We start from the raw sequence: 57,671 nt of genomic DNA on the forward strand, positions 1-57,671 counted from the left end.
TCACTTTCAAGCCTTCTTCAGATTTGTTTTCCTTTAAAACATCAAAGAAAATAACATCCATACCAAAATTCTGAGCACCGACAACATCTGCAACCCAGTCATCGCCAATTAAAATACTGTTTTCTTTTGTGGCTTCTGAAAGGTTCAGAGAATATTCAAAAATTTCAGGACGTGGCTTTCTTACACCAACTGTATCTGCGCTTGTGATGGTCTGAAAATATTTATCAATGCCGGATAAAATACATTTTCTCTCCGTCACTTCTTTGAAACCATTTGAAATAATATGCAGGGTATAATTTTTTGCTTTAAGATATTCCAGAATATATTCTGTCCCTTCTACCAGCTCATTATGATTGAGAATTTTATCTAAAAAATGTTCTTCAAAATACATCGACAATTCCGGATCATTAACCCCAAAATGGTTAAAGGTATCGTAAAAACGGTGTTTTCTGAGATATTCTTTATCGATAATTCCATCGCGGATATCTTCCCAGAGTTTTTCATTAATTTCATGATAAACAGAATGGAATTCTTCAAAATTGATATTATATTTCAAGCCGATTTCTTCCTTCTCAAAAAGATCTTTTATCGTTAAATATGCATTGCGACGGTGATCCCAAAGTGTATTATCGAGATCAAAAAAAATGTGCTGAATTTTCATACAGCACAAAATTAATAATTTTAATTCTTGGATACAGGATAATTCTTGCCTTTGGCTTTCACTACCTCGACGCTCTTTGAAAAGTTGAGTAAAAACTCAATGGTTTGTTTCTTAGGTTTCAAAGCTTTCACTTTTAAGGGATCATTTTTTTTCATAGGCGAAAATGTTTTCCTTAAAAACGAGAATTTTCCGAAATTATTATCTAGCGTGTTAAGATAATATTATTTTCTTCCATGATTTTTCTCAGGTTGATTAAAGCGTACCGTACTCTTCCCAATGTAGTATTAATACTCATGTCGGTATGGTCCGCAATTTCTTTAAAGCTTAACCCGTCAAAAAATCTTAATTTAATGACTTCCTGCTGATTTTCAGGCAGAAACTGAAGCATTCTTAAAAGATCTTCCTGAATCTGGTTGGTAACAAGCTGATCTTCGATATTTTCGGAAGGCTCTCTCAAAAGATCAAAAACAGAATATTCGTCCGTTTCAAAAGTAGTTTCTGAAACTTTCATATTTTTAGATTTTAACCTGAAATGATCGATAATAAGATTGTGAGCAATTCTTTTTGCCCAAAGAATGAATTTTCCTTCCTCGTTATAGCGTCCTTCCTTCAGCATAATGATAATTTTCATGAAGGTATCCTGAAACACGTCATTTGCTAAATCTTCATCATTAATTTTGTAAAAAATGAATGTAAACAATTCTCTTTGATGGCGGTGTATAAGGGTAGACAACGCCTCTTCGTCTCCTTTTTGGTAAAGGGAAATTAGTAAACTATCCGATTTTGATTTCATAACTTCTTCTCAATAAATAATGCTGACTATAATTTTTCCAGATATTTTATCTGGCTTCAGCTGTAAATACAAAACAATTCTTCAGAGTAAAGTCGAATCAATAGGCGGATACAATTTTTCTATGGTGTAAATATAATAAATTTTTAATAACTGTTAATCATTTATTAATTTTTTACGAGAAAAATTTAAAAAAACCTACTTAAACATGTCGTGAATGAATACAGTAGGGATATTTAGTGTAAAATTAACATTCACCCCTTTCAGTTCTTTACCATTGATTCCGCTGTTTCCGATCGGAAAAGCATAACCTCCGGTAAGATCCAGAATCCCGAAAAGCGTAACGCCTACTTTCGGAGCAAAATATTTATTGGTTCCTTCTGCTCCCATCAGAAAATAATAGGAATGATTGAAATCTACATTTTTTTCAAAATTCAACAAAACATCTGCAGAAATCTTGGGCATAATCGCAAACTGGGAATGCGCAGAACCCATCAAAGCAGAACCTCCCAAACGGTAAATAACATCGTCATTTTTTAAGAAAAGCAGCTTCCCTCCTATTTCACCAAAACTCTGGTTCTGGTAAGTATATCCTACACTTATCATTTTATGCATCGTTAACTGTGCTTTTGCAAAGGTGCTCAGAAAAAATACAGAAAGGATTGCGAATGCAGATCTTGCGTTTATCATCTTCAAATTTATTTAATGTAAAAATAAAAAAAACTGCCTTATCAAAAAGATAAAGCAGCCATTTATATTGTATAAGTTTAAAATTAAATTCCGAAAGAAGCTTTAATTTCTTCGACTTTGTCTAATTTCTCCCATGTAAAGAACTCTAGGTTTTCCAGAGTAAGCTCATTTTTCTGTCCTTTATTGAAGGTTTTGCTTGCTACATAGCTTTCTCTTCCCATGTGTCCGTAAGAAGCCGTATCCTGATAAATAGGGTTTCTTAATTTTAAATTCTGTTCGATTGCGTAAGGTCTCAAATCAAAAATAGTAGAAACTTTTTTAGCAATTTCTCCATCGTTAAGATCTACTTTTGCCGTTCCGTACGTGTTAATGTACAATCCGCAAGGTTCAGCAACCCCGATTGCGTAAGAAACCTGTACCAAAACTTCATCCGCAACTCCTGCAGCTACCAAATTTTTAGCAATATGTCTTGTTGCATAAGCAGCACTTCTGTCTACTTTTGAAGGATCTTTTCCTGAGAATGCACCACCTCCGTGAGCTCCTTTTCCTCCGTATGTATCTACAATGATTTTTCTTCCTGTAAGACCTGTATCTCCGTGAGGACCACCGATTACGAATTTACCGGTCGGATTGATATGATATTTGATCTGATCGTTGAATAACGCTTTAATTTCTTCTGTCTGTAAAGCAACAACTCTTGGAATCAGGATATTTTTAATGTCTTCTCTGATTTTGTTCAGCATTTCTTCTTCAGATCCGAAATCGTCGTGCTGTGTAGAAACTACAATAGAATCTATTCTGATTGGTTTATGGTCATCAGAATACTCAATCGTAACCTGAGATTTCGCATCAGGACGGAGATATTTAATTTCTGAATTTTCTCTTCTGATCGCAGAAAGTTCCTTAAGAATAGTATGTGCAAGATCCAGAGCCAAAGGCATATAATTTGCCGTTTCGTTGGTTGCATATCCGAACATCATTCCCTGATCTCCCGCTCCCTGTGCGTTTGCTTTAGCTTCGAAAGATTCGTCATTTACCGCTCTGTCTACTCCCTGATTGATATCCGGAGACTGCTCATGGATTGCAGAAATAACCCCGCAAGAATCTCCGTTGAACATATATTCTCCTTTTGTATATCCGATTCCGTTGATAACTTCTCTGGCAATCGTCTGTACATCAAGATAAGCATCCGATTTTACTTCACCCGCCAAAACCACCTGTCCTGTTGTTACAAGAGTTTCGCAAGCTACCTTTGAATTTTTGTCGTATGCTAAAAAGTGATCGATTAATGCGTCGGAAATCTGATCGGCAATTTTGTCCGGATGTCCTTCTGAAACGGATTCAGATGTAAATAAATAAGACATATTATTCTATTTGTTTTTAGATTAAAAATATACGAAGAAAAATAAGAATAAATTGTCTAATAAAGGTCTAAAAAAGAATACTGTTTTAGCATATTTTTATAGAGGTTGCAATCAGGTCAAATTTTTCCTCGTTCGTAAACGTTGGCAAATTTAAGTACTATTTTTTAATACTCAAAATTTTTGTCTACTTATTATCTCTTCTTTAAATTAATGATTTGATGATATTTAACATAAAACACTATTGCGGTTTTATGCTTACAAATTCTTTCGGATTTTCGTGATAATTAAGTTTTTTCTCTAAAGAATTTCTGATAGAATGTGATAATTCATCAATAATTTTCTGCTTAAAGGTCGGTTTGTAGTAAATAATGCTGATTTCTCTGTACGGGAAAGGCTTCTTAAATCTGAAAACATTCTCCTTCTGTACATCAGAAAGCTGATTAAGAGCCAACTCCGGCAAAATACTGATTCCTCCTACTTTATCCACCATATGAACCAAAGTCTGGATATTAGAAGCGAGAAAATCTAAGTTTTTAGGCTTTAATGTATTTTCTTTTAAATGACAGATATTTTCGAATTGGTTTCTCAGACAGTTTCCTTCCTCAAGCAGCCATACTTTTTCTACATTCAGTTCTTCCGGAACTACATAAGAGTTTTTCTTGTTGGCTTCTTTCTCAGAACTGTAGATCATCAATTCTTCATTGAATAAGAAATCCTGATAAAATTCATCTGCCGCATCATAAGGTGTGGAAATAATTCCGGCATCCAACTCTCCTGCTTTCAAAGCTTTGATGATGTTGTCTGTCGTCATTTCCTTTACATTCATCTGAATTTTCGGGTTTTCTTCCAAAAATTTGAAGATTTCCGTAGGCAGGATAAAAGAAGAAACGGTAGGAATAATTCCGATGTTGATGGTTCCTCCTAAAATATTGTTTAAAAGATTGGCTTTATTTTTAAGTTCATTGACAGATTCTATAATCACCTTCGCCTGATCGATGATCTGAAGCCCAACATCTGTGGTACGGATCGGGTGCGTAGTTCTGTCGAAAACCTTCACATCCAGTTCATCCTCAAATTTCTGTATCATTGCACTTAGTGTAGGCTGCGTAATGAAGCATGCTTGAGCCGCTTTCCCAAAATGTTTGTACTTATCAACCGCGATAAGATACTCGAGTTGCTGAATGTTCATCTGATTAATATTATCTATTACAAAGATAAAATGTTTTTGCCATTTGCAATTAAAAATTCAAGTAAATTTGATATTTAGTACCTTTACATAAACAAATACAGTTAAAAAATCATTCACAAAAATCATAAATCTATGGATTCTAAAAAATTAACCTTAAGTAACGGCGCTCCCTATTACGAACATCAGGATTCACAAACAGTCGGTCCGAGAGGTCCGGTATTGCTGCAGGATTTTATTTTACAGGAAAATCTTGCTCATTTTGTAAGAGAAAGAATCCCGGAAAGAATTGTTCATGCAAAAGGAACGGGAGCTTACGGAACGTTTACGGTTACCCACGATATTACCCAGTATACAAAAGCAAAATTATTTTCTGAAGTTGGCAATTCATGCAGAATGTTTGCCCGTTTTTCCACAGTAGGCGGAGAGAAAGGAAGCGCAGATACTGCTAGAGATCCGAGAGGTTTTGCTTTAAAATTCTACACAGAAGACGGAAACTGGGATCTGGTTGGAAACAATACGCCGGTATTTTTCATCAAGGATGCGAAAAAATTTCCGGATTTCATCCATACCCAAAAAAGAGTTCCGAAAACGAATCTGAAAAGCGCAACCATGATGTGGGATTTCTGGAGTCTGAATCCTGAATCTCTTCATCAGGTTTTGATTTTAATGTCGGACAGAGGAACACCTTACGGACACAGACACATGCACGGTTTCGGTTCTCACACGTTCTCTATGATCAATGCTCAGAATGAAAGAGTCTGGGTGAAGTTTCATCTGAAATCCAAACAGGGAATTAAAAATTTCACGAATGATGAAGCGGTAAAAATGGCAGGAGAAAATCCAGATTTTGCGCAGGAAGACCTTTGCAATGCCATCGAGGAGGGAAATTTCCCGAGATGGACAATGTATATTCAGGTAATGACGGAAGAACAGGCAAGAGATTTCAGATGGAATCCTTTTGATATTACCAAAGTATGGTTCCAGAGCGATTTCCCGTTAATTGAAGTCGGAGAAATGGAACTGAATGAAGTTCCGGTTAATTATTTTGCTCATGTTGAACAATCTATATTCTCACCAAGTAATTTAATCGATGGAATCAGCTTTTCACCGGATAAAATGCTTCAGGGAAGATTATTTTCTTATCCGGATGCGCACCGATACAGAGTGGGCGTAAATGCTCACCTGCTGGAAGTTAACCGATGTCCTTTTGCGATTAACAACTATCAGAGAGACGGATTTATGGCAGATTCAAGCCATTATCAGGATAAGCCGAACTATCACCCGAACAGCTTTGATGATATTAAGCCGGATCCTGCCTACAAAAGTTTCGAATATGAACTGGACAGCGCTCATGTAGCAAGTTACAACAGAAATGAAAATGATGACGATCATTACACCCAACCCGGATTATTATATACAAAGGCAATGAATCCGGAAGACAGGCAAAACCTTGTAAATAACATTGTTGGAAGCATGAAAGGAATCACGGGACCGAAAAAAGATGAGATCATTAACAGACAGTTATGTCATTTTTTCAGAGCTAATATCGAGCTTGGAATGAAAGTGGCATCTCAACTGAATGTGGTTATTGATGCAAATATGATGAACCACACAAAATAAGTATCTTAAACAATAATTTCAATCAGAAGGAAAAAAAGTCAATATTTTTTCCTTTTTTTTATAAAAAATTCATAATTTGCACAGAATAATATTTTAAAGTGGAAAATGGGTTACGAAAATATATTATTAAATAAGGAAGATAAAATATCTATTATTACAATAAACAGACCTGAGAGTTTAAATGCACTTAATGCTAAAACAATCAGCGAATTAAGTTCAGCTTTGAACGAGTTAGATTCAGACGAATCCTGCAGAGTAGTTATTCTTACAGGAAGCGGTGAAAAATCTTTCGTTGCCGGAGCAGATATTAAAGAATTTAGTGATTTTGGACAGGAAAAGGCAGAAGAACTTGCCAGAAACGGACACAATACTTTATTCAACAAAATTGAAAATATGACCAAGCCGGTAATTGCAGCCGTAAACGGTTTTGCATTAGGCGGAGGTCTTGAGCTTGCCATGGCTTGCCACATCAGATACGCATCGGAAAATGCAAAACTGGGACTTCCGGAAGTAACTTTAGGATTAATTCCCGGTTACGGAGGAACCCAGAGATTACCGAAGCTTGTAGGAAAAGGCATTGCCAATGAAATGATCTTCTCTGCCAAAATGGTTCCTGCTGCAAAAGCAAAAGAAATCGGACTGGTAAATGAAGTATATCCAATAGAAGAATTATTAAACAAAACAAAAGAATTAGCCAACGTTATTGCCCACAATTCACCAATGGCAATTTCCAAAGCAATTCAAGCTGTAAACTTATCGGACACGGATAAAGGTTTTGAAACTGAGATTAAATATTTCGGAGAGCTTTTTGAAATGGACGACAAAAAAGAAGGAGTTTCTGCTTTTCTTGAAAAAAGAAAGCCAAGCTTCTAAACTTTTTACCCTTAATACAAATTATTTCGAAACAAACAAATGCGGCGGTATGAATAAGTTTGACAAAGCTTATCTAAAAATGGCTCAGGAATGGGCAAAACTTTCCTACTGTAAACGAAAACAAGTAGGAGCTCTTATCGTAAAAGATAGGATGATTATTTCAGATGGTTATAATGGTACTCCTTCAGGATTTGAAAACTGCTGTGAGGACAATGACGGCAAAACACACTGGTACGTACTTCATGCAGAAGCCAATGCTATTTTAAAACTGGCAGCTTCCACGCAGTCTGCAAAAGGCGCAACACTGTATTTAACGCTCTCACCCTGTAAAGAATGCAGTAAGCTCATTCTTCAGGCGGGAATCACCAGACTTGTCTACATCAATGAATATTCGGATGACGACGGAATATCATTTTTAAGAAACCACGATATTGAAATAGAACAAATTTCGGAAAGTGAACTAAAAAAATAACACAACATGACTTGGGATGAAAAAATTAAGGATTTTGAGATCTTTCTTCGATTCGAGAGAAACTTTTCAGAAAACACTCTCGACGCCTATATTCGAGACATAAAAAAACTAAAAGAATACGCAGAAGAAGATCTGGGCAACGTCGGACCGGATACTATAGGCTACGAAAATCTGCAGGAATACATTTTCAATCTTTCCAAACAAAAATTCAGCGAAAGATCTCAGGCGAGATGGATCTCTTCCATTAAAGCATTCTTCAAATTTTTACTGGAGGATGAATACCGTGAAGACAATCCGGCTTCTTTGCTTGAAGGTCCTAAACTGGGTCTTTACTTACCGGATACCTTAAGCCTGCCCGATATCAACAAGATTATCAGCGCGATTGAGGTAAATTCCGACCTTGGAAAGAGAAATCAGTGTATTATCGAAGTTTTGTACGGATGTGGACTTCGTGTTTCGGAACTGATTGATCTGAAAATTTCCAATATCAATTTTAAAGAGCAGTATATTAAGGTAAACGGAAAGGGAAATAAGATACGTTTCGTTCCTTTAGCGGATTATACTGCAGATCTTCTGGAAAATTATATTCAGGAAGTACGTTCCAAAAGTAAAATCAATAAGAAATATGAAGATACTTTATTTCTGAACAGCCGCGGAACATCGATGTCCAGAGTAATTGTATTTTTAATTATAAAAGAATTAACAGACAAGGCGGGTGTAAGCAAAAAGATATCACCGCATACATTCAGGCATTCTTTTGCAACCCATTTGCTTCAGAATGGCGCAGATCTTCGTTATATTCAGGAAATGCTCGGTCATTCCAGCATTACAACGACAGAGATCTACACCCACCTGAAAACAGAGGAGCTGCGTGATGTGATCTTGTCTTATCACCCGAGAAATATTAATGTAACTCAATGAAAATACTGAAATATTGCCCCAACTGCGGCAAAGAATCTTTACAGTGGGATGGAGAAAGAAAATGGAGCTGCCAAAATTGTGGTTTCACATTATACAATAACGTTGCCGGAGCGGTAGCTGTGGTAATAAGATATAATGATGAAATTTATCTTACAAGAAGAAACAGAGATCCTAAAAAGGGAAAACTCGATCTTGCAGGAGGTTTTGTAGATCCGAAGGAAAGTGCAGAAGAAACCTGTAAAAGAGAACTTTTTGAAGAGCTGCAGCTGGTTGTTGATATTTCAAATTTAAAGTACTTAACGAGCCTTCCAAACGTCTATCAGTACAAAGAGATTGATTATAATACCATTGATCTTTTTTATGAATACCGCGTTCTGGAAAAATTTGAAGTGAATCTTGAACTGTCTGAAATTTCAGAAGCAGTATGGATTCCTTTAAAAGAACTGAATCTTGAGGATATTGCTTTTGATTCTCAGAAAAAGTTTTTTGAAGAGTATCTGAAGAATATTTAATATTCCTGAAATATATTCTCCCGCAGATTTTACAGAGGTCTACTAAATATGTAAAATTTGCGGGAGATTTTTTATGCTTTTGCTTTGCATGATCAACATAAATTAAACTCAGTTCAGGATAAGAAATAAATTTAAAAAATTGATTTATAGCGTTGTATTATTTTATCGCAAAGAAAAACAAAAGATTTTTTTACTATTAAAAGTTTGTAAGCTAAACAAAGGCACTTCGTTTATTTAAAAAACACAAAAATGGTATTACTTTGATAAGTTTTACGCCTTTGTATATCTTAAAAGCTGAATTCCTGATAATTGAATTTTTTTGTCTAACCTTGCGGTTAAGAAGACTTATCTCGAACTCAGGTTAAATTAAAGATTTTTAAGTTGATTTTCAAAATCTGATTATTTTATCGCAAGGAAAACGAAAAAGTATTCTCTGAAATGCTTTTAAAATAAACAATGCCGTAAAACTTATCAAAGCAATACAAAAGTGATTGATTTTTCGAATAGAACAATAATGAAAATCAAATAGTTAAACCATTTATCTTTTTAAATTCTTATGACGATTAAATACGATTAATAAGTTTTGGATTTCAGCATCTCATCAAAATACTGAATCAGCAAAGCTCTTTCTGCATCGGAAAGATTCGCTTCCTTATGATAAACAATATAACCCGGCATCGGCATCGTTTTATTCTGAATGGTCTGGATCGACTTACTCAGCATACTCTGCTTTAAATCTTTATTATAAGTATCCCAGATAGAAAAATTAAGATGTTCCCGTCCTTCATTGATATGGCTTTTCACAGACCATGAAATCGGCGCGATGTAAGCATATTTAGGATAAACAGTTTCGTTGGAATGGCAATCGTAGCACGCTCCTTTCAACAATTCCTGAATTTTTGCAGGTGTTTTTTTAGCATCCACAAAATTCATTTTGTGATCCACCGGAGGATTTACTTTATCTGTTGAAATAAACTGAATTAAAGCAAATCCCAGCAAAGTCCAGAAAAATATTTTCTTAAATGTTTTCATATTTATCTTGAAGGCGTTACCAAAGCATCATTTCCTTTCAGATCAAGCTTATTAGCATCTTTCGGCTGAGATTTCGGCTCTGCTTTCGGTGTGCTGATTTTTGACGGATCCAAAACTCTTGTATCTTTCAGATCCCAGTTTTCGTTGCTGTCCCAAAGCGGTCTTACGATGGCTGTTTTGTAGTAAATGTAGGAATCTTCCGCGAAAGTTTCGTTCTGGAAATCTGCTTCATCCCAAAAGCCGTTTTCGTTATTATCCACTAAAATCCTTACAATGTATTCTCCCGGTTTAAGAATATCAAATTTAACCTCGCTTCCTTTGGTATATTTCTGGAACAATACTTTATCTGAACTGTCTAAAAGTTGCAGCCAGTAACTTGATGCAGGAGCGTTCTGAAGGATGAATTTTAAGCTTCCGAAATTCTCAACTTTATCCACTTCAAAATCGAAACGTTTCGACTGATAATTTTTGGCAAAGAATGAAGAAACGGTTTCTTTCGGAATGGTAAGCTGATATTTTTTACCTGAAATAAAATCCGCTTTCACCAAAATCTGATACGGATTTTTCTCTGAAATTTTAGCGGTAAAAGGAACAGTGTTCAATGAGTCTCCTGCAACTCTGAAAATCCATTTATCGGTGTTTATTTTATCCACATAATAATTGGAAAGGATTTTAAAGTCTTCTCTCGGAGGAAGCATGGCACCGCCGTTATCGCTGTTGATGTCCATTGCGTTTTTCGCATTGTATCTGTAAAACAACGAGGCGTTATAAAGGCTGTCTTTTTTTCCGACACCGGCATTATATCCGAACTTTAAATTCTCGTTTGTAGTCTGTCCTACATCACTTTTCACAGCATCAAACCAGATTCTTACGGAATCGGACTTCGGAGCGTGGGTTACCTTGTACTCTTTTATTTTTTCGTTTAAAGGTTTTACGGTTACTTCATTCGGTTTTCCTTCGAAAGTCATGAGAACTCCTCCCGAAGCTTCTTTCATTTCAAGGTATTTTACCGGTTTTTTAGAAGGATATAATTTCAGATTTAATCCTGAAACCGATTTTTCTACGACAACAGGATCTTTCTGAAATCCTACTTTCTCTTTTCCCGCATCGTAGATGGAATTTCCGTTTTCATCTTCAAATGCGATGATTTTATATTTTCCGGCAGCAAGATAATTCAGTTCAAAATAGCCATCATCATCAACTTTGGTAATGTAGTAAGGTTTTTGTCTGTAATTGATGGTGTCTTTTACCTGATACAATCCTACCACAAATTTATTCTCACTGGCTTTTTTAATGGATAAAGCATCTCTTACATCCCCGCTTACATAAAGATCATCAAGCTTATCTCCCGTAGAAAACGCGAAATTGTAATATCTCAGAATATTGGCTTCATTATTATCTGCAATAGAATTTCCGAAATTAAAATTGTACGTTGTATTTGCCTGTAAAGTATCTTTCCACTGGATCAGGATAAATTTATTGGCAATATTGGAAGGAACAATTCTGGTGATATTTTTAATCGGCGGAGAAATGTTCAGGTTTTTGTTGATGTCTTTTAACGTAATGTATTCGTCAAAATCTATTCGCAACTGCTTTATATCTCTCGGCACATTTACTCTTGAAGAATCTATATTTGAGCTTAAAAACTTCGGAGCTAAGGAATCTTTTGCGCCTCCTACAGGCGAACCTACTCTTGCACAAGACTGCAAAAGAAAAGCGAAAACCAATAAAAAAAGAATTCTTTTCATGAAGATGTTTACGCAAAAATAAACATTATTCTCCATAAACTTCACTATGACCTTTTAATGTATCGCGATCATCGCTCATTACACTGTGAAGTTTATCTTTCTGAGGCGGAAAATCTTCAAATAATCCCGATAAAGCCAAAGCGGTATACACTCTGTTGGAATATTTATTTCCGATAGCAATAATGGTAACTTTAGATTTCAGAAGATGCGCAAAAACAGAATTGGTTCCGTGCCACCAACCGTTGTGATACGTGAGTTTTTCCCCGTTATCAAAAATTTTCATCCTGAAGCCGAAACCGTAATTGTTCATGCCGAATTTTTCATTGCTGTAAGGCGTGAAAACCTGCTCCATCAATTCAGGCTTTAAAAAATCCTTCGAAAACATTGCTTTTGAAAAACTGTATAAATCTCTCGGAGTGGTATAAACATTTTTATCTCCGTAAATTAAATCCAGCCTGTCCAAAGGGTACAGTTTATTGCCTCCATAATAAAAAGACTGTGATGCCGTAGGAATATCTTTTTCCTGAAAAATATAGGAGTTTTTCATTTTCAGAGGATCAAAAACCATTTCTTTCATCGCCTGAGGAAAAGGAACTTTCGTTACTTTTTCAATGATTAAAGCCAACATGGCAAAATTGGTGTTGCAGTACATAAATCCGGTATCTGTTTCTCTTGCCAGATCCGGTTTGTATTTAATGATCATATTCAAAATATCCTCATTCGTAAGGAACGTTTTTGAAAGTTCTGCAGGAGCCGGCTGAATTTTAGTAATGAAGTATTCGTATTTCGGAAGTCCGCTTCTCTGGTCTAGTAAAGTTTTAACGGTAACATTCGGATAAGGGAAACCCGGAAAATACTGGGTAAGATGATCGGATAAATTCACTTTTCCTGCTTCAACGAGTTTCAGCATTGCCATTGCGGTTAATGTTTTTGAAACGGAAGCGACATGAAGCGGCGTATTTTTATCAATCGGGTTCTGATTTCCTTCTCTGGCAAAGCCTCTGTAATTTTCGTAAATAATATTATCTCCTTTCGCGACTAAAATTCCACCGCTCAGATCGCCGTTTTCCCAAACTTTCTGGTAATAACTGTTGATGTAATTTGCAAGTGAAGCCTTATTGGCAACCTGATTTTCGGCAGGTGTAAAAACTTTGGCTAAGTCTACATTTCCGTAATTGGGAAGATTGGTCGTGCTTTCAGCAACACTGTCCTGATTTTCAGATTTTTTTTTGCAGGAAAAAAGAAATAAAAAGGCAGATAATACAAGGATAAAATTACGCTTCGTCATGAGTTTCGAAAATGAGCGGCAATTTAATAAAACTCGAAATAATTCGTATCTCCTGAATAGAAATTATGAATTATTTAACATAAATAAAAATGAAAAATAATTCATAAAATGGTATCGTCAAAATTCATTTCTAATATTACTGAATTTCAAGGCTAAGCAAACTGTGCCACAATTTTATCGACAATCACCTGCGCCAGTTTTTCCTTGCTCTGAACCGTCCATCCTGCAATATGCGGAGTAACAATTACTTTCTCGGATTCCAGAAGGTATTGAAGGTCTTCATTTTCTGTTTCCAGATTTTCGAAAGAGGATTTTTCGTATTCCAAAACGTCAAGACAGGCTCCTTTTACTTTACCCGCTTTTATTGCCTCAACTAAACTTTTCGTTTCAACATTCTTTCCTCTTGCTGTGTTTACAAAATAGAAATTGTTTTTCATCTCAGAGATAAACAAACCGTCCACCAGATAATACGTCTGTTCTGTTAATGGAATGTGTAAGCTTACAACTTCGGCTCTTTCCTTTAATTCTTCCAAAGAAACCTGTGTTGCAAATTCATCCGAAAGATCAGGAAGAATATCATGAAAAATCACGGTGCAGCCAAAACCTGAAAGTCTTTTTGCTGTGGCTTTTCCCATATTTCCGTAACCGATAAGTCCCACTGTTTTTCCCAGCAGTTCGTCGCCTCTGTTTTCTTCACGAAGCCAGATGCCGTTTTTCACTTCTTGAGAAGCGATAAAAAGCCGGTTCATTAAAATCAGCAACATCCCGACAACGTGTTCTGCCACAGAATCCCTGTTTCCTTCCGGAGAATTGATTAGTTCAATTCCCAGTTTCTCAGCAACCGAAATATCTATATTTTCCATTCCTGCTCCTACTCTTGCAATGAATTGCAGATTTTTAGCTTTTTCTAAAAAATTCTTGTCCAAAGGAATTCTGCTTCGGATGATAATTCCGTCGTACTTTTCAATTTTAGCACAAACCTCATCATAAGAAGAGCTGAAATCCTCTTCCAGAATAAAGTTTTTAGCCAGAAGCTGTTCGGTAATTAAGGGGTGGTTTTTATCGAGGAGTAAAATTTTCATTTTTTTAACACTAATGACACTAATATTGTTGCACAAATGACACTAAACTATAATTTGCCGTTGATTACTCTTTTTACTCCATCTTTAAACTGATGGGTATTAAAATTAATCAACATTCCAAGTTTGGAATTGCTTAATCGAAGATATGTAAGAATCTGAGCTAAATGCACATCATTCAGTAACTCAACGGATTTTATTTCTAATATAAATTTATTTTCAATAAATAAATCGAGCCTGTAACCTACATCTAATTTCACATCTTCATAAATCAAAGGCATTGGTTTTTGTTTTTCTACAAAAAGTCCCTGCTTTTGCAGTTCATACAGCATACATTCTTCGTAAGCACTCTCCAACAATCCGGGTCCTAAAACTTTATGAATTAAATAACCGGACTCATAAACTATTTTCGAGATTTCATTTTCAGAAATATCATTTTTCATCTTGTGTTATAATAATTTAAAACACAAATTTCTTTTTGAGTGTAGTAACGAAATAAAATTACTTGCGAAATTTGTGTAACCATCTGTGTTATTTGTGTTTAATCAAGGTTCCTGGAAAAGCTTTTTAAGCTCAATAGATTCAGAGGGTTTCATTCTTCCGGACAGAATCAGAGAAAGTTCTTTTCTTCTCAGTGCTGCTGCATATCGTTCTTTTTCAAGATCTGTTTCAGGTTCCATATCTGGAATCGGGATCGGTCTGTTGAACTCATCTACCGCAACGAAGGTATAAATTCCTTTGTTGGTCTGAATTTTTTTATGATTGATCGGATCATCCAGCCAAACATCTACATAAATTTCCATTGAGGTGGAAAAAGCTCTGGAAACTTTGGATTCCATCACAACAATTCCTCCTTCCGGAATCGGATGATCGAATGAAACGTGATTTACGGATGCCGTTACGACTCTTCTTTCGCAATGTCTTGTTGCGGAAATCGAAGCACATCGGTCCATTCTTGCCAATAGTTCTCCTCCGAAAAGGTTTCTCAATTGGTTGGTGTCATTCGGAAGTACAATATTCGTCATCACCGTCAGAGATTCTGACGCCTTTTTTATTTTTGCCATTTCGTTGTCTTAGTGTTGTTTTGAGTTGCCGGAACTTTTGCCGCATTTTTCACTGCAGGCTGAACCGCTTTTGGAACCACAGAATCTTTCTTTAAAGAATCTGCAACCGGAGCAGGATTCATTATTTTTGGCTGAGCTTTTACAGTGTCCTGAATTCTGTGTGTTTTTGTCTGTACAGAGACATTGGCTTTGTCAAAAGATTTCTCTCCGAAAAGAAGTTCCTGTTGAGTGTATGCTACGTATACGATTCCTAAAATCGGGATGATAACCAGAAAAGCCCAAAGAATAGATTTATTAAACTGATAATCTTTCTCAGTATTCAGAGAAGTTGCTAACGGAATGTTTTTATTGCTAATATCGGAAATCTTAATTTCTTCAAGACCATAAAAATCCGGATGATCCGACTGCAGTCTGTTTCCTTTGAAGTGCGTTTTGCCGTCTTCTACAAAAAGGACTCCTAAACCCTGAATTTCAAGCGTCTGATCTGCCTGCAGTTTTTTCTTCCAAAAATCGGTCTGAATCTGAAGATCTGTTTTTGAAGCTTCCAAAGTCATCTGTTTCTGCCCCGCAATAAAAGATGCCAAATCATCAGATTTCGCCTCATAATCGGAACTGTAAACGATTTTGCTTGCAGGAGGAAGAATGCTCCCATTTTCGGAATTGATAATGGCTTTGGAATTTTCCAAAGAAAAAACGCCAAAATCCGGAACAATAACGGTCCCGAATTGTTTCAAATATTCTAAAATGTAAGCTGAAATATTCATTTGGCAGCAAATTTATGACTTTTTGAGTAAAAAATAGATTAAAATATTTCATGCTTAACTGTAACCAAATTTATTTTTAACCAATCATATAATTCATCTAATGAATAAGGATTAGATTTTCATGTGTATGACTTATTCTTCTGACAATAATTTGTTGTAGACTGTAGATATTTCTATTTTAATTTCTTAGATATGCCCCATTGTATTTTCTACATATTTTGCCACATAATTTAGTATTAATGTTCTCTTTTTTGTTTTTCTGCTGTAAACTATATTAACTAAAAAATCATCAGGATACCATGCAACAAAAAGAATATCATAATCTTTCGGATTTTTTCTCCAAACATTTCTTATATATTCATCTACTCTAGAAATATTATCCTTTGATTTTGGTTTATAATCACATAACTCGAAAATACTTCTCCTATCATATGTTTTAATTTTCTTATCTAGTTCTTTTGATAAGATTGCGTTTTTTTTATCGTCTTTAATATTTCCTTTACTTTGAATCAGCTTAAAATAATCTTCACTTTCTTTTGAGATAAAGAACAAATACGATTTTGAAGAGATTGTTTCCGGATATAACTTTTTGGAGTTATGATATAATTTTGGCGTTAATAAAATATGAGAATCATCAATTAATTGATAACTTCCGGATATTGATTTGTATATATCTAAACCACAGGTTGAGCCAGAATCACGTGAGTCAAATTTACCATCAGTATCAAAACTTAAATAATATAAATAATTTGTCTTTTGATCTTTTTTTAGAGGATATTTAATCAATCTATATTGATAAATATTAACAGAATCTAATCCAATTATTCTGTCAATATAAAAATTCTCATTGAGAGGAAATTTTTGTGCATTTAAAATGAACGGAAATAAGAATATTAAACTTAAAATATATTTCCATTCTCTATTATAAAAGTTTTTATTTATATTTTCCATTTTTCATCTGCCATTTCTAAATGGTGTTTTTGATTACTGTAGTAGGAACAGATTCCTAGACTATGGCTTTATAAGACATATAATTATCTGTGTCTTTTTTCTCAAAAGTACATAAAAATTTCAGCGTTGGAGCAGAACTCTATCTTAATGAATGCGATAATTACAATTAAAAATCTTACTCAGAAGCAAGTTTACTAATAAAAAAGACTGCCGAAGCAGTCTTAAATCTAACTTTACATTCTATAATTAATCTTAAATATAGCCTGAATATTTACTGAATTTTCCAGCTGATCCCAAACATAAAATTCGTTCCTGCCTGAGAAAAATAATACGGAGAGCCGTCATAAACAGCTCCGTTGTTCACATACTTTTTATTGAATAAATTATTAACCAAAAGCTTCAGGGCAATCTCATTATTTTTAATTTTAAACTGATACTGTGCATTAAAATCGGTTAAAAAATAATCTTTAAGCTGTAAATTTTCATCTTCCGAATTATCCAGATATTGTTTTCCGACATACTGATTCATCAATGCAAACTGGAAATTCTGTGTCGGATTGAATTTCAAACCTAAATTGGCAATCACATCCGGAGAAAAAGAAATCTGCGTATTTCCGAGATCTTTAACGCCCGTTTCTGTTTCCACTTTAAAATCTAAATTTCTGTTGTTGCTGAAACTCACATTTCCGGAAAGTTCCCATTGTTTGGAAAGTTTTGCCAAAGCTCCAAGCTCGATTCCGCTTCGGTAGCTTTTCCCGGAATTCGTTCTGATGAAAGCACCCACATTATTCAGTTCGCCATTTAAAACCAACTGATTCACATAATACATATAATATAAGTTCGCGGTAAAAGACACTTTTCCGAACTGCTTCTCTACTCCAGCTTCGAAATCATGCAGCTTTTCAGCCTTCACTTCATTGTTTGCCAAAAGATCATCTCTGTTCGGTTCGCGGTGCGCATGAGCATAAGAAACGAAAATTTTTCCTGCTGAAATTTTATAATTGATTCCCGCTTTTGGATTAAAGAACAGCCAGTTTTTATTTAAATCAGCCCCTTCTCCATCTCCTGCCATGATGATTTTTGTATCATAATCTACATTTCTCAATTGCAGGTCTCCGAAAAATTCAAAATCATCCATTCTTACCAGTGCTTTGGCAAAACCTGAAACTTCGTTTTTCACAGAGCGGTTTCTGTAATATTCATGTTCATCAATTTGAGGAAGAAAAACGCCAGTTACATTTCCGAAATGTCTTCCGTAATATTGATTGGCAAAGGCTCCGAAGTTCACATCAACAGCTCCCAATTTTCCGTAAAGCGTGGAAACAACTCCGTAAAAATCGTTATCCAGCCATTTTTTTCTGATGAAATCCGTTCTCGTCAAGGTTTGAGAACCGTTGATGAAGTTAGGAAGATTATATTTCGAAAATTTAGCGTCCTGCTTATAGTTTTCATAATATCCTTTTCCTTTGGTGTAATGTGCCGTTGTTTCTAAATTCCATCTTTCATTGAATTTCTGTTCCCAAAGCAACTGATAATGGTTTTGTCGGTAATTATCCGTTTCATTATCGTAAAACCCGACGATGTTTTCCCAATTCGAATCGTAAATCGCTCCCGAATAATTAAATTTAGGATCGGTTTCCCATGTTTTCCGGTCGATTCCGTTCCACGCCTGATACGTTTTTTCTTTTCCTCCGAAAGCCATCAGACGAATTCTTGTATTCCCTTCTTCATACAAAGCGGTCAGATTGTAAGAATTTAATTTTGAAAAAGCGCGGTCTATATATCCGTCAGAATTGATGTGGGTATATCTTCCCATTACAGAAAGACGGTTTCCCCAGAATTTTCCGGAACCTATTTCCGCAGAGTATTTATAGGTATTAAACGATCCGTAACTGTCGTCTGTTTTAAAATAAAACTTCTCATCAGGATCTTTGGAAAGCACATTAATACTTGCTCCAAAAGCCGCAGAACCATTATTGGAAGTTCCCACCCCTCTCTGAATTAAAATCTGTGATGCCGAACTTGTAAGATCCGGAACATTCACGAAAAATGTCCCCTGACTTTCGGAATCATTGTACGGAACGCCGTTCATCATGACATTGATGGCGCTTCCCGCAACGCCACGAATCCGGAATCCTGTATACCCCACTCCGTTTCCGGCATCTGAAGTTGAAATGACAGAAGTCTGATTCTTCAGTAAAATCGGAAGATCCTGTCCTAAATTTCTGCTGTCCAAATCTTTCTGGACATCGATGATTTCTTTGGCAACAGGAAGTCTTTTGGTAAAATTAACAGCTTCAATTTCCCTTACTTTCAGGGAATCGGAATTCTGTGCCTGTAAAAAAGCGAAAGAGCCAACGGTAAGCCCTAAAAAAAATAATCCTTTCATTCTATAAATCTTTAAAATTTAATGAATAAAAGGGGCGGATTATGATGAGTAATTAGTAATCGGTAATAAGTAATATGATGAGGATTACTCATTGCTCATTACCTATTGCTCATTTTTAATTTCCCTAAACGGCATTACCCGTTCCAGGTTCATTGGGTATAATCTCAGCTTGCTACAGCACCCCTTTATTTCAGCCGCGAAATTACGAAAAATTTACCAACTGTAGGAAATTACGTTTTTCAACCTATTTTTTCACCAAGATCATTTTGATTAAAGGTTTGTGCTATTTGTAAAAGATTCTTGTAATCCGTGTTTAAATCTAATAGGTCTTATTCTGCGAATCTACATAGTAATAATTCTTACTGTCTTTTGAAACCTCGAACATTTTACCAAGCTTCCAGCTAAAATTTCGTTTAATATCAGAATATTCAAACGGAATAATCACCTTTCCATTCACATCCACCACTCCGAAAACATTATTTTTTGAAGCAATAATCATGGGATTGGCAACATCATCACCTTCTAAAATAAAAAGATAGTCGTATTGAGGATAAATTTTAAACTGCTTGTAATCATAAGGATTTTCAAACGTTGCTTTTTCGATGATTCCGAAAAAACCATTCATCGTATACACCTGAAAAAGCTGCTGAACATATTCTTTGTGAGGACATTTTGCCAAATCGGACTGTTTATACTGATACACCCTTTTGCCTGTTCTGTCGACACGGTAAGAAATTTCATCTTTTTCTACCGTTGCATAATCCGCAGTCCCGAATTTTCTGAGTTTTACATTTGGAGAGTTCAGAAGATTACAGTCTTCATAGAAAAATACCGCAATATGATATTCCGGCTGGATAATGAATTTTCCTTTTTGGTTCACATATCCGAATTTGCCGTCCTGTTTTTTCGGAATTAAAAGCGGAAGCTCTTCGTTGATGATCGGAAAATTGCTATTAAGTTTTGCCTTTTCTGGTAATTTTTTAACCGCAGTTTTAGAACCTGTCTTCGAAGGCAATTTCTTCACTGTTTTAGCCTGAGAAAACATAAAAACCGAAATAAAAAGGAATAAAACCGAAGCTACATTTTTCATAATCATCAATTGTTTGCAAAAATATCGCCAAAAATAGAAAATATAAAATACATATTTATAAAGAATCTAAATAATTTAAACTTGAAAAAATTCTAAAATTCCGTAAATTTGGGCACGTTTTCAGGCGTTTATTATTACCAACGTCTTAAAGAAGTCATTTTTAATATTCTATCTAAAAATTTCAGCTTCTTGCTTAGATCAAATAAACAAAAAAATAATAACTCTGCCGGAAAACATGCGACGATAATCTTCTCGTGAATAATGTTGATTATCATCCGATTAAGATTGAAAAGATTTCTATTATTATGAATATTTATCAGGATTACATCCAAGAGATTGAAGAAAGAAAAACTCAGGGGCTTCATCCAAAGCCGATTGACAGTGCAGAATTATTAAGCGAGATCATCGCACAGATTAAAGATACAGCAAACGAATACAGGGCTGATTCTCTTAAATTTTTTATTTACAACACATTACCCGGAACTACGAGTGCAGCCGGTGTAAAAGCTAAATTTTTAAAAGAAATTATTCTTGGTGAATCTGTAGTAGAAGAAATCTCTCCGGCTTTTGCTTTCGAATTGTTATCCCACATGAAAGGTGGAAAATCTATCGAAGTATTGCTGGATCTTGCTTTAGGCAACGATGAAAATGTTGCAAAACAGGCTGCAGAAGTACTGAAAACACAGGTTTTCCTATATGAAGCAGATACAACCCGTCTGAAAGAAGCCTTCAATATCGGGAACGAAATTGCAAAAGAAATTCTGGAAAGCTATGCAAAAGCAGAATTCTTCACAAAACTTCCTGAAGTTGCTGAAGAAATTAAAGTGGTTACTTTCATCGCAGGTGAAGGAGACATTTCTACCGACTTACTTTCTCCGGGTAATCAGGCACACTCAAGATCAGACCGCGAATTACACGGTAAATGTATGATTACGCCTCAGGCACAGGAAGAAATCAAAGCGTTACAGGCAAAACATCCGGATGCAAGCGTAATGCTTATCGCAGAAAAAGGAACAATGGGAGTTGGTTCTTCGCGTATGTCCGGTGTAAACAACGTTGCACTTTGGACAGGAAAACAGGCAAGTCCTTATATTCCTTTCGTAAATATTGCTCCTATCGTTGGAGGAACAAACGGCATTTCTCCTATCTTCCTTACAACAGTAGACGTAACAGGCGGAATTGGAATCGATCTTAAAAACTGGGTAAAGAAAGTAGACGAAAACGGAAATGCTGTTCTTAACGAAGAAGGCGAACCTATTCTTGAGCAGACTTATTCTGTTGCAACGGGAACGGTTTTAACCATCAATACCAAAGAGAAAAAATTATACAACGGAGATCAGGAACTTATTGATCTTACAAAATCTTTCACACCGCAGAAAATGGAATTCATTAAAGCGGGAGGATCTTACGCCATCGTGTTCGGTAAAAAATTACAGACATTTGCTGCTGAAGTTTTAGGCATCGAAGCTCCGGTAGTTTTTGCACCTTCTAAAGAAATTTATCACGAAGGACAGGGGCTTACTGCGGTTGAAAAAATCTTTAACAGAAATGCATTAGGAAAAACTCCGGGTAAAATCTTACACGCAGGTTCTGATGTACGTGTGAAAGTAAACATCGTAGGTTCTCAGGATACTACCGGTTTAATGACGGCTCAGGAACTGGAATCTATGGCTGCAACGGTAATTTCTCCGGTAGTAGACGGAGCTTACCAGTCCGGATGTCACACCGCTTCAGTTTGGGATAAAAAAGCACAGGCTAATATTCCTAAATTAATGAAATTCATGAACGAATTCGGTTTGATCACTGCACGTGACCCGAAAGGTGAATATCACGCGATGACAGACGTTATTCACAAAGTTCTTAACGATATTACCGTAGACGAATGGGCAATCATCATCGGTGGAGATTCTCACACGAGAATGTCTAAAGGAGTTGCTTTCGGAGCAGATTCAGGAACTGTTGCCCTTGCTTTGGCGACAGGAGAAGCATCAATGCCAATTCCGGAATCTGTAAAAGTTACATTCAAAGGAACCATGAAAGAGCATATGGATTTCCGTGATGTGGTTCATGCAACTCAGGCTCAGATGCTGAAACAGTTCGGAGGAGAGAACGTATTCCAGGGAAGAATTATTGAGGTTCACATTGGAACACTTCCTGCCGATCAGGCATTTACCTTCACAGACTGGACGGCTGAAATGAAAGCAAAAGCTTCCATCAATATTTCTGAAGATGCTACTTTAATCGAGTCTCTGGAAATTGCAAAAAGCAGAATCCAGATCATGATCGATAAAGGAATGGATAACCACAATCAGGTTCTTCAGGGATTAATTGACAAGGCTAATAAAAGAATTGAGGAAATCAGATCCGGTGAAAAACCTGCTCTGACTCCGGATTCCAATGCTAAATATTACGCTGAAGTTGTTGTAGATCTTGATGCCATCGTAGAACCAATGATCGCCGATCCGGATGTAAACAACGAAGATGTTTCTAAAAGATATACGCACGATACCATCAGAGATTTAACGTATTATGGTGGTGAGAAAAAAGTAGATCTTGGTTTCGTAGGATCTTGTATGGTTCACAAAGGAGATCTTAAAATTGTTTCTCAAATGCTTAAAAACATTGAAAAACAAAACGGTACCGTAGAATTTAAAGCTCCGCTTGTGGTTGCTGCTCCTACCTATAACATCATTGATGAATTAAAAGCTGAAGGCGACTGGGAATTTTTAGAAAAATATTCAGGTTTTGAGTTTGACGATAATGCTCCTAAAGGCGAAGCTCGTGTTGAATACAAAAACATGATGTATCTAGAAAGACCGGGATGTAACCTTTGTATGGGGAATCAGGAAAAAGCAGCAAAAGGAGATACGGTTTTAGCCACTTCTACACGTCTTTTCCAAGGCAGAGTGGTGGAAGATTCTGAACGTAAAAAAGGAGAATCTCTATTAGCTTCAACTCCGGTGGTTGTACTTTCTGCGATCATGGGAAGAATTCCAAGCATCGATGAGTATAAAACAGCGGTTGAAGGGATCGACCTTACTACTTTTGTTCCTTCTATTAAAGAACTGACAAGTACAAGTGCTCACTAAAAAGCTTACAAATAAGCCGTAAAGGCTGTTTTAACAATTTATAGAATTGAAAGATTTTACTCGTAAAGATGTAGAATCTTTCAATTTTTTATTTAGAATCTTTCCATTTAAAGATCTGCAAAAATTATTTTAACTTAGATCAATCACAAAAATTTTATTTTTTCTTAACTTGAAGGTTGGAAATTTCAGAATTATTTATCATTTTTTATCCTTTTTAAAAGCATACAGGAATAGAATTTGATAATTTAATGATGTTAATTTATTTAATCGCAAAGAGCAAATAATTAAAACAGAAGAAAAATAAATTCAGATATGACTTTTGATATTGATATGATCAAAAAAGTGTACGAGCGTTACCCGGAAAGAATTGCTGCGGCAAGAAGAGTAGTGGGAAAACCTCTTACCCTTTCAGAAAAAATCCTTTACACCCACCTTTGGGAAGGACACGCAACACAGGCACACGAAAGAGGAAATTCTTATGTAGATTTCGCACCAGACAGAGTAGCGATGCAGGATGCAACGGCACAAATGGCGCTGCTTCAGTTTATGCAGGCAGGAAAAGCAAAAGTAGCTGTTCCTTCAACCGCTCACGCCGATCACCTTATTCAGGCAAGAGTAGGTGCAGAAGCAGATTTACAGGAAGGTATCAACAAAAACTCGGAAGTTTTCAATTTCCTGAGTTCGGTTTGTGATAAGTACGGAATCGGTTTCTGGAAACCGGGAGCCGGAATCATCCATCAGGTTGTACTGGAAAACTATGCTTTCCCGGGAGGAATGATGATCGGAACTGACTCTCATACCGTAAACGCAGGAGGTTTAGGAATGGTTGCCATCGGAGTTGGTGGTGCAGATGCAGTTGACGTAATGGCGGGAATGGCTTGGGAACTTAAAATGCCAAAATTAATCGGTGTAAAACTAACCGGCAAAATGTCGGGCTGGACTTCCGCAAAAGATGTGATCTTAAAAGTGGCAGGAATTCTTACCGTAAAAGGAGGAACAGGCTGCATCGTAGAATATTTCGGAGAAGGAGCACAATCTCTTTCAGCGACAGGAAAAGGAACCATCTGTAATATGGGAGCAGAAATCGGAGCAACGACTTCTACTTTCGGATATGATGATTCCATGAGAAGGTACCTTTCGTCTACCGGAAGACAGGATGTTGTAGATGCGGCAGATCAGATTGCAGAACATTTAACAGGAGATCCTGAAGTGTATGCAAATCCTGAACAATATTTTGATCAGCTAATTGAAATTAATCTTTCTGAACTGACTCCTCACTTAAACGGACCTTTCACTCCAGATCTGGCTACGCCTGTTTCTGAATTCAGAGCAAAAGCAGAAGCCAACGGATGGCCTTTAGAAGTAGAATGGGCACTGATTGGTTCTTGTACCAATTCGTCCTACGAAGATTTATCAAGAGCAGCTTCTATCGTGGAAGACGCAGTAGCAAAAGGAGTAAAACCAAAAGCTATTTTAGGAATTAATCCGGGTTCTGAGCAGGTGAAATTTACCGCAGAAAGAGACGGCTTCCTGAATTCATTCAGAAAGTTTGAGAATGCTAGAATCTTTACGAACGCCTGCGGACCTTGTATCGGACAATGGGACAGAGAAGGCGCTGAAAAAGGTGAAAAGAATTCGATCATTCACTCTTTCAACAGAAACTTTGCAAAAAGAGCAGACGGAAATCCAAATACCCACGCTTTCGTAGCTTCTCCGGAAATGGTAGCGGCTGTGGCAATTTCGGGCAGACTGGATTTTAATCCGATTACCGATACTTTAACCAACGAAGCCGGAGAGCAGATTAAATTAGACGAGCCTAAAGGTTTTGAATTACCGGAAAAAGGATTCGCTGTGGATGACAATGGTTATCAGGCGCCTTCTGAAGACGGATCTTCTGTTCAGGTAAATGTAAGCCCAACTTCAGACAGACTTCAGTTGCTTGAAGAATTTCCGGCTTGGGACGGCAAAAATATTACAGGAGCAAGACTTTTAATAAAAGCTTTTGGAAAATGTACAACGGATCACATTTCTATGGCAGGACCATGGCTGAAGTACAGAGGTCACCTTGATAATATTTCAAATAATATGTTGATCGGAGCAGTTAATGCGTTCAACATGGAAACGAATAAAGTTAAAAATCAGCTTACAGGAGAATACGGAGAAGTTCCTGCTGTACAGAGAGATTATAAAGCCGCAGGAATTCCATCCATCGTTGTGGGAGACCAAAACTACGGGGAAGGTTCTTCAAGAGAGCATGCTGCAATGGAACCGAGACATTTGGGCGTAAAAGCTGTTTTGGTAAAATCGTTTGCGAGAATTCATGAAACCAACCTTAAAAAACAGGGAATGTTGGGAATTACTTTTGCCAATGAAGCAGATTATGATAAAATTCTGGAAGATGATGTGATCAACTTCTTGGATCTCGATCAGTTTGCTCCGGGAAAACAACTGACTTTAGAATTCATCCATTCAGATGGTACGAAAGACATTGTGATGGCAAACCATACCTACAACGATCAGCAAATTGACTGGTTTAAGGCAGGTTCTGCTCTGAATCTGATCAAACAACAGGAGAAAAATTAATTGTTAGATTTAATTAATCATAAAAAAGCAACTTCAGATTGAAGTTGCTTTTTGTTTTATATTGATTTAGCTTATTTTTAGGCTTTAAAAACTAAGAGTAAAACTGAACTATGAAAAAACTTTTACTGCTTTTATCGTTTCTTCCTCTACTCTCTTTCGCGCAGGAAAACAACGAAGTAAAAATTAATGCCTTTGGAATATTTAAATCAAGAATTGATATTGGATATGAACGAATTATTAATTACAATGCCGGAATAGGAAGTTATTTTATATACCAATGGAAAGAAAAATATACGGTTATGCCATATTATAGATTTTACACAGACAATGAAGGTATTGCAAAAGATTTTTTTATTGAAGCATTAGCTATTTACAACAGAAACAAATATTCTCCGCTCGACGATAATGTTCAGACTTTAAATAATGAGAAATGGGGATCATCTTTAGGAATCGGAGCCGGAGTTGGAGAAAAATATGTATTTCTATCAAATCTCTTTGTGGAAGCTGGTCTGGAAGCCGGAATTGTTAAAAATTTATCTGCTTCAGACAGAGATCAGTATGGTGGATTATTCCGCCTCTTTATTTCAGCAGGGTATAGATTTTAAATTTAAGTGAATAAAAATGTAACAAAAGTACTTTTTTCATTGTCTAATAGGATATCAGAAAGACATTATGAAAAAAGCAATTATTGCGTTATCACTTTTGGGCAGCATCTTTTCTTTTGCCCAGGAAAAAACGAATAACCAGGCAACCAAAGAAAAACAAATTGAAGGAGTAACCATTACCAAAACTAAAAAAGCCGTTGAACAGAAAGCCGACCGTACGATTTTCGATTTTTCGGAACAGCCGCAGCTTAATAACGGAAACGTTCTGGAAGGCATCAAAAAACTTCCCGGTTTGGTTTCTACCGATATCGCAGGAATGATGTATCAGGGAAAAGTTCTGGATGTTTATTTAAACGGAAGACCTTTGAACATTACTTCCAATGAGCTAAATTCTTTTCTTGAAGGAATGCCCGCCAATTCTGTAGACCGAATTGAAGTTATTACACAGCCCGGCGCGGAATTTCCTGCCACTTCAGGCGGTGCGATCATGAATATTATTACCAATAAAAATGCGAATAAATATTTAACGGCAACCTATTCAGGAAATTATTCTTTTACGAATTATGATAAATTCAGAAGCAGAACAAGCAACTCTTTAAATCTGAATGCGAGAAATAAAATTTTCGGATGGCAACTGAATGTTGGGCAGAATTACCGTGAAAGTATGCTGAACAGCAATCAGGACAATCTGATGTTAAGCAATACGGACAGAGTGGGAAGAGGATATTTTGCAAAATCCGGGCTTACTTTTGATCTCGGACAGGACAGATTGCTTTTAAATTATGATATTTACCATAACAACAATGATAATTATACAGCCAGCAACGGACTTGCAGATCTTCCGTATTATCTGAATCCGAATATTATCAGAGAAGGAAATTTTTCATCCTTTGATGCAGCTCACACCGATAATTTGAGACAGGAAGCTGTGGTAACCTATCAGAAACGTTTTACAGAAAAATCTCAGAAGCTGGATTTACAGTTTGGTTTTACAAAATCCGACAGTAAATTTATTCAGGATAATATTTTTACAGATGTGGTTTATACCAATCCTGTTGAAAATAGTCCCAGAATTCCTTTTTCTAATAAGCTGAACAACAAATCGGATATGGAAATCGCCAATTTTAAGGTAGATTATTCTCAGCCTTTAAAGATTCTGGACGGCGGAAAAGTAAGTTTGGGAGGATTGTACGAGCATCAGAATTTTAATACGGAAAGCAAAGGAATCACGAATTTAGAATACACCAGACAGACAACGGCAACTTATCTGGAATTTCAGGCTAAGCTGAAAAAGTTTGATTTTATTTTGGGAACTCGTGCTGAAAATTATGATATTTCCGGTGTTACAAGATATTACAACAACAAAAATCTTATTGAGGCAGATCTTCTTCCTTTTAACAAGTTTAAACTGTTCCCGAACGCAAGTGTTCAGTACAATCTGATGAATCAGGTATACGTAGCAGCGAATTACAATAAAAAGATCAATTTGCCGAGTATTTCTGCCTTAAACCCTAATAACACCACATTTCAGGGACCGAATACGCAGGTAACGGGAAACCCGAATCTTCAGCCAACAATTTTTGATAATTATGAAATAAAAATTTCAGCTTTCGATTATGCATTTATCGGATACAGTGTAAGTTCAGCGAAAAATCAGGTAGCGCAGATCATCAGAAAAGACGGAAAAAATCTGTTCAACGAGCAGATTAATATTTCTGAAATGAAAATCCACAATTTCAATGTCGGATTACCGGTTCCTTTCATGATTTTCAGCAAACCGCTGAGCGAAATTATGAAGTTTAATTTCAATCCGGATAAGATCAACTTCATGTACATTTACGCAGGTTATCAGAAACATGATATTGACAATCTGAACAATAAAGGATTCTGGATTCTGAATCTGATGACGCAGATCATTTTACCGAAAGAAATCAAATTAACCGCCAATTACAGTTATCTGACTCCAAAAGCAGGGTATTTTTATTTCACCGCAGAAAAACCATTCAACAATTCTGTGGATCTTACGCTGACGAAGAAATTTATGGACAATCGTTTGACGGTTTCTGTTTTTGCCAATGATATTTTCAACGGACAATTGATGCAGGTTCGCTCGAATCCGCCTTCAGGAGAAACGGTTATGCTGAGAACGAAATACGACTCAAGAAATTTCGGATTATCGGTTAATTACAAAATCCCGACGAAAAATAAATTGGCAAAAGAAGATGCAAACATTCTGAATCAGACGAAGAAAGATGAAAATGGCGGTGTGATGCAGCAGGGACAGTAGTTTTTTTCTAAACACAAATTGCACGAATGCTTGGCACAAATTTCACGAATAATTTTGATTTATAATGATTAAGCAAAATTGAAACTAATAAGTATTTATTTTATCAATAGGAGCGGACTTTAGTCCGCTTTTTTATGCTCCAAAGAAAGGCTTTAGCCAAAACTTAGAATATTTGTGCGATTTGTGCAAAACATTTGTGTCATTAGTGTTTAGGCGATACGAGCGGACTAAAATCCGCTTTTTTTACGCCCCAAAGAAAGGCTTTAACCAAAACTTAGAATATTTGTGCGATTTGTGCAAAGCATTCGTGCTATTTGTGTTTAAATTAGAAATCAATCGTCTGGAATCTCCAATTCAATGTATCAATCAACGTTAACTGATTCAACGGCAATGGTAAATCTGTAATAATTTTCAAAGCCAAATTCGCCATCATACTTCCTACAATTCCGGGTAAAGCTCCCAAAACGCCTAAGCTGTCGCAATCCGGAAGATGTTCATCAAAAGACGGTTCAGGGAAAATATCTTTTAAATTTTTGCTTCCATTATAATTAAAAATCGCAACCTGTCCTGAAAAACCGAGAATGCTTCCATAAACCAAAGGTTTTTTAAGCTTAACACAGACATCATTAATCAAATATCTTGTTTTAAAATTATCGGAACCATCAATAATGATATCAAATCCGGAAATCAATTCTTCAGCGTTTGTTTCATCCATTTTTTGTTCAATCCCAATAAATTTAATTTGATGATTTAAGTTTCTGACAAACATTTCGGCGCTTTTTACTTTAGAAATTCCAACTGATTTTTCATTATGAATAATTTGTCGGTTTAAATTATGGAGTTCCACCTCATCAAAGTCCAAGACACCCAAAGTTCCGACACCTGCAGCAGCCAAATATTGAATAACGGGGCTTCCCAAACCTCCGGCTCCAATTACCAAAACTTTAGAATTCATTATTTTTCTTTGACCTTCCAGACCGATTTCTTCTATGAAGATCTGTCGGCTGTATCTTGAGAAAATGTCTTCTTTTTTCATTACAATTTTTATTTTTTAACTACCTGTTGTGCATCTTGGAAAGTAATTTTAATCCATTAATTGTTAAATATGTCTACTTTTTGTTTTACTTTTATAAATGAAATGCCTTTGTTTATCTTTCATTAAAGATTGCTTTATTTTAAAAAACTTTGTTTAACCTTGCGATAAAATTTAAACGCTAAGAAAGACAAAGAGTAGATTTTAATTGCCTGAAACGAAGATAAACAAAGGCGTTTCACTTAATTTAGAAATACAAAGGTTCAAAATGCACAATTGTTTTTTAACCATTAAGATCTATTTATGGAATGATGTTTAGTTAAGGCAATATTTAAATATTTTAAGAATATCTCATCCTCTTATTTTCCTGCAAAAAGCTTAATTTTTCTAGACTTCTCAAATAAACCTTAATAGTTCAAATTAAATTCCGCTATAAACCACATCCCAGTCTTTCATTACAGGATCGTAGCCTGCTTTTTTAATGATATTTTTGATTTCCTTCATGCTTCTTTCATCGCTGGTTTCGAACTGCTCCAGCGACTCTTTATCCACCGCATAACCTCCCGGATTGGTCTTGGAAGCAGCACTCATTGCTGTTGCCCCCAATGAAATAATGTTATTTCTGAATTTTTCGTTTTCTCTTGTGGAAATAGAAATCTCCAAATCTTCATTCCAGATTCTGTAGGCGCAGATGAGCTGTAATAAATCTCTGTCGGACATAATGAAATTCGGTTCAATAATTCCTTCCGCAGGTCTGAGGCGCGGAAATGAAACTGAATATCTGCTTTTCCAGTATTGCTTCTGAAGATAATCGATGTGTAATGCGTTGAAAAAACTGTCCACTCGCCAATCTTCCAGCCCCAATAAAACGCCGAGTCCCGTTTTATGAATTCCGGCTTTTCCAATTCTGTCGGGTGTTTCCAGGCGAAATTCGAAATTCGACTTTTTTCCTTTCGGATGATATTCTTTATAAACTTCCTGATGATAGGTTTCCTGATAAACCAAAACTGCATGTACTCCTGATTCATAAACCCGTCGGTATTCTTCTTCAGATAAAGGCTGAACTTCAATGGAGATATTCGCAAAATGAGGCTTTAAAAGCTGAATGACATTCAGAAAATAATCTATTCCAACGGTTTTATTGGCTTCACCGCTTACCAGCAAAACATGATTCACGCCCATTGACTTTAAAACGAAGGCTTCAATCAGAATTTCGGTATCAGAAAGTGTTTTTCTTTTAATGGAATTATCCAGACTGAAACCACAGTAAGTACAGATATTCTGACATTCGTTACTCAAGTACAACGGTGCATACAACTGAATGGTTTTTCCGAAACGCTTTTGGGTAAGCTGTTGAGCCATTTTTGCCATTGCTTCCAGTTTTTGAGCCGCAACCGGCGACAGAAAATTCAAAAAATCGTCAATGGTTTTATTCTTTTTCTGAAGACTTTTTTCAACATCAGTTAACGTTACTTTTTCAAGTTTCGTTTTTACCTCATCCCATTGGTATTTTTCAAAAAAATCTTTAAAACTCTTCATTATATTTAATTTTAATCAAATAAAAAGGCAGTCAGCGGACTTGAAGCTTCGGCGTGATGTGAAATTGCGCCCAAACCGGATTCAAAAGCTCTTCTTCCCGCAATCACACCCTCTTTAAATGCCAATGCCATATTTACCGGATTCTGTGCCACTGCAATTGCCGTATTCACCAAAACTGCATCGGCTCCCATTTCCATTGCTTTTGCCGCATCGGAAGGCGCACCAATTCCCGCATCCACCACAACCGGAACATTACTTTGGGCGATAATGATTTCTAAAAAATCCAATGTTTTTAGTCCTTTATTCGTTCCGATCGGGGCTCCTAAAGGCATGACAACGGCTGTTCCTGCATCTTCGAGACGTTTGCACAGAACAGGATCTGCATGAATGTAAGGCATGACGACAAATCCTAATTTTGCCAATTCTTCTGTTGCGTACAATGTTTCAACAGGATCAGGTAACAGATATTTCGGATCGGGATGAATTTCCAGTTTTACCCAGTTGGTTTCCAGTGCTTCTCTTGCCAACTGCGCCGCCAAAACGGCTTCTTTTGCTGTCCTCGCGCCTGAAGTATTGGGTAAAAGGTGAGATTTTGTCGGTTTTAATGCGCTTAAAATATCGTCTTCCGAAGAATGAGCATCGATTCTTTTCAAAGCCATGGTTACCAATTCGCTTTCTGAGGCGATAATGGAGTCCGTCATTTCCGACAGGCTTCCGAATTTTCCTGTTCCCAAGAATAATCTCGATTCAAAGATTCTGTCGGCTATTTTTAAAGGTTGATTTTTCATATTTACTTTTTAATTTAGATGTTTGTAATCGTTAATTGGATTCTAAAATGCTTCTGAATTCATTAATTACAGAAGGCTGACTGGTAATCTGCCCGGAAACAGCAACACCATAAATTCCGATTTGCTGTAACTGTTTGATATCCTCCAAAACAACTCCGCCAATGGCAAAAATTTTTGGAATCTCAATAGATTTTTCTTTTAAGTTGTTGATGATTTCACCATAACCTTCAAATCCTAATATCGGACTTAATTGTTCTTTGGTGGAAGTAAATCTCAACGGACCTAATCCGATATAATCACAGTGTTCCGCCATTCTCTGAAGAATATCTGAAAAAGTATTGGCGGTTCCTCCGATGATTTTATGCTCTCCCAAAATGTATCTCGCCTTTTCTACAGACATATCTTTCAATCCCAAATGAACACCATCCGCATCAACGTCTTTTGCGATCTGAACATGATCGTTAATGATAAAAACAGCCTGATAATCTGCACATAACTTTTTTGAAATTTCACTGAGTGTGATAAAATCTTTTTCGGGTGTATTTTTCCAGCGAACCTGTATCCATTTTGCGCCATAATCAAGAGCTTTTCGGATGTTTAACTCCTGATCTTCTAATTTTGAACCCTGAGAGATGTATTGTAATTTTTCCATTTTTCAATTTTGATTTTAACACTAAGAACGCTAAGATTTTTTTTAACTACTAAATGTTTTTTAAGTTCGCAAAGGCGTTTCACTTAGCAAAGAACACAAAGTTTTAATATTAATTTTCAGGAGTGAAATCCTAAAAACATCTGATTGCTTGTTAAAAATTTTTCGATGTATAATTTTCCTTTTCGGCAGGCATTTTCCAAATTTTCTCCTTTTGCTAAATGACTCGCAATTGCGGAAGAAAGTACGCAGCCTGAACCGTGTTTCGGATAAAATACAGAAAACGTCTCACTCGGTTCAATAAATATTTCTTTTCCGTTTTGAATTAAAATATCTGTTCCGATTTTATCTTCACGATGTCCGCCTTTTATTAATACGGAAGATCCATTTTTTGATGGTTCAAAAAGACGATCTTCTTTCAAAACGTTGTATTCATAATAGTTGGGTGTGATTAAATCAATCTGGTCTAAAACATTTTTTAAATCTGAAATGGTATTTAGATCAAAAAAGGAAAATTCCGATGTGCTTTTTAAAACCGGATCCCAGACAATTTTTACTTCAGGATTAATCAATTTAAGCTTTTTTACAATCTGAGCTAAAAATTCCGCATCTTTTACCACTCCGATTTTCACCGTATCAACTTTATATTTTTTCATCAAAGCATCGGTCGCTGATAAAATTTCATCTATCGGCTGCCATTGAAGAGTATAAAATTCGGACTCTGTTTGTAAAGTCATTGCTGTACAGACAGCCAATCCGTGAACTTTTAACTGTTCAAATGTTTTAATATCTGCCAATACACCGGCTCCGCCACTTGGATCGAAACCGGCAATGCTCATTACGAAAGGACGCTCTTTCTGCATTTTCTGAAAATATCTAAAGGATTATTACTCTCCCAAATTGCACCCAACAAAGCCACTCCGTCTACTCTGCTGTTGAAAACTTCGCTGATATTTTTTTCATGAATTCCTCCCAAAGCAATCAGTTTTACGTTTGGATGATTCCGTTTTTGAATCTCATTCAAAATATTCGAATTTTCTCCGTATGCTTTTTTTGAAATACTCGGAAAAACCGGACTAATAAAAGCATATTCCCAATCCTCAGATAATTCATTAAAAGTTTTAATATCATGAACAGAAGTGGAAATCGTTTGATCTGCGAAAGGTTTAAACAAATCATTCTGTCTGTCAATTTCTCTGAAATGAAATCTTGAAATATTAAAACGTTCAGCTAAATTGTGATGACTGTGCAAAACCAATTGATGATGAAATTCAGAATGTATGTTTTGGATAAAATCCGTCATTTCATCTGAATGGATAAAAGGTTTCCTGATATGAAGCAAATCCAGCCCTTCCTGAAATAATGCATTGATGATTTCAGTTTCATTCTGAACCAGTTCTTCAGGAGTGATTACGACGATCATATATAGATTTCCTTTCCTTTTTCGATGAATTCCTGCGATTTATCCAGCATTCCCTGTTCGGCAGATTCCCGAATTTCCTGAGTAATTTTCATGGAACAGAATTTAGGTCCGCACATCGAGCAGAAATGGGCTACTTTTGCTCCGTCTGCCGGAAGCGTTTCATCGTGATAAGATCTCGCGGTTTCAGGATCCAAAGAAAGATTGAACTGATCTTCCCACCGGAATTCGAATCTGGCTTTGCTCAACGCGTTGTCTCTGTATTGTGCTCCGGGATGTCCTTTTGCCAAATCCGCAGCATGAGCCGCCAATTTATACGTAATCACCCCCACTTTTACATCATCTTTGTTAGGAAGTCCCAAATGTTCTTTCGGTGTAACGTAACACAACATTGCGCAGCCAAACCAACCGATCATTGCCGCACCGATTCCTGAAGTGATGTGGTCGTAACCCGGTGCAATATCTGTAGTTAAAGGTCCCAAAGTGTAAAACGGAGCTTCATCACACACTTCCAACTGCTTCTCCATATTTTCTTTAATCATATGCATCGGAACGTGACCGGGACCTTCGATCATCACCTGAACATTATGTTTCCATGCGATTTTCGTTAATTCTCCTAAAGTTTCAAGCTCTGCAAACTGCGCTTCATCGTTGGCATCGGCAATTGAACCGGGACGAAGACCATCACCCAACGAAAAGGCAACGTCATATTTTTTCATGATTTCGCAGATTTCCTCGAAGTGGGTGTACAAGAAGTTTTCTTTGTGATGAAATAAGCACCATTTTGCCATAATTGAACCTCCTCTGGAAACAATTCCTGTCACCCGTTTTGCTGTTAAATGAATATATCTCAGTAAAACTCCGGCATGGATCGTGAAGTAAGACACACCCTGTTCTGCCTGTTCGATCAAGGTATCTTTAAAAATCTCCCACGTTAAATCTTCTGCAACGCCTTTTACTTTTTCCAATGCCTGATAAATCGGAACGGTACCAATGGGAACTGGACTGTTTCTGATGATCCACTCTCTGGTTTCGTGGATGTTTTTTCCGGTTGATAAGTCCATGATGGTATCTGCGCCCCATCGACAAGCCCAGACTGCTTTTTCCACTTCTTCTTCAATGCTTGATGAAACGGCACTGTTTCCGATGTTGGCATTAATTTTAACTAAAAAATTCCGCCCGATAATCATGGGTTCGCTTTCGGGATGATTGATGTTATTGGGAATGATGGCTCTTCCTGCCGCAATTTCGTCTCTTACAAATTCAGGTGTGATTTTATTCTTTGGCGTTTTTGCACCGAAACTGTTTCCCGGATGCTGGAAAGCCATTTCTTTTGAAACGGAATCCAATTGCTCAATTCTTTGATTTTCTCTGATGGCAATATATTCCATTTCAGGAGTGATGATACCCTGTTTTGCGTAATACAACTGGGTAACTTCTTTACCTTCTTTGGCTACTTTAGGTTTATGATTATATGAAAAGCGCAGTTGATCTAATTTTGAATCTGCAAGGCGGGCTTTTCCGTACTCTGACGTAATTCCGTCGAGAATTTCTACGTCATTCCTGTTTAAAATCCACTGTTCCCGGATTCTTGGGAGTCCTTTTTCGATATTGATTTCAAAATTTTCGTCGGTGTAAGGTCCTGATGTATCATAAATGGTAACAGGAGGATTTTCATCCATTTTTCCGTTGCTGAGTTTTGTCGGACTAAGCTGGATTTCGCGCATCGCTATATGGATCGGGTGAATTTTCCCTTCAACATAGATTTTTTTTGAGTTCGGAAATGGTGAACGTGTGATGTTATGAGCCATAAAAATATTTTTTTAACCACCCTGAGTGGCTGTGATAATTAAAACTGAATCTTTGTCGTTGAGGAATGTTTCTGCCCAGAATGACTGCGGAATGATACGGTTGTTGAGTGCTACAGCAATTCCTTTTTTCTTTTCAGGTAATTCCATAGCAATAAGTGCTTCCAGATTTTCGGGAAGTTTTTCGAACTTTTTTGTCGTGTGATTGATTGTGAGCTCCATTCCTAAATTTTTAAAAACACTTTAGGAATGCCCATTATTGTACAGTAGAATGTACAGCAAAGTCATCTCACTTTTCCCTACGCTAGTATGATCTAGAAATCAGGTTCAAAGGGTAAATTCTCAGCCCGTCTTTTCAACGGACACCCCTAAAGTATGGGACGAAGTTAGACATTTTTTTGAAATGGGCAAAATTTGTGAGGGAGGGAGGTTGGAAGTTTTTGATTTTGCTAATGACAAAGATGTTTTAATTTTAACGCAAAAAATTCTTATTGAGGATTCTTAATTTAGTAAGCAGAGGCAAATATATTTGCTATGCGAAGCTTGAAAATATTCTTTTATATCTTGCTGATTTTGCGGATGATACAGATGTTTTGATTTTAACGCAAAGAACTCCTATTTAGGTTTCTTAGTTTAGTAAGCAAAGGCAAATAAATTTGCGGCGCGAAGCATGAAGATATTCTTTTATATCTCGCGGATTTTGCTGATTGTGCGGATGTTTTTTGATTTAATTCAAATACTGAAAACAAACGACCGCAATCTAGCCTCGATTGAGCGGCGTGTCTGAGCTCTTTTCTGTATTTCGGCGGCGGCTTCGCCGCCGCCGAAATACAGAAAAAGCGAGTAGCGAAAGCGGGAAATAGCTCCTAAAAATAAAAAAGACCATCTCCGGATCAAGATAGTCTTTGGTGTTTAAGACAATATATTATAAAGAAAATTAACAGCCACACATTCCTTTTTTAGAATAGAAATAGGCTTTTTTTCTGTAAATGATTTTTATTGAATAGATTTTATTTTCAATACAGGATTCTCCGTCTTTTACTGATTTCGTTTCGCGGATGTAAATTTTATAGGTTTTGTTTCCGAACGCTTCAGGATATTCTTTTGTTCCTTTGATGGAAGGAAAAATTTCATCTTTTCCGTTAAAATTGAATAATGCTCCTTCATCTTCAGATAAGTTTGCAACCGGATTATTCTTCCCATCGATATAACAGCCTGCATGCATTTTGGGATCTTTCAGATCATGAAGAACAGGTTTTTGGGCAGAGAAGTTATTGATTAAAAGAAAAATGACTAAGAATAATAGATTTTTCATCGCAATTGTTTTAATTAAAGGAAATAACTTAACCCTGCTTTATAACGGTTCAGTCTGTCGGGCAAGCCGTTGTATCCTCCGTTAATGGTTTTTGTGATTTTTTTGAAAATAACCAGATTATTTCCGGTATCAATGCTTTTGGTAATGTCAATCTGATCTGCCAAAGCATTTAGTTTTCTGCTATTCCAGAACCAACCCGCACTTTCTGCTGCGTTTTTGAGTTGGACAGCATTACATTTCGTAACATTTTTACCTCCTAAAAATGTAGGATTTGTTACAAAATCAGTTCCTAAAGCCAATGAAACGGCTTTATAATTGGCTCTTCCGGTAATCTGAATGAGCCCTCTTCCTTTAAATTTTACCCCATCTCCTTTCTGGGTATTTCCTAAATCTGCTCTCCCTTCATAAGCGCTTCCACTCGCGAGTTCTTCGGTGTAAAATAATCCGCCGCTTTCGTGGCCGACCTGTGCAAGAAAATTAAGCATTCGTGAAGGCGTGTTGATGGAAAATTTATCACATGTTGCTGTAACGTACGGTAAGAATTGCGAAGCATATGCAGTTTTTGAGCAGGTAGCTTCTTTAAGTTGTCCCAATGTAAGCATGATTATTGTTCTTTAGATTGATAGTGTAAAACTATTTTTAAAAAACAATAATCATTACAGTAAAATCCCTGTTTTTGGATAAGTGTTTTTACGGAAATTTACTCTTCGCAAGCTCTCCAAACGGCATCATTTTGAGGAACCTGAGCAATAATCTGAATATTTTCTTTGGTAACAGGATGGATGAATTCCAGTTTTCTGGCGTGAAGATTAATTCCGCCATCGGGATTGGAACGCGGTGAACCGTATTTTAAATCTCCTTTAATGGGAACTCCTGTTTTTGACAACTGTGCTCTGATCTGATGATGTCTTCCGGTTTCAAGATCAATTTCCAATAAAAGATAATTGTCTAAAGTTTTGATGATATTGTACGTAAGAATGGCTTCTTTTGCGCCTTCAGTTGCTTTTGGAAAAACAATGGCTTTGTTATTTTTTTCGTTTTTCTTTAAATAATGAACCAGTCTTTGGGTTTTGGGAATCATCTCTTTTGCGACAACTGCCCAATATGTTTTTTTTACTTCACGGTTTTTCACCATCTGCGTGATACGGGACAGTGCTTTGGAAGTTTTAGCATAAATCACAAGACCTGAAGTCGGTCTGTCTATACGATGAACCAAACCGAGAAACACATTTCCCGGTTTGTTATCTCTTTTTTTTATAAAATCTTTAATTAATTCCAATAAAGAATCATCGCCGGTTTTGTCTCCCTGTACAAGCTGTCCGACTTTTTTATTGATTACAAGAAGATGGTTGTCTTCATAAACAATCTGTTCTTCCATGTTCTACTGACGATAATTGGATCTGTTGGCAAAAGAAATAATTACCCCTGCCAAAAGACCGATGGTTTTCATTCCTGTAAGATTCGATTCATAAGGTAAAAATGCTCCGATAATGCAAAGTGCAGCAGCAGCATACATCGGATAAACAAATTTCCTGTTCAGCAGTAAAGGAGCCTGTAAAATGAAGCTCACTCCTACGATGATGTAAAATATTCTTCCGGAAAGAAGTTGGTTAATATCAGGAGAAAATAGCTTAAACCATCCTACCGCAAGACAAACTACGGCTAAAATAGAAATAACCCCCTGAATGGTCTGAAGTTTCTGATGATCCATTAATAGCTTTCGTTTTGGTTAGGAAATTCCTGAGTTTTCACATCTTTCACGTATTGCGCAACTGCTCCGGTGATTTCTGTATACAAATCCAGATATCTTCTTAAAAATTTTGGGCTGAAGCCTTTGTTCATTCCTACCATATCATGATACACCAAAACCTGTCCGTCGCAATGCGCTCCAGCTCCGATTCCGATGGTTGGAATAGAAATAGATTCGGTTACTTTTTTAGCTAAATCTGCCGGTATTTTTTCTAAAACTACTGCAAAACATCCTAATTCTTCCAAAAGTTGTGCATCTGCAATTAATTTTTCAGCTTCTGCCTCTTCTTTGGCTCTTACTTTATATGTTCCGAATTTGTAGATTGATTGTGGTGTTAATCCCAAATGTCCCATTACAGGAATTCCTGCGTTGATAATTTTTTTAATTGATTTTGAAATTTCTTTCCCGCCTTCAATTTTCACTGCATGAGCTCCGCCTTCTTTCATCATTCTTACGGCAGATTCCAAAGCTTTTTCGGGATTACTCTGATACGTTCCGAAAGGTAAATCGGCAACTACCAAAGCTCTGTCGGTTCCTCTGACTACACTTTGAGAATGGTAAATCATCTGATCCAAAGTAATTGGCAATGTGGTTTCAAAACCAGCCATTACGTTTGCCGCAGAATCTCCGATCAAAACCGCATCAATTCCTCCCGCATCCACCATTTTCGCAGTGGTATAATCGTATGCCGTAAGCATCGTTATTTTTTCCTTGTCGAATTTCATTTTACGCAAGGTTTCAGTTGTAACTTTTTTAATTTCAGAATGAACAGACATAATGTATCTATTTTTTAAAAGTTAAAAGTCGGCATTTAGCCGACTTCAAGTTTGTATGATTTATAAAACTACGTGACCTAGTTTCATTAATTTGTCGTGGTTGAGAATTTTGATGTTTCTTCCGTCTACTTCGATGAGATGGTCTCCTTTGAATTCGGAGATCAGACGGATTGCACTTTCGGTTGCGGTTCCGATGATATTGGCGATTTCTTCTCTTGTTAAAGAAATTTTAATAAATCCTTCCGGATCAACTCCTAATTTCTGTTCTAATAACAGAAGAATTTCCGCGAGTCTTTCTCTTACGGTTTTCTGAGCAAGGAAAGTAATGGTATTGGAAGACTCTCCCAGTTCGTAAGCGATTTTCTGAAGCATCACAAAGGAAAGCTGGGAATCTACCTCCAACAGATACATAAAAATATCCGCCGGTAAAAAAGTAGCTTCAATATCCGTCATTGCTTCTGCTTTCGCCTGAAAATTTTCTCCGCAAAGCAAAGAACGGTAACCGATGATGTCGCCTTCTTTAATGAATCTCAGAATCTGATCTTTCCCGAAAGCTCCTGATTTTGATAATTTCGCAGCTCCTTTTTCCAGAACGAACACACCTTTCGGCGTTTCCCCGTCTTCGAAAATGGTTTCGTGTTTTTGAAAACTCAGTTTCTTTTTAGCGTTAATGTATTTTTCAAAATCAGCACTGGAAAGCCTTTCCCTGAATGATTTATCATTAAAAACTCTTGCGAACCTCTCCTCGATTGCAATTTGTTGTTCCTGCGACATTTTATATGACATTTATCACAAAAATAGAACTTTTTAACTCGATAAACAAAAAAAATTGTTATAATTTTGTAGTTCAATAATTTATGAAGGTGAGCGAGAACTGTTTTCATTGTGGTCAAGGGATCGAAAAAGAAAGAATTTTGTTTGATGAAAAGACTTTCTGCTGCAACGGTTGCAAATCTGTTTATGAAATTCTGAATACGAACAACTTAAGTAATTTTTATGAATTAAATAAACGTGCAGGAATCCGTCCGGACGAAAGTTCTTCACAGTTTGAATATCTCGACACTCCTGAAATTTTTGAAAAGGTAACAGATTTTTCTGAAGGAAGCACAAGTTTAGTCACTTTTAAAATTCCTGTAATCCACTGTTCTTCTTGTATATGGCTTTTGGAAAGTCTTAATACACTGAACAAACACATTAAATATTCTCAGGTTAACTTCACCAGAAAGACCTTACAGATCTCTTTTAATCATAACGATTTAAAATTAAGCGAATTAGCTAATTTTTTAACGAATTTAGGCTACAAACCGGTCATCAGTCTGGAAACCGCTGATAAAAACGTTGAAAATTTAGATAAATCTTTACTGGTAAAATTTGCTATTGCGGCTTTTGCCTTCGGAAACGGGATGTTCCTTGCTTTTCCGGAATATGTAGGCGGAGAAGATTACTGGATGGAGCATTACAAAGGTCTTTTCAGGGCTTTGATGTGTCTTTTGTCTATTCCGGTGGTAGTATATTCTGCTTCAGATTATTATAAATCCGCTTGGTATGGTCTGAAAAACAAAATCGTGAATATTGATGTTCCGATTGTTTTGGGAATTATTGTCCTTTTCGGGCGAAGTTTATATGAAGTTGCCACGAATTACGGTCCGGGATATTTTGATACTTTGTGCGGACTTCTGTTCTTCATGCTTTTGGGTAAAATCTTTCAGAAAAGAACGTACAACGCGCTTTCATACGACAGAGATTACAAATCTTTCTATCCGATTGCCGTTACAAAAGTTGATTTTGAAGGAAAACAGGAAAATATTCTGCTTTCTGAGGTTAAAGTGGGCGACCGGATTTTGGTAAGAAATCAGGAGATTATTCCTGTGGACTCAATTTTAATTAATGGTGAAGGTAATATTGACAACAGTTTCATTACCGGAGAAAGCGAAAGCATCAGCAAACAGCCGGGAGATAAAATTTTTGCCGGAGGAAAACAGATCGGATCTTCATTGGAACTTGAAGTTATTAAGAATGTTGACCAAAGTTATCTTACCCAGCTTTGGAATAAGGAAGCCTTTAAGAAACATGAAACCGGACTTGATACGTTAACGAATAACATCAGTAAATATTTCACTTTCATTATTTTAGGAATTGCACTGTTTTCAGCAATCTATTGGTATACCGTAGATTTGGAGAAAATGTTTCAGGTAATTTCTGCGATTCTTATCATTGCGTGTCCATGCGCGCTTGCGTTGTCTGCTCCGTTTACATTCGGGCACATTATGAGAATTCTGGGCAGAAATAAATTTTACGTAAAAGATACTTTAACAATTGAGAAAATTGCCAAATTAGACACGATTGTTTTTGATAAAACCGGAACTATTACGCACAGAAAAAAATCAAATATTAAATTCGAAGGCACTGAGATAAAAGAATTTGATTTACTGAATATCAAAACGTTACTAAAAAATTCCAATCATCCGCTTTCAAAATCATTATACGAATTCATAGAGGCAAAAGATGAATATTTCCCAGTTGAAAATTTTCAGGAAATTTCAGGAAAAGGTTACGAAGCAAGTGTACGTGGAAATGTTTATAAAATCGGTTCTGCGAGGTACAATAATCAGGAATCAAAAAACCTTGAAACTGCCGTTTATATCAGTAAAAACAATGAATTTTTAGGGAAATTTATCTTTAAGAATGAATACCGCGAGAATTTAAAGGATTTGTTTAAAAAACTTACCCATTATAAAGTTTTCATTCTGAGTGGCGACAATTCTTCAGAGGAAAATCAATTAAAGGAATTGATTCCGAATTACAAAGGAATGGCTTTCAATCAAAATCCTGAAGACAAGCTGAATTATATTCAAAACCTTCAGAATCAGAACATGAAAGTTGCGATGCTTGGAGACGGACTGAATGATGCCGGAGCTTTAAAACAAAGCAATGTAGGTATTGCGATTGCAGATGATTCCAACAGTTTTACCCCTTCTTCCGATGTTATCATGAATGGAGAGAAAGTGGTAAGCTTAGATAAATACCTGAATGTCTGCAAAGGATCTATCACGATTGTGAAAATCACATTTATAATCAGTTTTCTTTACAACATTATTGGTTTAAGTTACGCAGTTACAGGACACATGCATCCTCTTTTCGCTGCTTTAATTATGCCTGCAAGTTCTATTACAGTGGTTTCATTCACTACACTTTCGACCTGGATTCTGGGAAGAAAATACTTTAAAAAAGGGGCTTAGAAAGACTTATTTAGATTCGTTTTAAATTAGCCAAAAGCCGTATTTCGTGATGAAAGTCATTATTTTTCACTAAATTTGAAACCCGAAAATACGTTAATTTTGTTGTCTAATGGATATTCTATATTTAATGATCCTGTGCAGCGTTTCTTTGGCTGCAGTTTTCCTGGTCGTGTTTATAGTGTATGCCAGAAAAGGACAGTTTGAAGATGATGAATCTCCGGCTGTACGAATACTCTTCGATTCCGATGAGATCAAGGAAAAAGAAGAATCTGGCAACAAAGAGGGCGATGATGAAAAAGGAGAAAAGAAAAAAATTGAAGAAAAAAGTGAATAGTTGATATGGAAACACAAAAGTTTAGTTATGACAACAGTATTGTTCGGGCATTCCTCTATGCGACCGTTGCTTTCGGGATCATAGGATTTCTGTTCGGACTTACGGCGGCATTAATGCTTTTCTATCCTGAGCTTCCGGAATTCTTTTTTGGAACAGACGATACAACCATTAATAGTTTAGGTGGAAGTATCCAGGGATTGATTAATACTCATGGAGCGTTCGGGTTCGGAAGAATCAGAATGTTGCACACAACCACTGTAATCTTTGCATTCGTAATGAATATCGTTTATGTGGGAGTTTATTACTCTTTACAGCGATTACTGAAAACAAGAATGTACAGTGATACATTGTCCTGGATCCATTTCTGGACATGGCAGATTATGATTCTTGTAACGTACGTTACGTTCTTTATGGGAATCAACACTTCTAAGGAATACGCAGAACACGAATGGCCGATTGATATTTTGATCGCATTCTCATGGATCATCTTCGGAGCCAATATGTTCTTAACGATTGCGAAAAGAAGAGTAAGACACCTTTATGTAGCGATCTGGTTCTACATCGGTACATGGATCGCAGTAGCAATGCTGCACATCTTCAATAACCTTGAAGTACCTTTGTCTTTCACAGGATGGAAATCTTACTCAGCTTATGCAGGGGTAAAAGATGCCATTGTACAATGGTGGTATGGTCACAATGCGGTAGCTTTCGTATTGACGACTCCTGTTCTTGGTTTGATGTATTACTTCTTACCAAAAGCTGCAGACAGACCGGTTTTCTCTTATAAACTGTCTATCATTCACTTCTGGTCATTAATTTTCGTTTATATCTGGGCTGGTCCTCACCACCTTCAGTATACAGCATTACCAGCTTGGGCACAGGCGGTAGGAACCGGTTTCTCTATCATGCTTATTGCACCATCTTGGGGAGGTATGCTTAACGGTCTTCTTACCTTAAGAGGAGCTTGGGATAAAGTAAGAGAAAATCCTATTCTTAAGTTCTTTGTTGTAGCAGTAACGTGCTACGGTATGGCAACTTTCGAGGGACCACTTTTGGCAACAAAAAACATTAACAAAATCGGTCACTTTACAGACTGGGTTATTGGTCACGTACACGTTGGAGCACTTGGATGGAACGGCTTTATGGCGTTTGGTGTAATCTATTATCTTGTACCGATATTGTGGAGAACAAAAATATATTCTACCAAACTGGCAAATCTTCATTTCTGGTTGGGAACATTAGGAATTATTTTCTATGCGGTTCCAATGTATATCTCAGGATTTACACAAGGATTGATGTGGAAACAGTTCAACCCGGACGGAACTTTGGTTTGGAAAAACTGGCTTGATACTGTAACGGCTATTGTTCCTTATTATAAAATGAGATTTGTGGGAGGTATTCTTTATCTTTCCGGAGCTCTTGTAATGGTGGTGAACTTAGTGGCTACTGTAAGAAAAGGATCATTCCAGAAAGATGTCCCTGCTGAAGCACCTGCATTGGCAAACATCAGCGGAAAACGTAAAGAAGGAGAAGGAACTCACCTTTGGTTAGAAAGAACTCCTGTATTATTAGGTATTTTATCTTTATTAACGATTTCAATCGGTAGTATGGTGGAAATTATTCCTACTCTGTCTCTTAAGAAGAGTGTACCTACTATTTCAGCAGTAAAACCATATTCTCCATTAGAATTAGAAGGTAGAGATATCTATATCAGAGAAGGATGTAACGCTTGTCACTCGCAAATGGTAAGACCATTCAGAGATGAGATCGTAAGATTTAACGGTAAAAACGGACAGTACTCCAAAGCCGGGGAATTCGTATACGACAGACCTTTCCTTTGGGGATCTAAAAGAACCGGACCGGATTTGCACAGAGAGGGTGGTAAAAACCCAAGTTCTTGGCACTACAAGCATATGTATAACCCAAGATCAACTTCTGCAGGTTCTATCATGCCTCGTTACCCTTGGTTAATTGCAACTGATTTAGACAGATCTAAAATGGTTGACAAAATGAAATTGATGAAGAGTGCTTTCGAAGTACCTTACACAAAAGCTGAAATAGATTCTGCCAACTCTTGGGCAAACAATCAGGCTTCAAAAATCGTAAGAGATATTATGTCTGAAGCACCGGATTTGAAGGAAGCTTATGCGAAGAGACCTAAAGGAGAATTAGAGAAAAAAGAAGTTGTAGCACTTATCTCTTATCTTCAAAGATTAGGAACAGATATTAAGACAACTGAAATCAAAACAGCAAGTAATAACTAACATATTAAAAGGTTCACATCATGATCCCTCAGAATTTTAAAGACATCTTATCCAATACCGAAAACGCTGGCTTTTACCAGACTTTGGCTTTGATTTTCTTTATGCTGTTCTTCATTGCTTTGGTAATCTACGTTTTTAGCAAGCCTAAAAAATATTACAAAGAGGAAGAAGAAGCGCCTCTGCAGGATGACAGTGATGACGATTTTAATTTAAAAAATTAAACTACTTATTATGAAACAAAGAACACCGGTTGTTATAAACATTTTAATAATAATTGGACTTTTAATAGTTTTTTATTATCTGTTTGTACAAAGCTATGATTTCCTATCTTCTCCTTATTTCTGGGGAACTGTAGTAATCGGAGGTATTTTAGCTTATATCCATAGTGCAATCGGAGATTTAATTGAGAATAATAAATTCAAAAAATTATCTCCTGAAGAAAAGGCAGCTTATTTAGCTGAAAAGAAAGTACCTTACTTTACAAGATTATATAATGCAGCATTCAAGAAGCAATCTGCAGCAGAAGAAAAAGATATCCTTATCGACCACGGTTTCGACGGAATCATGGAGCTGGATAACCAGTTGCCAAAATGGTGGGTAGGTTTATTCTATTTTGGGACTGCTTTTTGTATTGTATATGTAGCAGCATTCTCTTTTACAGATTTCGCACATCCGTTGAGCGAATATGAAAAGGAATACAAAGAACAGTTGGCAGCGATTGAAAAGTATAACAGCGAACAACCTCCGGTAACAATTGAAACAGCTAAATATTCTGCTGATAATATTGCTGAAGGAAAAGAATTGTTCAAAACAAACTGTGCATCTTGTCACAAGGAAGATGGTAGTGGAGGAATTGGTCCAAACCTTACGGATAATTTCTGGATCAACCAGCCTGAGAAAACGTTATTCAAAAACGTATTCAATATGGACTGGAATGGCTCTCCTAACAATCCTGCGATGAGAGCATTTGGTAAGAACGGAGAAGTTTCGGGTGCTGAAATTGAAAAGATTGCGGCATATGTATATCACATCAATCAGGAATTGCCTCCGATAACACCGGCTCAAGGTGGTGCAGCTCCTCAGGGAACAGAGGCACATTGGGAAAAAGAATAATTTAACTTAAATAAATTAGAACATATGAAAAACATAGTTTGTTATTAAATTAAAAAATAGTAACGAATTATGTTTTTCTTTTTTTAAAAACTATCATAAATGTCAGACATAGAAGAAACAGAAGTACGCGGAGGACAGGGACAAGTTCTGGACCCTGAAACTTATAGAGATTCTATCGGGACAATGGAACGATCCGGTAAGAGGAAATGGGTTTTTCCCAGAAAACCAAAAGGAAAATATACCAACTACCGAAGCATTGTAAGTTATGTTTTACTGTTGATTTATTTTGCAGTGCCATTCATCAAAATTAATGGTAATCCTCTTATTTTATTTAATGTAATTGACAGGGAGTTCTTCATCTTTGGACAGCCTTTTTATCCACAGGATTTTTTTATCCTTACACTTGGCGCAATTACTTCTTTAATATTCATCATCATTTTTACGATGGCTTTCGGGAGAATTTTCTGCGGATGGATCTGTCCTCAGACAATTTTTTTAGAATTTATCTTCCGTAAAATAGATTATCTTATTGAGGGAGACAGAAACAAGCAGATGAAGCTTGACAGACAGGAGTGGAACAGCGAAAAGATCCTTAAAAGAAGTCTTAAATGGACGATCTTTCTTGTGATTTCGTTAATTATTACTCACTTCATGTTCATGTATATCGTAGGATATGAAGAAGTATTCAGAATAGTTTCTGAAGGACCTTTTGCCAATCCTACCAACTTTATTGTTATGATTCTTTTAACCGCTGCATTTTACTTTGTATTTGCATGGTTCAGAGAGCAGGTTTGTACATTGGTTTGTCCTTACGGTAGATTACAGGGGGTTTTAATAGATAAAGATACCATTAATGTTTTCTACGATTTTAAGAGAGGTGAAAACAGAGCAAAATGGAGAAAAGGAGAAGACAGAAAAGCAGCCGGAAAAGGTGATTGTATCGATTGTCATCAATGTGTGGTGGTTTGTCCTACCGGAATAGACATCAGAGACGGACAACAGCTTGAGTGTGTAAACTGTACAGCTTGTATTGATGCCTGTGATGAAGTTATGGAAAAGGTAGGTCTTCCGAAAGGATTGATAAGATACGCCACCGAAAACGAGATCGAGAAGCAGACCGAGTTTAAGTTTACAGGAAGAATGAAAGGTTTTGCTGTGGTTCTTTTACTGCTTACAGGATTTTTAGGCTATCTTCTTACAAGCAGAGCCGAAATGGAAGCCAAATTCATTAAACCTGCAGGAAGCACGTTCTTTGTGAGAGACGGAAAAATTACCAATACGTACAATTATACTTTTTTAAATAAAACCAACGAGAAAAAAATTGTAACCATCAAGATTATCGAGCCGAAACATGGAGAGGTGATCTACAGCGAATCGAGTAAAATTTCTGTAGACAGAGACAAAATTACCAAAGGAACCATCAACATCAGTTTTCCGGAAAATGAAATGACGCTTTCCAAGCAGAACATCACAATCGGAGTTTATGATATGAAGGGGAAACTGGTAGATTCATACAAAACATATTTTGAAGGACCATTCAAATTACAATTTTAATTTTTAGAAATGAAAAACTTTAATTGGGGACACGGTGTAATTATCGCTTTAGCATCCTTTATGATCTTTATTTTATCCATGATGTTTCTTTTTCCGAACGGACAGAAGAATTCTGAAATGGTAACGGATAATTATTATGAAGAAGAACTGAAATATCAGGACGTAATTGATGCTAAGAAAAGAGCTGACGAACTGAAGGAAAAACCTGTTTACAACCAGAATCCAGCAGGAATAAGAATCACTTTTCCAAAAGACTATAATAACTCTAATACTTCCGTAAAATTTGTACTGAACAGAACCGACGATCAGAACCTGGATGTTCATAAAACGGTACAGTTGGATGCCAATCAGTCTTTTTTAATTCCTGCACAGGTTCTGAAACTGGGGAATTATACCCTTCGTTTGAGCTGGACAAAAGATAAAACAGACTACAGAATGGATTATGATGTGATATGGAAATAGCACTTGTAATATCGGCAATCGGGTTGGGTTTTGCATCAGGATTCCACTGTATCGGAATGTGCGGACCTATTGCATTGTCGATGGGATTAACAAAAAAACAGGCAACCAATTTCTACCTTCAGAATCTCACTTATCAATTCGGAAGAATTTTCACCTATTCCCTTTTGGGAGCAATTCTTGGAATTATTGGTGAAGGTTTTGAAATGGCGGGTTTCCAGAAATATCTTACAATTGCTGTGGGAATTCTGCTTATTGTAATGGCTGTTTTTTCGTTTGGAGGAAAAGATTTTGCTTCTAAAGTTCCGGTTTTTTCAAAATTTTTATTCAAAGTAAAATCGAATTTGGGAAGACTGCTTCAAAAGGCAGATTACCGTTCAAGATTTACGACAGGTCTTCTGAATGGTTTTTTACCCTGTGGAATGGTTTATATGGCTTTAACGGCAAGTTTAGCAAGCGGAGGAATATGGCAGGGCGCTTTGTATATGGCTTTATTTGGTTTGGGAACACTTCCTTTTATGTTCGCGGTAGTTTTGGTCGGAAATCTCATGAATCAGACTTTTAGAGTGAAAGTTTTAAAAGTGATTCCGATTATCATGATTATTTTGGGCGGACTTTTTATTGTCCGGGGAATGGAACTGGGAATCCCCTATATCTCTCCGAGAGCAGAAGCGATGACGATCTCAAAAGACAATCAGGGAGACTGCCATTTGCCGGGAGATCACAGTACGCATGATCATAGTAAAGTAAATTGTCATTAGTAGTAATGCTAAATTTAAAAGATTTAACCCTCTGAAGTATATCCGGAGGTTTTTTTAATTATAATTCGGAATGATCAAACCAGACATTAACGTTATATAAATCATACAAATAACAATTTATTCACGCAAAAATTCGATTAAAAATTTAATACAGTTACCAATATTATCTTTTAAATTCAATTTTATTATACAATCAATTTCGTATCTTTATTGTAACTAAAAATTTAATATATGTATATAAAGCTACCTTTTCCCTCATTTCAGAAAATTCAAAAACATCAAACACTAAGCTACCTTAGTAAAATTGCATGTCATGCGTTTACGGTTGGTGCTATTTTATTTTTTTCAGCAACGAAAGCCCAAACTTCAGTAACTGTTCCTAATTTGACTTCAACAGCAGCTTTTACAGGACCTTTTGCTAACTCTACCAGAACTTATCAACTGATTATTGATGACTCTCAGCTTACTGCCTTATCAGGAAAGTATCTTACTTCGATATCACTTAGAATTCCTGCAAGTGCAGCCTCTGCATGGCCTGCCTCAAATACCACCTATCCGGATTATCAGATTTACCTTAGTGACGGCGTAGAGCCGGCTAACAGACAGCTTAATTTTGCAGCCAACGTAGTAGGAACACAGACACAGGTTCGTTCGGGAAGTCTTTTAATACCATCCGGCGCTGTTACGAACAATGGAAGTTTCAGTTTTGATATAAATTTCAATACTCCTTATTTATATACAGGTACTAACCTTGTAATAGAAATACGTCATACCGGAAGCAACGGAACAACAACTTCTGTTGATGCAGTAGGAACAGGTGTTTCGGGATATGGTACACTTTTTACCGCTTGCTGGTCGAGCTCAACATCTGTACTGCAAGGAAACTTTTCTTATGTGAAAATTAATTCCGGAAGTGTGTTGGGGGTGAAGTCTGTTGAAATAGATGGAGACACCTCTGTTTATCCTAATCCTGTAAAAGATCTGTTATATGTAAAATCAGCTAACGACATAGTGGAATTAAATATTTTCAATATGGTTGGGCAAAAAGTCTATTCACAAAAGAATTCAGTTAAAAATCCACAACTGAATGCATCAGGTTTAGCCAAAGGAAATTATATTTTACAAATGATTGACAAAAACGGAAACTCAACGTCAACACGATTCATTAAAGATTAATCATGAATTAATTTCAAATGAAATCGTTTAGATAAACCAAATAAAAAACCACTGAAAAACAGTGGTTTTTATTGTATATAGACAAAATTTTATTTAGCTGATAAAATCAAACTTCGCATATTCAGCGACTTTCTTCGGAAGTTTAATTCCTTCCTCTGTCTGATTATTTTCCAGTAAAGCAGCCATAATTCTTGGCAATGCCATTGCAGAACCGTTCAGGGTGTGAACCAACTGAGACTTTCCGTCTGCTTTATATCGGCATTTCAGTCTGTTTGCCTGGAAGGTTTCAAAATTGGAAACGGAACTTACTTCAAGCCATTTTTCCTGAGCTGCACTCCAAACTTCGAAATCATACGTCATAGCAGAAGCAAAACCTGTGTCTCCTCCACAAAGTCTTAAAACACGGTATGGCAATTCAAGATCGCTTAAAATTTCTTCGATGTGTTCTACCATTTCTTCTAAAACTTCATAAGAATTTTCCGGTTTTTCAATTCTTACGATCTCAACTTTTTCAAACTGGTGAAGACGGTTTAAACCTCTTACATGTGATCCGTAACTTCCCGCTTCTCTTCTGTAGCATTGAGAGAAGGCTGTATTTTTAACCGGAAGATCTTTTTCTTCAAATAATACATCGCGATAGAGATTCGTTACAGGAACTTCTGCGGTAGGAATCAGATATAAATCATCTAATCCGATATGATACATCTGTCCTTCTTTATCCGGCAACTGTCCTGTTCCGTATCCAGAAGCTTCATTTACAACGTGAGGAGGATTTACTTCCATATATCCTTTCTCAACATTTTTATCTAAAAAATACTGAACCAAAGCTCTCTGCAATCTTGCGCCTTTTCCTAAATATACCGGAAAACCTGCTCCGGCAATTTTTACGCCCAATTCAAAATCGATAAGATTGTATTTTTTTGCCAGTTCCCAGTGAGGAATTGCTCCCTCACCCAGACCTTCCACATCGTGAGACTGATAGATAATTTCGTTATCATCTGCAGAAGCACCATTTTTTACTTTTTCATGAGGAATGTTCGGCAATTGATACAAAATATCCAGTAATGCTTTTTCTTTTACATCTAACTGAGCTTTCAATTCCGACGTCGACTCTTTGTACTGTGCTGTTTTAGATTTTGCGGATTCTGCTTCTTCTTTTTTTCCTTCTTTCATTAAAAGTCCGATTTCTTTGGAGATTTTATTGATTTCTGAAAGTTGGGAATCCAATTCAAACTGAATTTTTTTTCTTTCTTCGTCGGTAGCAATAGCCTCGTCTACCAACTCAAGATTCTTGAATTGTCTTTTCTTAAGACCTTCTAAAACGCGCTCTTTATTGTCGCGCAAAAAATTGACTTGTAACATTTTATTTAGATGTTAGTTATTAGAATGTTGAACATCAGAATGTCAACAGTTTTGCAAATGTATAAAATTATTTTACGATAGTAACAACATTCGGGGAACCCGGTGTTTTTGTAAACCTTAAAGTGTCGTTGTAATAGACTTTCGAGACCTCAAAAACCGAAGGCGTCATGCGATACTGAATTCTAAGCCTTTCATTAATGGTATCAAGAATCGTATTGTTAAGTCTCTTCACCAGTGAAACCGTAATTACCGACTGATAGGTCTTGTTATTCGGATCCAGCGTATCCAGCCCTACTCTTTTGGCTCCTGCAATATATTCAATAAAAAGGGTGGAATCTGCCGTTGCCCGCAAAGTACTGCTTACCGGAGAAACATCTTTAGATCCATTAACATCGTTCAGAGAGTACGTAAAATAGGTCTGATCTTTTTTAGCATGAAACAGATCTCGTCCCGCTCCGTTTTTCATATAAACATTCAAAATCTGATCGATTTTCTGCAAATCTTCATCATCCGTTCTGCAGCTCAGAAAGGCACAAAAAATAACCAGAAATCCAAAAACAATATTTCTCATTTCCAACAAAGATAAAAACTTATTTTTATTTAGAACTTTTATTTTTTCTTTAAGAATTTATTTAAAAGCAAATTAATTTCAGCTTTTGAAAGAATAAAATCCTGAAAACGAAATTCTGTCATCTGATAAAATCTCCAGAATAGAATCCCGGAAGAAATACAATATGAGACAGAAGTAATAATACATGCACCACGAATTCCCCATTTGGGAATGATGCAAAAAGAAGAAATTATTGTGAAAACAAGTCCTATTAAAGATTTTACATTTAAAATTCTTAATTTATTGATACCCGCAAAATAATGACCAATAATATTGCTTACCGCAATTGCCAGAATCCCCGGAGAGAGAAAAAGGATAATTTCTTTGGTCTGACTGAAATCTTTTCCAAAAATCATGGAATATAACTGCCCAGGAATAAGCAACATGGCTAAAATAAATGATAATGTAACTAAAAAACTAATTTTTAAAGAAACTTTGGTCTTTTCTATAGCTTCGTCTGCATTACTGTTATTTAAAACATCCGAATAAAGAACCACCGATAAACTTCTGCTTACCGTCCATATTGCTTCAGAAAATGCTATTCCAACAGAGAAAATTCCCACACTTACTACTCCTTTGAAATATTCGAGAAAATAAAAGGATAGTCTGTTATTTAAAAATTGTAAGAAAGCGCTAAGCTGAGTTTTCCAACCATAATTGAATAATTTCCCGCCAATTTTTTTAGAGAATGAAATTCGTTTTAAGTCGCAAGTTTTAAAAACCTGAAAACTACTTCCTAACAACAGAATGCCAAAACTCCCTATTTGTGCCAAAAAATAAGCATCTACTGAGGTTATTTTAATCAGATAAACTATAATCAGAATAAAAATAATATGTACAATCTGCTGTAATGCCGTATATATATTGAACATTCTGATATTTTGCTGACCTACAAATAAATTTACATTTGCAGCCAAAATGGATGATAAGACAGAGAGCATAATCAGATACCCAAAATATGCCGAAGCATTGTTAAATCTAAAGATTAAAGGAACTAAAATCCCAACTAAAACCGACCATAAATAAGCAAACGGTAAAATTTCCTCTGTTTTAAACTTTGAAGCGAAATAGCTCATACTGCTTCCTACAAAAATATTCGCAAAAAAACTGATGACCGTAAGATCTGCGATTACTAAAGAAATGAAGCCTTTTCCTTCACTCCCCCACATATTTGTAGAGTAAATGACTAATCCGAAATTTAATATCAAAATTAAAAACCTTGATGCAAAGGTTTTAAGAATCGTATTTTGCTTCATCTTATTTTGTTGAAGTTTTGATGAAGTTTAAGAATAAACTTTTAATGATATTCCAGTTATATTTTTGTTCATAAGCCAATCTTGCATTTTTTGCATGAAGCGAATATAATTCAGGATTATTAATATAAGTAAGAATACTATTCGCAATAGCATCAGAATCTTCAGGATTAACCAGAAAACCAAATTCTGAAACATTCATATGTTTGCGTATGGCTTTAAGATCTGTATAAATTACAGGCTTTCCCGATGCCAAATAATAAAATATTTTTATTGGCAGACAATGATGATTTTCAGAATTCATCGTTCGAAGATCAAAACAAATATCGGCTTCGGAATACGCTTCTGTAAAAGTTTCGAATGAAGCAGATTTCTCTATTTTAATATGTTCAAACTGATATTTTTTAAGCTGCTCTGAGAAGTATTGTTCATCTTTTTCTTTTCTTAAACCTCCAATTAAAAGAATTGAAATCTCAAGTTCAGGTTTTTTCTTTCTTAAACAATCCACAGCGAGGAAAAAATTTCCGATGCCTTTTTCTTCTGAAAACTGACCGGTATAACAAAGTGTGATTTTACTGGGATCTAGTTTTTTAATATTCTGATGGATGTAAATTTCATCCGGATAATAAGGCAAAACAATTGCTATTTTAAAAGGAAAAAAATAAGCTAGAGGAAATTTTTTGGTATCCTCTCCAAAAATAAAATAAGTACTCAAAAATCCTGCATATAACTGAATTAAAAAGAATTTAAAAGCGTGGAGGATATTTAAAGGAAAGGAAAAATTCTCTACCATCCTCATCGATGGATACCACTCCGTTATATCATATGCAATACTGATTTTTTTGCCTTTTTGGAACTTTTTAGCTGTAATCACCGCCAAAGGCTCAGAACAAATAATACAATCCGGCTGAAAAGAATTGCAAACTTTCTCAAAAGCTTTTCTCTTCTCTTCTATACTTTTTTCTAAGATGGAATAAGACTCTATTTCAATACCATCGATAATCCCTTTAAATTCTGAAGAAAGACTGCAAATTTTAACCTGATTTCCGTCATTAAGCAAAGCTTTTGCCTGATGATAGAAAATTCTGTCATCATCATAACGGTGAGCGGTTGTTAAGAATAGTATTTTATGCATCCTTTTTCAATCAGTTTCCAAAAGTTATAAAATATACACAAAGCAAAAAAAGTGGAGGAGCTCCACTTTCTATTTTATTAATGCTAATGAACTTTTATTTAATTCCAGCCGCCCAACTTCTATCGAATGGCAAAAGAAAATTCCCTACAAATTCGAGATAGGTATTTTTAGAAAAATCAAAAACCTGAATGTCTTTAGCAATTTCTCCGTTTCTTACTTTTGATTTAAAATCATTCAGCTTTAAAGTTTTTACTTCTCCGTTTTCTATGAAACTGGCTTTCATTCTGTCGAATAATCCCAATTGATATTCTTCATCAATTTCTCTCATTACTTTCCCAAGCGCATCGATACTGCATCCGGAAGCCATTTCTTTCTCTTCATCCACACAAATGATGATAAACTGATTTTTTTCAATTTTAAAAGACGATGAAAGCGGTTTTCCGTGTGCTGCCCAAGTAGCCAGAAAATCAAAAAGTTTCTCTGTGATCTGTTTGGCTTCTTTTGTTTCAAAAGGTCTTGAGGCAGGATATATTATTACTCTGTAGTCGTTTGCTTCTACAATATTAGATTCTTCAATCTTCATTTTGATCAATTTAAAAGGTAAAATTACAATTTTTTCTTCACACCATAATCCGACAAGGTGGAATTCTCACCAAACAAAAAACTCAGGAAAAATCCTGAGTCTTATATTTTTAGAAATATTCTTACAAATCTTCAGCTTCCGCTAAAAGTTCTACAATATCTTTCACGGCAACTTCATCATTTTTATTGAAGTGTTTCACACCGTCCGTCATCATCGTATTACAGAAAGGACATCCTGTTGCAATCACTTTAGGCTCGAAAGACAGAGCTTCTTCAGTTCTTTCGATATTGATGTCTTTTTTTCCTTTTTCAGGTTCTTTAAACATTTGTGCTCCTCCTGCTCCACAGCAAAGACCACTGGTCTTGCAACGTTTCATTTCTACCAGTTCGGCATCCAGTTTTTCCAGTAAAAGTCTCGGCGCTTCATATTCTTCATTGGCTCTTCCCAGATAACAAGGATCATGGAAGGTAATCTTTTTACCGCTGAATGCGCCGCCTTCAATTTTCAAGCGCCCTTCTTCCATTAATTTTTTAAGGAACTGAGTGTGATGCATTACTTCATAGTTCCCTCCTAAATTCGGATATTCATTTTTAAGCGTATTAAAGCAGTGCGGACAAGCCGTAACGATTCTTTTTACTTCGTAAGCGTTCAGAATTTCGATATTGGTTAAAGCCATCATCTGGAAAACGAACTCATTTCCGGCACGTTTTGCGGGATCTCCTGTACAGCTTTCTTCCTGTCCAAGTACCGCGAATTCAACGCCTATTTTATTTAAAATTTTGCAAAATGCTTTCGTGATTTTTTTAGCACGGTCGTCGAAACTTCCGGCACAACCTACCCAAAATAAAACTTCAGGCGATTTTCCTTCGGCAGCATATTCTGCCATTGTTTTTATATTGAAATCCATTTTATATCAGTTTATCAATATCACAATGTAACAGTTTTCAATGAAAAGATTGCTACATCGTTACATTTTAGATTGTTACATTAATTAGTCTTTTGCCCAATTCAGACGGTCTGCCTGATTGTATTGCCACGGTGCAGCGTTGTTTTCTACATTCGTCATCATAAGATTCAGTTCCTGCGGTGCAGCAGATTGCTCCATAACAAGGAATCTTCTCATTTCGAAAATGATAGAAAGAGGATCTAACAATACAGGACAAGCTTCTGTACATGCGTTACAGGTTGTACAAGCCCATAATTCTTCTTTGGTGATGTAGTCGTTAAACAGTTTTTTTCCGTCGTCTACAAACTTTCCGTTTTTATCAATGTTTTTGCCGACTTCTTCAAGACGGTCTCTTGTCTTCATTAAAATGGCTCTCGGAGACAATTTTTTGCCGGTAATATTTGCCGGACAAACTGCAGTACAACGACCGCATTCTGTACATGAATAGGCATTTAACAGCTGAACCTGATTAAGATCGAAAATATCTTCTGCTCCGAATTTTGCAGGCGTTTCTGCCTCTCCTTCTGCCGGAGCTGCGTAAGGATCTGCATTCGGATCCATCATCAGTTTAATTTCTTTCGTTACAGATTCAAGATTATTGAATTTTCCTTTCTCTTCAAGGTTTGCATACCAAGTGCTCGGAAAAGCAAGAATGATGTGTAAATGTTTTGAATAATAAAGATAATTCATAAAGAATAAAATCCCTACAAAATGGAACCACCAAGCTGCTCTTTCAACCCCGA

At 36.3% G+C, this 57,671-nt stretch carries 54 protein-coding genes and 1 riboswitch (1 of these 55 running past the window's edge); of the genes, 18 read left to right on the plus strand and 36 right to left on the minus strand.

All coding sequences use genetic code 11. The features are described from left to right. The 5 genes from QWT87_RS12010 to QWT87_RS12030 all read right to left on the minus strand — a co-directional run. Nucleotides 1-661 (minus strand): YjjG family noncanonical pyrimidine nucleotidase (locus QWT87_RS12010; RefSeq protein ID WP_302716285.1); only part of this gene is annotated, 661 nt, incomplete at its 3' end. Nucleotides 662-863: 202 nt separating this feature from the next. Beyond that, nucleotides 864-1,454 carry an RNA polymerase sigma factor gene (locus QWT87_RS12015; RefSeq protein WP_087708309.1) on the minus strand — a complete coding sequence of 197 codons (591 nt, stop codon included), beginning with the start codon at nt 1,452-1,454 and terminating at the stop codon, nt 864-866. 195 nt (nt 1,455-1,649) lie between these two features. After that, complete coding sequence (locus QWT87_RS12020) at nt 1,650-2,141, minus strand: hypothetical protein (RefSeq protein ID WP_288459793.1); 492 nt, start codon at nt 2,139-2,141, stop codon at nt 1,650-1,652. A gap of 83 nt (nt 2,142-2,224) precedes the next feature. Next, complete coding sequence (gene metK / locus QWT87_RS12025) at nt 2,225-3,505, minus strand: methionine adenosyltransferase (protein WP_302716286.1); 1,281 nt, start codon at nt 3,503-3,505, stop codon at nt 2,225-2,227. 238 nt (nt 3,506-3,743) lie between these two features. After that, the gene (locus QWT87_RS12030; RefSeq protein WP_076396233.1) at nt 3,744-4,694 is read right to left on the minus strand and encodes a LysR substrate-binding domain-containing protein; all 951 of its coding nucleotides are present in this window, start codon (nt 4,692-4,694) and stop codon (nt 3,744-3,746) included. Between the two features lie 132 nt (nt 4,695-4,826). Here QWT87_RS12030 and QWT87_RS12035 point away from each other — a divergent pair, with 132 nt between their 5' ends. The 5 genes from QWT87_RS12035 to QWT87_RS12055 all read left to right on the plus strand — a co-directional run bounded on the left by QWT87_RS12035 (nt 4,827) and on the right by QWT87_RS12055 (nt 9,092). After that, the gene (locus tag QWT87_RS12035) at nt 4,827-6,314 is read left to right on the plus strand and encodes a catalase (protein ID WP_302716287.1); all 1,488 of its coding nucleotides are present in this window, start codon (nt 4,827-4,829) and stop codon (nt 6,312-6,314) included. A 105-nt stretch (nt 6,315-6,419) separates the two neighbouring features. Then, the gene (locus tag QWT87_RS12040) at nt 6,420-7,187 is read left to right on the plus strand and encodes an enoyl-CoA hydratase/isomerase family protein (RefSeq protein WP_302716288.1); all 768 of its coding nucleotides are present in this window, start codon (nt 6,420-6,422) and stop codon (nt 7,185-7,187) included. 49 nt (nt 7,188-7,236) lie between these two features. Then, nucleotides 7,237-7,659 carry a deoxycytidylate deaminase gene (locus QWT87_RS12045; protein WP_108410954.1) on the plus strand — a complete coding sequence of 141 codons (423 nt, stop codon included), beginning with the start codon at nt 7,237-7,239 and terminating at the stop codon, nt 7,657-7,659. Between the two features lie 6 nt (nt 7,660-7,665). Then, nucleotides 7,666-8,580 carry a site-specific tyrosine recombinase XerD gene (gene xerD, locus QWT87_RS12050; RefSeq protein ID WP_185207793.1) on the plus strand — a complete coding sequence of 305 codons (915 nt, stop codon included), beginning with the start codon at nt 7,666-7,668 and terminating at the stop codon, nt 8,578-8,580. After that, the gene (locus tag QWT87_RS12055) at nt 8,577-9,092 is read left to right on the plus strand and encodes an NUDIX hydrolase (protein ID WP_302716289.1); all 516 of its coding nucleotides are present in this window, start codon (nt 8,577-8,579) and stop codon (nt 9,090-9,092) included. Before xerD ends, QWT87_RS12055 begins: the two co-directional genes overlap by 4 nt. A gap of 573 nt (nt 9,093-9,665) precedes the next feature. On the opposite strand, the gene QWT87_RS12060 is transcribed toward QWT87_RS12055, so the two are convergent. From QWT87_RS12060 to QWT87_RS12105, 10 genes are all read right to left on the minus strand, one after another. Continuing rightward, nucleotides 9,666-10,124 carry a heme-binding domain-containing protein gene (locus QWT87_RS12060; RefSeq protein WP_302716290.1) on the minus strand — a complete coding sequence of 153 codons (459 nt, stop codon included), beginning with the start codon at nt 10,122-10,124 and terminating at the stop codon, nt 9,666-9,668. 2 nt (nt 10,125-10,126) lie between these two features. Beyond that, nucleotides 10,127-11,872 (minus strand): Ig-like domain-containing domain, encoded by a 1,746-nt coding sequence (locus QWT87_RS12065; protein ID WP_302716291.1) that lies wholly within the window; start codon nt 11,870-11,872, stop codon nt 10,127-10,129. 25 nt (nt 11,873-11,897) lie between these two features. Continuing rightward, the gene (locus QWT87_RS12070; protein WP_302716292.1) at nt 11,898-13,160 is read right to left on the minus strand and encodes a serine hydrolase domain-containing protein; all 1,263 of its coding nucleotides are present in this window, start codon (nt 13,158-13,160) and stop codon (nt 11,898-11,900) included. 152 nt (nt 13,161-13,312) lie between these two features. Further along, complete coding sequence (locus QWT87_RS12075; protein WP_302716293.1) at nt 13,313-14,242, minus strand: 2-hydroxyacid dehydrogenase; 930 nt, start codon at nt 14,240-14,242, stop codon at nt 13,313-13,315. A 47-nt stretch (nt 14,243-14,289) separates the two neighbouring features. Continuing rightward, the gene (locus tag QWT87_RS12080) at nt 14,290-14,682 is read right to left on the minus strand and encodes a GxxExxY protein (RefSeq protein ID WP_337250579.1); all 393 of its coding nucleotides are present in this window, start codon (nt 14,680-14,682) and stop codon (nt 14,290-14,292) included. 102 nt (nt 14,683-14,784) lie between these two features. Next, entirely contained in the window at nt 14,785-15,303 is a 519-nt protein-coding gene (locus tag QWT87_RS12085) for an acyl-CoA thioesterase (RefSeq protein WP_271248589.1), read from the minus strand. Then, entirely contained in the window at nt 15,291-16,067 is a 777-nt protein-coding gene (locus tag QWT87_RS12090; protein WP_302716294.1) for an HU domain-containing protein, read from the minus strand. Before QWT87_RS12090 ends, QWT87_RS12085 begins: the two co-directional genes overlap by 13 nt. 186 nt (nt 16,068-16,253) lie before the next feature. Continuing rightward, on the minus strand, nt 16,254-17,018 hold the full coding sequence (locus QWT87_RS12095) for a hypothetical protein (RefSeq protein WP_302716295.1): 765 nt from the start codon (nt 17,016-17,018) through the stop codon (nt 16,254-16,256). Nucleotides 17,019-17,289: 271 nt separating this feature from the next. Continuing rightward, complete coding sequence (locus QWT87_RS12100) at nt 17,290-19,407, minus strand: TonB-dependent receptor (RefSeq protein WP_302716296.1); 2,118 nt, start codon at nt 19,405-19,407, stop codon at nt 17,290-17,292. 319 nt (nt 19,408-19,726) lie between these two features. Further along, nucleotides 19,727-20,497, minus strand: a complete 771-nt coding sequence (locus QWT87_RS12105) for a WG repeat-containing protein (RefSeq protein WP_302716297.1) — start codon at nt 20,495-20,497, stop codon at nt 19,727-19,729. A 305-nt stretch (nt 20,498-20,802) separates the two neighbouring features. Between QWT87_RS12105 and QWT87_RS12110 the strand changes: the two genes are divergently transcribed. The 4 genes from QWT87_RS12110 (at nt 20,803) to QWT87_RS12125 (ending at nt 29,061) form a co-directional block, all read left to right on the plus strand. Then, nucleotides 20,803-23,586: a bifunctional aconitate hydratase 2/2-methylisocitrate dehydratase gene (locus tag QWT87_RS12110; RefSeq protein WP_302716298.1), complete on the plus strand. Its 2,784-nt coding sequence runs from the start codon at nt 20,803-20,805 to the stop codon at nt 23,584-23,586. Nucleotides 23,587-23,898: 312 nt separating this feature from the next. After that, nucleotides 23,899-26,169, plus strand: a complete 2,271-nt coding sequence (locus QWT87_RS12115; protein WP_302716299.1) for an aconitate hydratase — start codon at nt 23,899-23,901, stop codon at nt 26,167-26,169. 110 nt (nt 26,170-26,279) lie between these two features. Further along, nucleotides 26,280-26,774 (plus strand): hypothetical protein, encoded by a 495-nt coding sequence (locus QWT87_RS12120; RefSeq protein WP_302716300.1) that lies wholly within the window; start codon nt 26,280-26,282, stop codon nt 26,772-26,774. 67 nt (nt 26,775-26,841) lie between these two features. Further along, entirely contained in the window at nt 26,842-29,061 is a 2,220-nt protein-coding gene (locus QWT87_RS12125; protein ID WP_302716301.1) for an outer membrane beta-barrel protein, read from the plus strand. A gap of 325 nt (nt 29,062-29,386) precedes the next feature. On the opposite strand, the gene QWT87_RS12130 is transcribed toward QWT87_RS12125, so the two are convergent. From QWT87_RS12130 to QWT87_RS12195, 14 genes are all read right to left on the minus strand, one after another. Beyond that, a complete protein-coding gene (locus QWT87_RS12130; RefSeq protein WP_302716302.1) occupies nt 29,387-30,097 on the minus strand; it encodes a HesA/MoeB/ThiF family protein in 711 nt (236 codons plus the stop codon). Between the two features lie 417 nt (nt 30,098-30,514). After that, complete coding sequence (gene thiH, locus QWT87_RS12135; RefSeq protein WP_302716303.1) at nt 30,515-31,633, minus strand: 2-iminoacetate synthase ThiH; 1,119 nt, start codon at nt 31,631-31,633, stop codon at nt 30,515-30,517. Between the two features lie 11 nt (nt 31,634-31,644). After that, entirely contained in the window at nt 31,645-32,421 is a 777-nt protein-coding gene (locus tag QWT87_RS12140; protein ID WP_302716304.1) for a thiazole synthase, read from the minus strand. A gap of 31 nt (nt 32,422-32,452) precedes the next feature. After that, nucleotides 32,453-33,073 carry a thiamine phosphate synthase gene (locus tag QWT87_RS12145; RefSeq protein ID WP_302716305.1) on the minus strand — a complete coding sequence of 207 codons (621 nt, stop codon included), beginning with the start codon at nt 33,071-33,073 and terminating at the stop codon, nt 32,453-32,455. 116 nt (nt 33,074-33,189) lie between these two features. Then, nucleotides 33,190-33,933 (minus strand): hydroxymethylpyrimidine/phosphomethylpyrimidine kinase, encoded by a 744-nt coding sequence (locus tag QWT87_RS12150; protein ID WP_302716306.1) that lies wholly within the window; start codon nt 33,931-33,933, stop codon nt 33,190-33,192. Further along, nucleotides 33,909-34,493 carry a thiamine phosphate synthase gene (locus QWT87_RS12155; protein ID WP_302716307.1) on the minus strand — a complete coding sequence of 195 codons (585 nt, stop codon included), beginning with the start codon at nt 34,491-34,493 and terminating at the stop codon, nt 33,909-33,911. Before QWT87_RS12155 ends, QWT87_RS12150 begins: the two co-directional genes overlap by 25 nt. Beyond that, entirely contained in the window at nt 34,490-36,301 is a 1,812-nt protein-coding gene (gene thiC / locus QWT87_RS12160; RefSeq protein ID WP_302716308.1) for a phosphomethylpyrimidine synthase ThiC, read from the minus strand. The genes QWT87_RS12155 and thiC overlap by 4 nt, the downstream gene beginning before the upstream one ends. 12 nt (nt 36,302-36,313) lie before the next feature. Beyond that, entirely contained in the window at nt 36,314-36,520 is a 207-nt protein-coding gene (thiS, locus tag QWT87_RS12165; RefSeq protein WP_076394110.1) for a sulfur carrier protein ThiS, read from the minus strand. A gap of 57 nt (nt 36,521-36,577) precedes the next feature. Beyond that, a riboswitch (TPP riboswitch) is annotated at nt 36,578-36,678 on the minus strand. A 557-nt stretch (nt 36,679-37,235) separates the two neighbouring features. Continuing rightward, entirely contained in the window at nt 37,236-37,613 is a 378-nt protein-coding gene (locus QWT87_RS12170; protein ID WP_271159809.1) for a hypothetical protein, read from the minus strand. A 14-nt stretch (nt 37,614-37,627) separates the two neighbouring features. Continuing rightward, nucleotides 37,628-38,215 carry a glycoside hydrolase family 19 protein gene (locus QWT87_RS12175; protein ID WP_302716309.1) on the minus strand — a complete coding sequence of 196 codons (588 nt, stop codon included), beginning with the start codon at nt 38,213-38,215 and terminating at the stop codon, nt 37,628-37,630. A 98-nt stretch (nt 38,216-38,313) separates the two neighbouring features. Beyond that, nucleotides 38,314-38,991, minus strand: coding sequence for an RluA family pseudouridine synthase (locus tag QWT87_RS12180; RefSeq protein ID WP_302716310.1), 678 nt, complete (start codon nt 38,989-38,991; stop codon nt 38,314-38,316). Nucleotides 38,992-38,994: 3 nt separating this feature from the next. Then, nucleotides 38,995-39,324, minus strand: a complete 330-nt coding sequence (locus QWT87_RS12185; protein ID WP_288459736.1) for a hypothetical protein — start codon at nt 39,322-39,324, stop codon at nt 38,995-38,997. Further along, entirely contained in the window at nt 39,324-40,139 is an 816-nt protein-coding gene (panB, locus tag QWT87_RS12190) for a 3-methyl-2-oxobutanoate hydroxymethyltransferase (protein WP_076393737.1), read from the minus strand. Before panB ends, QWT87_RS12185 begins: the two co-directional genes overlap by 1 nt. Before the next feature lie 60 nt (nt 40,140-40,199). Further along, nucleotides 40,200-40,913 carry a Crp/Fnr family transcriptional regulator gene (locus tag QWT87_RS12195; RefSeq protein ID WP_116096718.1) on the minus strand — a complete coding sequence of 238 codons (714 nt, stop codon included), beginning with the start codon at nt 40,911-40,913 and terminating at the stop codon, nt 40,200-40,202. A gap of 89 nt (nt 40,914-41,002) precedes the next feature. Between QWT87_RS12195 and QWT87_RS12200 the strand changes: the two genes are divergently transcribed. The 9 genes from QWT87_RS12200 (at nt 41,003) to QWT87_RS12240 (ending at nt 51,039) form a co-directional block, all read left to right on the plus strand. Next, nucleotides 41,003-43,378, plus strand: a complete 2,376-nt coding sequence (locus QWT87_RS12200; protein ID WP_302716311.1) for a heavy metal translocating P-type ATPase — start codon at nt 41,003-41,005, stop codon at nt 43,376-43,378. A 109-nt stretch (nt 43,379-43,487) separates the two neighbouring features. Beyond that, nucleotides 43,488-43,712, plus strand: a complete 225-nt coding sequence (gene ccoS, locus QWT87_RS12205; RefSeq protein ID WP_087708245.1) for a cbb3-type cytochrome oxidase assembly protein CcoS — start codon at nt 43,488-43,490, stop codon at nt 43,710-43,712. 5 nt (nt 43,713-43,717) lie between these two features. Beyond that, the gene (ccoN, locus tag QWT87_RS12210; RefSeq protein ID WP_087708243.1) at nt 43,718-45,976 is read left to right on the plus strand and encodes a cytochrome-c oxidase, cbb3-type subunit I; all 2,259 of its coding nucleotides are present in this window, start codon (nt 43,718-43,720) and stop codon (nt 45,974-45,976) included. 20 nt (nt 45,977-45,996) lie between these two features. After that, nucleotides 45,997-46,197, plus strand: a complete 201-nt coding sequence (locus tag QWT87_RS12215; RefSeq protein WP_087708242.1) for a cbb3-type cytochrome oxidase subunit 3 — start codon at nt 45,997-45,999, stop codon at nt 46,195-46,197. 10 nt (nt 46,198-46,207) lie between these two features. Beyond that, nucleotides 46,208-47,089 carry a cbb3-type cytochrome c oxidase N-terminal domain-containing protein gene (locus QWT87_RS12220; protein ID WP_087708241.1) on the plus strand — a complete coding sequence of 294 codons (882 nt, stop codon included), beginning with the start codon at nt 46,208-46,210 and terminating at the stop codon, nt 47,087-47,089. Between the two features lie 99 nt (nt 47,090-47,188). Beyond that, nucleotides 47,189-48,643: a cytochrome c oxidase accessory protein CcoG gene (gene ccoG / locus QWT87_RS12225; protein WP_185207840.1), complete on the plus strand. Its 1,455-nt coding sequence runs from the start codon at nt 47,189-47,191 to the stop codon at nt 48,641-48,643. A gap of 9 nt (nt 48,644-48,652) precedes the next feature. Beyond that, entirely contained in the window at nt 48,653-49,105 is a 453-nt protein-coding gene (locus QWT87_RS12230) for a FixH family protein (RefSeq protein ID WP_302716312.1), read from the plus strand. Continuing rightward, complete coding sequence (locus QWT87_RS12235) at nt 49,096-49,863, plus strand: sulfite exporter TauE/SafE family protein (protein WP_302716313.1); 768 nt, start codon at nt 49,096-49,098, stop codon at nt 49,861-49,863. Before QWT87_RS12230 ends, QWT87_RS12235 begins: the two co-directional genes overlap by 10 nt. A gap of 231 nt (nt 49,864-50,094) precedes the next feature. Beyond that, nucleotides 50,095-51,039 carry a T9SS type A sorting domain-containing protein gene (locus tag QWT87_RS12240; RefSeq protein WP_302716314.1) on the plus strand — a complete coding sequence of 315 codons (945 nt, stop codon included), beginning with the start codon at nt 50,095-50,097 and terminating at the stop codon, nt 51,037-51,039. A gap of 93 nt (nt 51,040-51,132) precedes the next feature. Here the strand turns inward: QWT87_RS12240 and serS are convergent, their stop codons facing one another. The 7 genes from serS to QWT87_RS12275 form a co-directional block, all read right to left on the minus strand. Beyond that, nucleotides 51,133-52,401 (minus strand): serine--tRNA ligase, encoded by a 1,269-nt coding sequence (gene serS / locus QWT87_RS12245; protein WP_302716315.1) that lies wholly within the window; start codon nt 52,399-52,401, stop codon nt 51,133-51,135. A gap of 67 nt (nt 52,402-52,468) precedes the next feature. Then, nucleotides 52,469-52,972, minus strand: a complete 504-nt coding sequence (locus QWT87_RS12250; RefSeq protein ID WP_302716316.1) for a hypothetical protein — start codon at nt 52,970-52,972, stop codon at nt 52,469-52,471. A 38-nt stretch (nt 52,973-53,010) separates the two neighbouring features. Further along, on the minus strand, nt 53,011-54,267 hold the full coding sequence (locus QWT87_RS12255) for an MATE family efflux transporter (RefSeq protein ID WP_302716317.1): 1,257 nt from the start codon (nt 54,265-54,267) through the stop codon (nt 53,011-53,013). 1 nt (nt 54,268) lies between these two features. Further along, nucleotides 54,269-55,399 carry a glycosyltransferase gene (locus QWT87_RS12260; protein ID WP_302716318.1) on the minus strand — a complete coding sequence of 377 codons (1,131 nt, stop codon included), beginning with the start codon at nt 55,397-55,399 and terminating at the stop codon, nt 54,269-54,271. A 94-nt stretch (nt 55,400-55,493) separates the two neighbouring features. Further along, nucleotides 55,494-55,982, minus strand: a complete 489-nt coding sequence (locus QWT87_RS12265) for a hypothetical protein (protein ID WP_302716319.1) — start codon at nt 55,980-55,982, stop codon at nt 55,494-55,496. 121 nt (nt 55,983-56,103) lie between these two features. Further along, nucleotides 56,104-56,889: a (Fe-S)-binding protein gene (locus tag QWT87_RS12270; RefSeq protein ID WP_302716320.1), complete on the minus strand. Its 786-nt coding sequence runs from the start codon at nt 56,887-56,889 to the stop codon at nt 56,104-56,106. Nucleotides 56,890-56,973: 84 nt separating this feature from the next. After that, nucleotides 56,974-57,671, minus strand: partial view of a 4Fe-4S dicluster domain-containing protein gene (locus QWT87_RS12275; protein WP_302716321.1) — the 3' portion only. It continues 640 nt past the right edge of the window; the window shows 698 of its 1,338 coding nt (coding positions 641-1,338); the start codon falls outside the window, past its right edge; it ends in the stop codon at nt 56,974-56,976.

This window comes from Chryseobacterium urinae, assembly GCF_030518295.1.
In the GTDB taxonomy this organism is placed as follows: Bacteria; Bacteroidota; Bacteroidia; order Flavobacteriales; family Weeksellaceae; genus Chryseobacterium; species Chryseobacterium mucoviscidosis.

Bases quoted from the DNA above. Each gene is read 5' to 3' on its own strand.
- QWT87_RS12130 (WP_302716302.1), bottom strand. From the start codon at position 30,097: ATGAAAAAAGAAGACATTTTCTCAAGATACAGCCGACAGATCTTCATA.
- QWT87_RS12085 (WP_271248589.1), bottom strand. From the start codon at position 15,303: ATGGCAAAAATAAAAAAGGCGTCAGAATCTCTGACGGTGATGACGAAT.
- metK (WP_302716286.1), bottom strand. From the start codon at position 3,505: ATGTCTTATTTATTTACATCTGAATCCGTTTCAGAAGGACATCCGGAC.
- QWT87_RS12230 (WP_302716312.1), top strand. From the start codon at position 48,653: ATGAAAAACTTTAATTGGGGACACGGTGTAATTATCGCTTTAGCATCC.
- QWT87_RS12040 (WP_302716288.1), top strand. From the start codon at position 6,420: ATGGGTTACGAAAATATATTATTAAATAAGGAAGATAAAATATCTATT.
- QWT87_RS12030 (WP_076396233.1), bottom strand. From the start codon at position 4,694: ATGAACATTCAGCAACTCGAGTATCTTATCGCGGTTGATAAGTACAAA.
- QWT87_RS12195 (WP_116096718.1), bottom strand. From the start codon at position 40,913: ATGTCGCAGGAACAACAAATTGCAATCGAGGAGAGGTTCGCAAGAGTT.
- QWT87_RS12120 (WP_302716300.1), top strand. From the start codon at position 26,280: ATGAAAAAACTTTTACTGCTTTTATCGTTTCTTCCTCTACTCTCTTTC.
- QWT87_RS12065 (WP_302716291.1), bottom strand. From the start codon at position 11,872: ATGAAAAGAATTCTTTTTTTATTGGTTTTCGCTTTTCTTTTGCAGTCT.
- thiC (WP_302716308.1), bottom strand. From the start codon at position 36,301: ATGGCTCATAACATCACACGTTCACCATTTCCGAACTCAAAAAAAATC.
- QWT87_RS12150 (WP_302716306.1), bottom strand. From the start codon at position 33,933: ATGCAGAAAGAGCGTCCTTTCGTAATGAGCATTGCCGGTTTCGATCCA.
- QWT87_RS12250 (WP_302716316.1), bottom strand. From the start codon at position 52,972: ATGAGAAATATTGTTTTTGGATTTCTGGTTATTTTTTGTGCCTTTCTG.
- QWT87_RS12220 (WP_087708241.1), top strand. From the start codon at position 46,208: ATGAAACAAAGAACACCGGTTGTTATAAACATTTTAATAATAATTGGA.
- QWT87_RS12255 (WP_302716317.1), bottom strand. From the start codon at position 54,267: ATGAAGCAAAATACGATTCTTAAAACCTTTGCATCAAGGTTTTTAATT.
- thiH (WP_302716303.1), bottom strand. From the start codon at position 31,633: ATGAAGAGTTTTAAAGATTTTTTTGAAAAATACCAATGGGATGAGGTA.
- QWT87_RS12270 (WP_302716320.1), bottom strand. From the start codon at position 56,889: ATGGATTTCAATATAAAAACAATGGCAGAATATGCTGCCGAAGGAAAA.
- QWT87_RS12260 (WP_302716318.1), bottom strand. From the start codon at position 55,399: ATGCATAAAATACTATTCTTAACAACCGCTCACCGTTATGATGATGAC.
- QWT87_RS12125 (WP_302716301.1), top strand. From the start codon at position 26,842: ATGAAAAAAGCAATTATTGCGTTATCACTTTTGGGCAGCATCTTTTCT.
- QWT87_RS12020 (WP_288459793.1), bottom strand. From the start codon at position 2,141: ATGATAAACGCAAGATCTGCATTCGCAATCCTTTCTGTATTTTTTCTG.
- QWT87_RS12155 (WP_302716307.1), bottom strand. From the start codon at position 34,493: ATGATCGTCGTAATCACTCCTGAAGAACTGGTTCAGAATGAAACTGAA.
- QWT87_RS12100 (WP_302716296.1), bottom strand. From the start codon at position 19,407: ATGAAAGGATTATTTTTTTTAGGGCTTACCGTTGGCTCTTTCGCTTTT.
- xerD (WP_185207793.1), top strand. From the start codon at position 7,666: ATGACTTGGGATGAAAAAATTAAGGATTTTGAGATCTTTCTTCGATTC.
- panB (WP_076393737.1), bottom strand. From the start codon at position 40,139: ATGTCTGTTCATTCTGAAATTAAAAAAGTTACAACTGAAACCTTGCGT.
- QWT87_RS12075 (WP_302716293.1), bottom strand. From the start codon at position 14,242: ATGAAAATTTTACTCCTCGATAAAAACCACCCCTTAATTACCGAACAG.
- ccoG (WP_185207840.1), top strand. From the start codon at position 47,189: ATGTCAGACATAGAAGAAACAGAAGTACGCGGAGGACAGGGACAAGTT.
- QWT87_RS12140 (WP_302716304.1), bottom strand. From the start codon at position 32,421: ATGAAAAATCAACCTTTAAAAATAGCCGACAGAATCTTTGAATCGAGA.
- ccoN (WP_087708243.1), top strand. From the start codon at position 43,718: ATGGAAACACAAAAGTTTAGTTATGACAACAGTATTGTTCGGGCATTC.
- QWT87_RS12185 (WP_288459736.1), bottom strand. From the start codon at position 39,324: ATGGATCATCAGAAACTTCAGACCATTCAGGGGGTTATTTCTATTTTA.
- ccoS (WP_087708245.1), top strand. From the start codon at position 43,488: ATGGATATTCTATATTTAATGATCCTGTGCAGCGTTTCTTTGGCTGCA.
- QWT87_RS12080 (WP_337250579.1), bottom strand. From the start codon at position 14,682: ATGAAAAATGATATTTCTGAAAATGAAATCTCGAAAATAGTTTATGAG.
- QWT87_RS12180 (WP_302716310.1), bottom strand. From the start codon at position 38,991: ATGGAAGAACAGATTGTTTATGAAGACAACCATCTTCTTGTAATCAAT.
- serS (WP_302716315.1), bottom strand. From the start codon at position 52,401: ATGTTACAAGTCAATTTTTTGCGCGACAATAAAGAGCGCGTTTTAGAA.
- QWT87_RS12115 (WP_302716299.1), top strand. From the start codon at position 23,899: ATGACTTTTGATATTGATATGATCAAAAAAGTGTACGAGCGTTACCCG.
- QWT87_RS12095 (WP_302716295.1), bottom strand. From the start codon at position 17,018: ATGGAAAATATAAATAAAAACTTTTATAATAGAGAATGGAAATATATT.
- QWT87_RS12090 (WP_302716294.1), bottom strand. From the start codon at position 16,067: ATGAATATTTCAGCTTACATTTTAGAATATTTGAAACAATTCGGGACC.
- QWT87_RS12235 (WP_302716313.1), top strand. From the start codon at position 49,096: ATGGAAATAGCACTTGTAATATCGGCAATCGGGTTGGGTTTTGCATCA.
- QWT87_RS12175 (WP_302716309.1), bottom strand. From the start codon at position 38,215: ATGCTTACATTGGGACAACTTAAAGAAGCTACCTGCTCAAAAACTGCA.
- thiS (WP_076394110.1), bottom strand. From the start codon at position 36,520: ATGGAGCTCACAATCAATCACACGACAAAAAAGTTCGAAAAACTTCCC.
- QWT87_RS12060 (WP_302716290.1), bottom strand. From the start codon at position 10,124: ATGAAAACATTTAAGAAAATATTTTTCTGGACTTTGCTGGGATTTGCT.
- QWT87_RS12045 (WP_108410954.1), top strand. From the start codon at position 7,237: ATGAATAAGTTTGACAAAGCTTATCTAAAAATGGCTCAGGAATGGGCA.
- QWT87_RS12265 (WP_302716319.1), bottom strand. From the start codon at position 55,982: ATGAAGATTGAAGAATCTAATATTGTAGAAGCAAACGACTACAGAGTA.
- QWT87_RS12070 (WP_302716292.1), bottom strand. From the start codon at position 13,160: ATGACGAAGCGTAATTTTATCCTTGTATTATCTGCCTTTTTATTTCTT.
- QWT87_RS12215 (WP_087708242.1), top strand. From the start codon at position 45,997: ATGATCCCTCAGAATTTTAAAGACATCTTATCCAATACCGAAAACGCT.
- QWT87_RS12055 (WP_302716289.1), top strand. From the start codon at position 8,577: ATGAAAATACTGAAATATTGCCCCAACTGCGGCAAAGAATCTTTACAG.
- QWT87_RS12015 (WP_087708309.1), bottom strand. From the start codon at position 1,454: ATGAAATCAAAATCGGATAGTTTACTAATTTCCCTTTACCAAAAAGGA.
- QWT87_RS12110 (WP_302716298.1), top strand. From the start codon at position 20,803: ATGAATATTTATCAGGATTACATCCAAGAGATTGAAGAAAGAAAAACT.
- QWT87_RS12240 (WP_302716314.1), top strand. From the start codon at position 50,095: ATGTATATAAAGCTACCTTTTCCCTCATTTCAGAAAATTCAAAAACAT.
- QWT87_RS12170 (WP_271159809.1), bottom strand. From the start codon at position 37,613: ATGAAAAATCTATTATTCTTAGTCATTTTTCTTTTAATCAATAACTTC.
- QWT87_RS12105 (WP_302716297.1), bottom strand. From the start codon at position 20,497: ATGAAAAATGTAGCTTCGGTTTTATTCCTTTTTATTTCGGTTTTTATG.
- QWT87_RS12145 (WP_302716305.1), bottom strand. From the start codon at position 33,073: ATGGAAAAATTACAATACATCTCTCAGGGTTCAAAATTAGAAGATCAG.
- QWT87_RS12035 (WP_302716287.1), top strand. From the start codon at position 4,827: ATGGATTCTAAAAAATTAACCTTAAGTAACGGCGCTCCCTATTACGAA.